General features: G+C 68.9%; 52 protein-coding genes and 1 pseudogene (1 of these 53 cut by a window edge). 28 read left to right on the top strand and 25 right to left on the bottom strand.

Features of this window, described 5'->3' with window-relative positions; all coding sequences use genetic code 11:
* Positions 1-76: 76 nt before the first annotated feature.
* The 5 genes from tsf (at position 77) to B141_RS0113315 (ending at position 4,164) form a co-directional block, all read left to right on the top strand.
* On the top strand, positions 77-895 hold the full coding sequence (gene tsf, locus B141_RS0113335) for a translation elongation factor Ts (protein WP_020575671.1): 819 nt from the start codon (positions 77-79) through the stop codon (positions 893-895).
* A 94-nt stretch (positions 896-989) separates the two neighbouring features.
* Positions 990-1,745, top strand: coding sequence for a UMP kinase (gene pyrH, locus B141_RS0113330; RefSeq protein WP_020575670.1), 756 nt, complete (start codon positions 990-992; stop codon positions 1,743-1,745).
* 140 nt (positions 1,746-1,885) lie between these two features.
* Positions 1,886-2,440 carry a ribosome recycling factor gene (gene frr / locus B141_RS0113325; protein WP_040421204.1) on the top strand — a complete coding sequence of 185 codons (555 nt, stop codon included), beginning with the start codon at positions 1,886-1,888 and terminating at the stop codon, positions 2,438-2,440.
* A gap of 268 nt (positions 2,441-2,708) precedes the next feature.
* Positions 2,709-3,575, top strand: a complete 867-nt coding sequence (locus tag B141_RS0113320) for a phosphatidate cytidylyltransferase (protein WP_157180995.1) — start codon at positions 2,709-2,711, stop codon at positions 3,573-3,575.
* Positions 3,576-3,579: 4 nt separating this feature from the next.
* Positions 3,580-4,164 (top strand): histidine phosphatase family protein, encoded by a 585-nt coding sequence (locus tag B141_RS0113315; protein WP_020575667.1) that lies wholly within the window; start codon positions 3,580-3,582, stop codon positions 4,162-4,164.
* Between the two features lie 45 nt (positions 4,165-4,209).
* Here the strand turns inward: B141_RS0113315 and B141_RS0113310 are convergent, their stop codons facing one another.
* From B141_RS0113310 to B141_RS0113300, 3 genes are all read right to left on the bottom strand, one after another.
* Positions 4,210-6,030, bottom strand: a complete 1,821-nt coding sequence (locus B141_RS0113310; protein WP_020575666.1) for an ABC transporter ATP-binding protein — start codon at positions 6,028-6,030, stop codon at positions 4,210-4,212.
* Entirely contained in the window at positions 6,031-7,926 is a 1,896-nt protein-coding gene (locus B141_RS40435) for an ABC transporter ATP-binding protein (RefSeq protein WP_020575665.1), read from the bottom strand.
* A 406-nt stretch (positions 7,927-8,332) separates the two neighbouring features.
* A complete protein-coding gene (locus B141_RS0113300; protein WP_020575664.1) occupies positions 8,333-8,755 on the bottom strand; it encodes a TIGR03668 family PPOX class F420-dependent oxidoreductase in 423 nt (140 codons plus the stop codon).
* 366 nt (positions 8,756-9,121) lie between these two features.
* Here B141_RS0113300 and rlmN point away from each other — a divergent pair, with 366 nt between their 5' ends.
* Together rlmN and B141_RS0113290 are read left to right on the top strand one after the other, a co-directional pair.
* Positions 9,122-10,225 carry a dual-specificity RNA methyltransferase RlmN gene (rlmN, locus tag B141_RS0113295; protein ID WP_026257181.1) on the top strand — a complete coding sequence of 368 codons (1,104 nt, stop codon included), beginning with the start codon at positions 9,122-9,124 and terminating at the stop codon, positions 10,223-10,225.
* 11 nt (positions 10,226-10,236) lie between these two features.
* Positions 10,237-10,992, top strand: coding sequence for a class I SAM-dependent methyltransferase (locus B141_RS0113290; RefSeq protein ID WP_020575662.1), 756 nt, complete (start codon positions 10,237-10,239; stop codon positions 10,990-10,992).
* A gap of 398 nt (positions 10,993-11,390) precedes the next feature.
* On the opposite strand, the gene B141_RS0113285 is transcribed toward B141_RS0113290, so the two are convergent.
* The 3 genes from B141_RS0113285 to B141_RS0113275 all read right to left on the bottom strand — a co-directional run bounded on the left by B141_RS0113285 (position 11,391) and on the right by B141_RS0113275 (position 14,992).
* Positions 11,391-11,585, bottom strand: a complete 195-nt coding sequence (locus B141_RS0113285) for a hypothetical protein (protein WP_020575661.1) — start codon at positions 11,583-11,585, stop codon at positions 11,391-11,393.
* Positions 11,586-11,814: 229 nt separating this feature from the next.
* The gene (locus B141_RS45575; protein ID WP_020575660.1) at positions 11,815-14,043 is read right to left on the bottom strand and encodes an outer membrane protein assembly factor BamB family protein; all 2,229 of its coding nucleotides are present in this window, start codon (positions 14,041-14,043) and stop codon (positions 11,815-11,817) included.
* A 136-nt stretch (positions 14,044-14,179) separates the two neighbouring features.
* Complete coding sequence (locus tag B141_RS0113275; RefSeq protein WP_020575659.1) at positions 14,180-14,992, bottom strand: Fpg/Nei family DNA glycosylase; 813 nt, start codon at positions 14,990-14,992, stop codon at positions 14,180-14,182.
* Between the two features lie 206 nt (positions 14,993-15,198).
* Here B141_RS0113275 and B141_RS0113270 point away from each other — a divergent pair, with 206 nt between their 5' ends.
* On the top strand, positions 15,199-16,140 hold the full coding sequence (locus B141_RS0113270) for a DUF3500 domain-containing protein (RefSeq protein WP_020575658.1): 942 nt from the start codon (positions 15,199-15,201) through the stop codon (positions 16,138-16,140).
* Positions 16,141-16,367: 227 nt separating this feature from the next.
* Here the strand turns inward: B141_RS0113270 and pdxA are convergent, their stop codons facing one another.
* From pdxA to B141_RS40420, 3 genes are all read right to left on the bottom strand, one after another.
* A complete protein-coding gene (gene pdxA, locus B141_RS0113265) occupies positions 16,368-17,366 on the bottom strand; it encodes a 4-hydroxythreonine-4-phosphate dehydrogenase PdxA (RefSeq protein WP_020575657.1) in 999 nt (332 codons plus the stop codon).
* Complete coding sequence (locus tag B141_RS40425) at positions 17,363-18,592, bottom strand: four-carbon acid sugar kinase family protein (protein ID WP_020575656.1); 1,230 nt, start codon at positions 18,590-18,592, stop codon at positions 17,363-17,365. Before B141_RS40425 ends, pdxA begins: the two co-directional genes overlap by 4 nt.
* Positions 18,593-18,698: 106 nt before the next feature.
* On the bottom strand, positions 18,699-19,247 hold the full coding sequence (locus B141_RS40420) for a DUF6328 family protein (RefSeq protein WP_020575655.1): 549 nt from the start codon (positions 19,245-19,247) through the stop codon (positions 18,699-18,701).
* A 197-nt stretch (positions 19,248-19,444) separates the two neighbouring features.
* Here B141_RS40420 and purU point away from each other — a divergent pair, with 197 nt between their 5' ends.
* Together purU and B141_RS0113245 are read left to right on the top strand one after the other, a co-directional pair.
* A complete protein-coding gene (gene purU / locus B141_RS0113250; protein ID WP_020575654.1) occupies positions 19,445-20,311 on the top strand; it encodes a formyltetrahydrofolate deformylase in 867 nt (288 codons plus the stop codon).
* A 51-nt stretch (positions 20,312-20,362) separates the two neighbouring features.
* Positions 20,363-21,217 (top strand): bifunctional methylenetetrahydrofolate dehydrogenase/methenyltetrahydrofolate cyclohydrolase, encoded by an 855-nt coding sequence (locus B141_RS0113245; protein WP_020575653.1) that lies wholly within the window; start codon positions 20,363-20,365, stop codon positions 21,215-21,217.
* Positions 21,218-21,233: 16 nt separating this feature from the next.
* On the opposite strand, the gene B141_RS0113240 is transcribed toward B141_RS0113245, so the two are convergent.
* On the bottom strand, positions 21,234-22,148 hold the full coding sequence (locus tag B141_RS0113240; protein ID WP_020575652.1) for an LLM class F420-dependent oxidoreductase: 915 nt from the start codon (positions 22,146-22,148) through the stop codon (positions 21,234-21,236).
* A 387-nt stretch (positions 22,149-22,535) separates the two neighbouring features.
* Between B141_RS0113240 and dxr the strand changes: the two genes are divergently transcribed.
* From dxr to B141_RS0113215, 5 genes are all read left to right on the top strand, one after another.
* A complete protein-coding gene (gene dxr, locus B141_RS0113235) occupies positions 22,536-23,777 on the top strand; it encodes a 1-deoxy-D-xylulose-5-phosphate reductoisomerase (protein ID WP_020575651.1) in 1,242 nt (413 codons plus the stop codon).
* Positions 23,768-25,048 (top strand): M50 family metallopeptidase, encoded by a 1,281-nt coding sequence (locus tag B141_RS0113230; protein ID WP_020575650.1) that lies wholly within the window; start codon positions 23,768-23,770, stop codon positions 25,046-25,048. Before dxr ends, B141_RS0113230 begins: the two co-directional genes overlap by 10 nt.
* 69 nt (positions 25,049-25,117) lie before the next feature.
* Positions 25,118-26,278, top strand: a complete 1,161-nt coding sequence (ispG, locus tag B141_RS0113225) for a flavodoxin-dependent (E)-4-hydroxy-3-methylbut-2-enyl-diphosphate synthase (protein WP_020575649.1) — start codon at positions 25,118-25,120, stop codon at positions 26,276-26,278.
* Positions 26,279-26,324: 46 nt separating this feature from the next.
* Positions 26,325-27,170 (top strand): GNAT family N-acetyltransferase, encoded by an 846-nt coding sequence (locus tag B141_RS0113220; protein ID WP_020575648.1) that lies wholly within the window; start codon positions 26,325-26,327, stop codon positions 27,168-27,170.
* Between the two features lie 150 nt (positions 27,171-27,320).
* Positions 27,321-27,806 (top strand): hypothetical protein, encoded by a 486-nt coding sequence (locus B141_RS0113215; protein WP_020575647.1) that lies wholly within the window; start codon positions 27,321-27,323, stop codon positions 27,804-27,806.
* A 53-nt stretch (positions 27,807-27,859) separates the two neighbouring features.
* Here the strand turns inward: B141_RS0113215 and B141_RS40415 are convergent, their stop codons facing one another.
* From B141_RS40415 to B141_RS0113195, 4 genes are all read right to left on the bottom strand, one after another.
* Complete coding sequence (locus tag B141_RS40415; protein WP_020575646.1) at positions 27,860-28,252, bottom strand: hypothetical protein; 393 nt, start codon at positions 28,250-28,252, stop codon at positions 27,860-27,862.
* Complete coding sequence (locus tag B141_RS0113205; RefSeq protein WP_157180989.1) at positions 28,237-28,818, bottom strand: hypothetical protein; 582 nt, start codon at positions 28,816-28,818, stop codon at positions 28,237-28,239. The genes B141_RS40415 and B141_RS0113205 overlap by 16 nt, the downstream gene beginning before the upstream one ends.
* A 200-nt stretch (positions 28,819-29,018) precedes the next feature.
* Positions 29,019-29,858, bottom strand: coding sequence for a putative hydro-lyase (locus tag B141_RS0113200; RefSeq protein ID WP_020575645.1), 840 nt, complete (start codon positions 29,856-29,858; stop codon positions 29,019-29,021).
* A gap of 23 nt (positions 29,859-29,881) precedes the next feature.
* Positions 29,882-31,171, bottom strand: a complete 1,290-nt coding sequence (locus tag B141_RS0113195) for an MFS transporter (RefSeq protein ID WP_020575644.1) — start codon at positions 31,169-31,171, stop codon at positions 29,882-29,884.
* A gap of 217 nt (positions 31,172-31,388) precedes the next feature.
* On the opposite strand from B141_RS0113195, the gene B141_RS0113190 reads away from it, so the two are divergent.
* The 3 genes and pseudogenes from B141_RS0113190 to B141_RS40410 form a co-directional block, all read left to right on the top strand.
* Positions 31,389-32,117: a GntR family transcriptional regulator gene (locus tag B141_RS0113190; RefSeq protein WP_026257176.1), complete on the top strand. Its 729-nt coding sequence runs from the start codon at positions 31,389-31,391 to the stop codon at positions 32,115-32,117.
* 40 nt (positions 32,118-32,157) lie between these two features.
* Positions 32,158-35,790 (top strand): hydantoinase B/oxoprolinase family protein, encoded by a 3,633-nt coding sequence (locus B141_RS0113185; protein WP_020575642.1) that lies wholly within the window; start codon positions 32,158-32,160, stop codon positions 35,788-35,790.
* A gap of 60 nt (positions 35,791-35,850) precedes the next feature.
* Positions 35,851-36,714, top strand: a pseudogene (locus B141_RS40410) (DUF389 domain-containing protein); the annotation flags it as partial.
* A gap of 90 nt (positions 36,715-36,804) precedes the next feature.
* On the opposite strand, the gene B141_RS53220 reads toward B141_RS40410, so the two are convergent.
* From B141_RS53220 to B141_RS0113170, 3 genes are all read right to left on the bottom strand, one after another.
* Complete coding sequence (locus B141_RS53220) at positions 36,805-37,200, bottom strand: WXG100-like domain-containing protein (RefSeq protein ID WP_474775220.1); 396 nt, start codon at positions 37,198-37,200, stop codon at positions 36,805-36,807.
* 103 nt (positions 37,201-37,303) lie between these two features.
* Positions 37,304-37,636, bottom strand: coding sequence for a WXG100 family type VII secretion target (locus tag B141_RS40405; RefSeq protein ID WP_020575640.1), 333 nt, complete (start codon positions 37,634-37,636; stop codon positions 37,304-37,306).
* A 3-nt stretch (positions 37,637-37,639) separates the two neighbouring features.
* A complete protein-coding gene (locus B141_RS0113170) occupies positions 37,640-38,071 on the bottom strand; it encodes a YbaB/EbfC family nucleoid-associated protein (RefSeq protein WP_020575639.1) in 432 nt (143 codons plus the stop codon).
* A 209-nt stretch (positions 38,072-38,280) separates the two neighbouring features.
* Here B141_RS0113170 and B141_RS40400 point away from each other — a divergent pair, with 209 nt between their 5' ends.
* The 3 genes from B141_RS40400 (at position 38,281) to B141_RS0113155 (ending at position 41,189) form a co-directional block, all read left to right on the top strand.
* Positions 38,281-38,847: a DNA/RNA non-specific endonuclease gene (locus B141_RS40400; RefSeq protein WP_157180988.1), complete on the top strand. Its 567-nt coding sequence runs from the start codon at positions 38,281-38,283 to the stop codon at positions 38,845-38,847.
* Between the two features lie 11 nt (positions 38,848-38,858).
* Entirely contained in the window at positions 38,859-39,269 is a 411-nt protein-coding gene (locus B141_RS45570) for an immunity protein YezG family protein (RefSeq protein ID WP_020575637.1), read from the top strand.
* 150 nt (positions 39,270-39,419) lie between these two features.
* Complete coding sequence (locus B141_RS0113155) at positions 39,420-41,189, top strand: proline--tRNA ligase (protein WP_020575636.1); 1,770 nt, start codon at positions 39,420-39,422, stop codon at positions 41,187-41,189.
* Between the two features lie 23 nt (positions 41,190-41,212).
* Here B141_RS0113155 and B141_RS0113150 read toward each other — a convergent pair whose 3' ends face one another.
* The 4 genes from B141_RS0113150 to B141_RS0113135 form a co-directional block, all read right to left on the bottom strand.
* Positions 41,213-41,644, bottom strand: a complete 432-nt coding sequence (locus tag B141_RS0113150; RefSeq protein ID WP_020575635.1) for a VOC family protein — start codon at positions 41,642-41,644, stop codon at positions 41,213-41,215.
* 54 nt (positions 41,645-41,698) lie between these two features.
* Positions 41,699-42,511 carry an AraC family transcriptional regulator gene (locus B141_RS48635; protein ID WP_020575634.1) on the bottom strand — a complete coding sequence of 271 codons (813 nt, stop codon included), beginning with the start codon at positions 42,509-42,511 and terminating at the stop codon, positions 41,699-41,701.
* 73 nt (positions 42,512-42,584) lie between these two features.
* Positions 42,585-43,679: a hypothetical protein gene (locus B141_RS0113140; protein ID WP_020575633.1), complete on the bottom strand. Its 1,095-nt coding sequence runs from the start codon at positions 43,677-43,679 to the stop codon at positions 42,585-42,587.
* A gap of 191 nt (positions 43,680-43,870) precedes the next feature.
* Positions 43,871-45,658, bottom strand: a complete 1,788-nt coding sequence (locus B141_RS0113135; protein WP_020575632.1) for a gamma-glutamyltransferase family protein — start codon at positions 45,656-45,658, stop codon at positions 43,871-43,873.
* Between the two features lie 194 nt (positions 45,659-45,852).
* Here B141_RS0113135 and B141_RS0113125 point away from each other — a divergent pair, with 194 nt between their 5' ends.
* The 3 genes from B141_RS0113125 to B141_RS0113115 all read left to right on the top strand — a co-directional run bounded on the left by B141_RS0113125 (position 45,853) and on the right by B141_RS0113115 (position 50,528).
* Positions 45,853-46,572, top strand: a complete 720-nt coding sequence (locus B141_RS0113125) for an HAD family hydrolase (RefSeq protein ID WP_020575630.1) — start codon at positions 45,853-45,855, stop codon at positions 46,570-46,572.
* Between the two features lie 150 nt (positions 46,573-46,722).
* Positions 46,723-48,666, top strand: a complete 1,944-nt coding sequence (locus B141_RS40390) for a GxGYxYP domain-containing protein (RefSeq protein WP_020575629.1) — start codon at positions 46,723-46,725, stop codon at positions 48,664-48,666.
* Positions 48,667-49,004: 338 nt separating this feature from the next.
* On the top strand, positions 49,005-50,528 hold the full coding sequence (locus B141_RS0113115; RefSeq protein WP_020575628.1) for an alpha-N-arabinofuranosidase: 1,524 nt from the start codon (positions 49,005-49,007) through the stop codon (positions 50,526-50,528).
* Between the two features lie 14 nt (positions 50,529-50,542).
* On the opposite strand, the gene B141_RS0113110 is transcribed toward B141_RS0113115, so the two are convergent.
* Both B141_RS0113110 and B141_RS40385 read right to left on the bottom strand, forming a co-directional pair.
* Positions 50,543-51,589 carry a LacI family DNA-binding transcriptional regulator gene (locus B141_RS0113110; protein ID WP_169512930.1) on the bottom strand — a complete coding sequence of 349 codons (1,047 nt, stop codon included), beginning with the start codon at positions 51,587-51,589 and terminating at the stop codon, positions 50,543-50,545.
* Positions 51,590-51,777: 188 nt separating this feature from the next.
* Entirely contained in the window at positions 51,778-52,455 is a 678-nt protein-coding gene (locus B141_RS40385; protein WP_020575626.1) for a TetR/AcrR family transcriptional regulator, read from the bottom strand.
* Positions 52,456-52,616: 161 nt separating this feature from the next.
* On the opposite strand from B141_RS40385, the gene B141_RS0113100 reads away from it, so the two are divergent.
* Together B141_RS0113100 and B141_RS0113095 are read left to right on the top strand one after the other, a co-directional pair.
* Positions 52,617-54,122, top strand: a complete 1,506-nt coding sequence (locus B141_RS0113100) for an MFS transporter (RefSeq protein ID WP_051114062.1) — start codon at positions 52,617-52,619, stop codon at positions 54,120-54,122.
* Positions 54,123-54,143: 21 nt separating this feature from the next.
* Entirely contained in the window at positions 54,144-55,121 is a 978-nt protein-coding gene (locus tag B141_RS0113095; RefSeq protein ID WP_020575624.1) for a zinc-binding dehydrogenase, read from the top strand.
* Positions 55,122-55,179: 58 nt separating this feature from the next.
* Here B141_RS0113095 and B141_RS0113090 read toward each other — a convergent pair whose 3' ends face one another.
* Both B141_RS0113090 and B141_RS45565 read right to left on the bottom strand, forming a co-directional pair.
* Positions 55,180-55,662: a ferritin-like domain-containing protein gene (locus B141_RS0113090; protein ID WP_020575623.1), complete on the bottom strand. Its 483-nt coding sequence runs from the start codon at positions 55,660-55,662 to the stop codon at positions 55,180-55,182.
* Positions 55,662-56,291: a hypothetical protein gene (locus B141_RS45565; RefSeq protein WP_020575622.1), complete on the bottom strand. Its 630-nt coding sequence runs from the start codon at positions 56,289-56,291 to the stop codon at positions 55,662-55,664. Before B141_RS45565 ends, B141_RS0113090 begins: the two co-directional genes overlap by 1 nt.
* A gap of 219 nt (positions 56,292-56,510) precedes the next feature.
* Between B141_RS45565 and rimP the strand changes: the two genes are divergently transcribed.
* On the top strand, positions 56,511-57,026 hold the full coding sequence (gene rimP / locus B141_RS0113080; protein ID WP_020575621.1) for a ribosome maturation factor RimP: 516 nt from the start codon (positions 56,511-56,513) through the stop codon (positions 57,024-57,026).
* Between the two features lie 4 nt (positions 57,027-57,030).
* Positions 57,031-57,105, top strand: the start of a protein-coding gene (nusA, locus tag B141_RS0113075; RefSeq protein ID WP_020575620.1) for a transcription termination factor NusA. Its footprint extends 972 nt past the window's final position; 75 of the gene's 1,047 nt are visible here — the first part of the coding sequence; the start codon lies at positions 57,031-57,033; the stop codon falls past the right edge of the window.

Here is a 57,105-nt window from a genome sequence, read left to right as displayed (position 1 = left end):
TTCGCTCCGGCTCTGCGGGCCCGAGACCGACACAACCCTGCCGAAGACTGACTAAGAGAGCGATCGACACACCAAGATGAGCACCTTCACAGCCGCGGACGTCAAGAAGCTCCGGGACGCCACCGGGGCCGGGATGATGGACTGCAAGAAGGCCCTCGAAGAAGCCGAGGGTGACTTCGACAAGGCCGTCGAGATTCTCCGCGTCAAGGGCGCGGCGAAGGCGGCCAAGAGGGGCGCGGAGCGCACCGCCGGCAACGGCATCGTCGTCGCCAAGGGCGGCGCCCTGCTCGAACTCAACTGCGAGACCGACTTCGTGGCCAAGAACGAACAGTTCCAGGCGCTGGGCAACGACCTGGTCGCGCTGGCCAGCGACGCGAAGGTCGCCGGCAGCGACGAGTTTGCCGGGGCGAAGCTTCCTGACGGGCGCACCGTCTCCGAGGCCGTCGACGCGCTCGCGGCCGTGATCGGTGAGAAGCTCGCGGTCGGTAGGGTCGCCGCGTTCGAGGGCCAGACGGCCGTCTACCTGCACCGGCGGGCGACTGACCTGCCGCCGCAGGTCGGGGTCCTGGTGGCCTTCGAGGGCGGTAACGAGGAGGCCGCGAAGAGCGCGGCGATGCAGATCGCCGCGATGCGCCCGCAGTACGTCACGCGCGACGAGGTTCCCGCCGAGGTCCTCGACAGCGAGCGACGGATCGCCGAGGAGACCGCCCGCAACGAGGGGAAGCCCGAGCAGGCCCTCCCGCGCATTGTCGAGGGTCGGGTCAACGGCTTCTTCAAGGACACGGTCCTGGTCGAACAACCCTCGGTGCACGACCAGCAGAAGACCGTCGGCCAGGTGCTGGCGGACGCGGGCGTGACCGTCACCAGGTTCGCGCGCTTCGAGGTCGGGGCCTAGCAGCTCGAACGTCGGCATGGGGGCACAGACCGGACACATGACGCCAGGCGACAGGAGGCGGGATCGTGGAGGCCGTATTCATGGGAGTAGGGCTATGACGACCGAGACGATCCCGGCCTCGTCGGCGCCGGGCACGACAACGCCGTACCACCGGGTGCTGCTCAAGCTGTCCGGTGAGGTTTTCGGCGGCGGGAAGCTCGGCGTCGACCCTGACGTCGTGGCGAACATCGCGCAGCAGATCGCCGAGGTGGTCCGCAGCGGCGTTCAGGTGGCCGTCGTCGTTGGCGGCGGCAACTTCTTCCGCGGCGCCGAGCTCCAGCTGGGCGGCATGGACCGGGCCAGAGCCGACTACATGGGCATGCTCGGCACTGTCATGAACTGCCTTGCACTCCAGGACTTTCTGGAGAAGCGCGGTGTCGACACCCGGGTCCAGACCGCGATCACCATGGGGCAGATCGCCGAGCCCTACATCCCCCGCCGGTCGATGCGGCACCTGGAGAAGGGACGAGTCGTCATCTTCGGCGCCGGGTCCGGCATGCCGTACTTCTCCACCGACACGGTGGCGGCGCAGCGGGCGCTCGAGGTCGGCGCGGAGGTCCTGCTCAAGGCGACGTCCGTCGACGGTGTGTACGACGCGGATCCCAAACAGGTGCCCGGGGCAACGAAGTTCGAGCGGGTCAGCTTCTCCGAGGTCCTGCGTCGGCGGTTGCGGGTCGCGGACGCTACGGCGATCAGTTTGTGCATGGAGCACCGGTTACCGATCATCGTCTTCAACCTTCTCCAGGACGGCAACATCGTGCGCGTCGTTCGGGGTGAGAGGATCGGAACCCTCGTCTCGTCCGACTCCTGACACGAGAAGGACGTGACGCGCGCGGAGCCGCCCGCCAGGCGAGCGACAACGCCGAACCCGACAATCCAGCGCCACGTGCCCGTTCTCCCGACCGGCCGGTGGCCGAGCAATCCGAGGACAAGGAGATCGCGACCGTGACCATCGACCAGACTCTCCGCGACGCGGAACAGAAGATGGGCAAGGCCGTTGACTTTGCCAAAGAGGAGTTCGCCACGATTCGCACGGGCCGTGCTCACCCGGCCATGTTCGCGAAGATCCAGGCGGACTATTACGGAACGCCGACGCCGATCCAGCAGCTCGCGTCGTTCCATATCCCTGAGGCGCGGCTCGTCATCATCACGCCCTACGACAAGAACGCCCTCCACGGAATCGAGAAGGGCATTCGCGACTCCGACCTCGGCGTCAACCCCGCTAACGACGGTGCGGTGATCCGGATCGCCCTGCCGGAGTTGACCGAGGAACGCCGTAAGGAATACGCGCGGCTGGCCCGGCACAAGGCCGAAGAGGCCCGTGTCTCCGTACGCAACGTCCGCCGCCACGCCAAGGAGACGCTCGACCGGCTGTCTCGTGAAGGCGAGGCCGGCGAGGATGACGTCGCGCGCGGCGAGAAGCAGTTGGACTCGTCGACCCGCAAGTTCGTCGATCAGGTCGACGAACTCCTCAAGCGCAAGGAAGAAGAGATCCTCGAGGTCTAGGGGCGTGTTTTATAGATCAGGCTCGATCCGCGGGGAGTTCGCCTCGCTTGACCAGCAAGCGACAGATGGCTCTGTCCAGCGCTTGGTGACGCGCGGCCTTCCTGGAACCTTCGTGGAATCGTGGAGCTTGAGCGATTTCGTGGGTGGACGCGAGCGCGTCCATGCCGGATGCGGGCATTCAGAGAGCCGAGAATGATCTATAAGAAACGCCCTGAGGTGGCAGGCATGACCGTTGACGCCTCGAGGCTCCCCACCTGTGCAGGACATCGTGACCGACTCCTCTGAGGGAGAGGACGGCAACCGCCGCAGCGGGCAGCGCACCAGCAGGTTTGGCCGTAACCTCGCCGCCGCGATCGGTGTGGGCGTGTTGCTGGGCGCTGTCGTCATCGCCTCGCTCTTCATCGTCAAGTCCGTGTTCGTCGCGTTCGTCATCGTGGCGGTGGGCCTGGCGGTGATCGAGCTCTCCCGCGCCCTGCGACCAGCGGGGGTCACCCTGCCGCTGGTTCCGTTGCTGGCAGGCGTTGTCGGGATGCTTGCTGGCGCCTACATCGCTGGTACGCCGGCCCTGGTGGGCGCGCTCGGGCTCACGGCGTTCGCGGTGTTCGCGGGCCGGCTCCTGGGTGGCCGGGAAGGCTATGTCCGCGACGTCACCGCCGGCGTGTTCGTCGCGCTCTATGTGCCGTTCCTGGCATCCTTCGCGATCCTGATGCTGCGGCCAGAGGACGGGCCGTTCAGGGTCCTCCTCTTTGTCGCCGTCACCGTCGCCAGTGACATCGGTGGCTATGCGGCGGGCGTGCTTTTTGGCCGGCACAAGCTGGCTCCGGAGATCAGTCCAGGCAAGACGTGGGAGGGTCTCGCGGGCTCGGCCCTGTCGTGTCTGGCGGTGGGGATCGTCGGCGTCACGGTGTTGCTGCACGGCGCGTGGTGGGCCGGTCTGGTGCTCGGCGTGGTGGCCACCGTCACGGCCACAGCCGGCGACCTGGTGGAGTCCATGCTCAAACGAGACATCGGGATCAAAGACATGGGCAGCGTCCTGCCCGGACACGGTGGTGTGATGGACCGGCTTGACTCGCTCCTCCCCACGGCCTTGGTGAGCTGGCTCGTCCTGACTCTGCTGGTAGCGGTTCCGGGGTGATCGCGTGACTACTCTCCATCTGGTACGCCACGGCCGACCGGTCCCCGACGAAGGGCCGGCGGAGCGGTGGGAGTTGGATGCCTCTGCGGGTGAGGAACTCTCGGCTCTGCGGACGTCGGGCGCGCTGCCCCAATGGGCCCGGTGGTTTTCGTCCCCGGAGCCCAAGGCACGCGGGACCGCACGCGCACTCACCGGCACCGCCGTGGGCTTCGTCGACGGCCTGCGGGAGATGACCCGGCCAGCGCAAGCCTGGCTTGGCAGCGGGGCTTGGGCGGCGGTGGTTCGCCGTTCGCTCACCGATCTGGATGTGCCCGCACAGGATGGCTGGGAGACCGGACGGGCGACCGCCGAACGCGTGGTCGCCGCCGTACGTCGGATCCAGGACAGCTGCCCTGACGACGATCTGGTCCTCGTGGGTCATGGCACGGCGTGGACGTTGCTGGTGGCCGCCCTCACCGACGGGCCGGCGGATGTGGACGCCTGGGAACGCTTGCGGATGCCGGATCACTGTGTGCTCGAGCTCCCCGGCAGCACCGACGCGGCCGCCCGGATCCTGGCTCCATGGGGCAGCTGGGCCGGAGCGGCGTAACCACCGGTCCGGCTCGACTCTGGGGCGTGCGATGGGGCCAGCCCGTCACTGCATGACGGGAACGAATCCGCTGCCTGGCTTGTACTCCGGTGATTGGTGGCGGAAGTAGGTGTTGTAGACGTCGCAGTATTTGCCGCCCTTGCGCATCAGGCTCGCGTGATCGCCTTCCTCGACGATGCGGCCGTGCTCGAGTACGACGATCCGGTCAGCGTGCTGGATGGTCGAGAGTCGGTGCGCGATCACGATCGAGGTCCGGTCGTGCAGGACGACGTCGAGCCCTTCCTGGATCTGCGCCTCCGTCAGCGGATCGACGCTCGCGGTGGCTTCGTCCAGGATGACGATGGCCGGGTCCTGGATGAGAAGCCGGGCGAGGGCGACGAGCTGGCGTTGCCCCATCGACAGCGCCTGGCCGTGTTCGCCTACCTCGGTCGCGAGGCCGTCTGGCAGCGCGGCGAGCCAGTCTCCGTTGCCGACCTGTTGCGCGGCGCGCAGGACCTCCTCGTCGGTCGCGTCGGGACGGGGATAGCGGATGTTGTCGCCGATCGTGCCGGAGAAGAGGAACGGGGCCTGCGGAACGACGCCGAGTTGGCGGCGGTAGTCCTGGAGGTCAAGCGTGCGGATGTCCCGCCCGTCGAGGTAGATGTGGCCGCCCTGGAACTCGTAGAACCGCGTGATCAGCTTGCCGAGCGTGGACTTGCCCGCACCGGTGTGCCCGACGAGCGCGACCATCTCGCCCGCCTCGATGGTCATGGTGAAGTCGTCGAGAACGTGGTGGGTGGGGTTGTAGCCGAAGGTCACGTCGGCGAACTCGATACGACCAGTCAGCCGTCCGACGGGTTGCGGGTTGGTCTGGAGCACCCGCGGCGTCGCGTCGACCAGTGCGAAGACGCGTTCGGCGGCTGAGAGACCTTGCTGGAACTGCGACCAGAAGGACGCGATGCTGGTCAGAGGCATCCAGAAGAGCCCGACGGCTTGGAGGAAGAGGAACCAGTCGCCTGTGGACACGTTGCCGTCGAGGACGCGGTGACCACCCACCTGGACCAGCAGGACCGTGGCCAGTCCGGCGACGGCGAAGAGGAGCGGGAAAATCGACCCGAAGACCATGCCCTGCCGGATCGTGACCTGGTAGTTCTGCTCGTTGATGGGGCGGAACTCGTCATAGATCGTTTGTTCCTGGCGGAAGTTCTTGGCGACCGCGATGCCCCCCATCGTTTCCGCGACGTTGGCGTTGACGCGGGCCAACGACCGCTGAGCGCGCCGGGTGCTTTCCCGGGCGATCCGCCGGAAGGCCAATGCCATGACGACGATGATCGGCGTGATCGCCAGCGTGAGCAGGGCGAGGGTGACATCCCGGGCGAAGAGCAGGGCGGTGATGAAGCCGACCAGCAGCACTTGGCTCAGGAGGTTGATGGTCAGGCTAACGACGTTCGCGAAATCGTCGGTGTCGGAAGTGACCCGACTGACGATCTTGCCGGACGGATTCTCGTCGTAGAAGGAGAGGTCGCGTTTGAGGATCGCCGAGAACGCGTCCCTTCGGAGGGTGAGAACGACGTCGCCCACGACCCGTGCGCTCTGAGCCTGGCGTATGTAGTTGGAAACCCAGCCGAAGACTCCGGAGATGAGGATGAGCACGACCAGCAGGGCGAGGAACCCCTGGGACTGGTCGCTGGCCATCCGGTCGAGGCCCCAGCTGATGACGATCGGAAGGACTGCCTGCAGCAGTGAGGTGAGGACGATCGTCACGGCGACGACCATCATCGGGACCAGCTTGGGCCGGAAGTAGTGCAGGATCCGCCGGACGAGTTCGCGGTCGCTGTAGGTGCGGTCGTAGTCCTCGGCTTCGAGACCGGCCATGATGAAGCCCATTTAGCGGTCCTCACTCCCTGCGTTCATGTCGTACGCCGGACCCGCGGGCGTGGCCGCGAAGCCGGATTCCGCCGACTCCCGGCCGTCCAGCACCATCTGGTCGAGCTCCTTGTCGACAGAGGGCGTGGCGACCTCGTCGTAGTGCGCGAAGATCCGGCGGTAGAGGGCACAGCGCTCGAGGAGCTCTTCATGGGTGCCCTGGTCGACGAGTTCGCCGCGCTGGATCAGCAGGACCTTGTCGGCCCAGCGGATCTGGGAGAGCCGGTGAGTGATGAGCAGCGTGGTGCGGCCCTGGAGGATGCGGCGGATCGCCTGCTGGATCTCGTCTTCGGTGGCGCTGTCGATGGCGCTGGTCGAGTCGTCGAGGATGAGGATGCTCGGATCGGTGAGGAGCGCCCGGGCGATCGCCAGCCGCTGTCGCTGCCCACCGGACAGGGTGACCCCGCGCTCACCGATCACCGTGTCATATCCGTCGTCGAGCTCCTCGATGAACGCGTGCGCCTGGGCGTCCTTGGCCGCCCGCACCACGGCTTCGCGATCGGCGCGCTGTCCCAGGCTGAACGCGATGTTCTCGGCGACCGGCCGGGAGAACAGCACGATGTCCTGCTCGATGGTGGAGATCTGGGATCGCAGGGAGTCGAGGTTCCAGTCGCGGACGTCGACCCCGTCGATCAGGATGCGGCCCTCATCGGTGTCGTAGATCCGGTTGACGAGTTTTGTCAACGTGCTCTTGCCGGATCCCGTCTCACCGACGATCGCGATCGTCTCACCGGGCTTGGCGCGGAAGGACACCTTGCGTAGGACCGGCTGATCGGCGTATCCGAAGGAAACGTTCTCGAAGACGAGCTCGCCCCGCATCGCGTCGCGATTCCCCTGGGAGTTCTGGTCGAGCTCCGTCTCCTCCTCCAGGAGCGTGAGGATGCGGCGCGCGCTCACGATGCCCAGCTGGATGAGGGAGAACGAGAAGATCGAGATGCCGGTGGGGAACCCGAGCAGGGCCATGAGGCCGAGGTAGGCCACCAGGTCACCGATCGAGAGGTCACCGGCGGAGTAGAGCACCAGTCCGTGGAGCAGGGCGCCGGCGGTGGCGATCGCCAGCAGCAGTGTGGGCAGGTAGCGCGCCTGGACGAGACCCTGCTCGACGAACGAGTCGCGGTAGGTGCGGGCGTTGCGTTCGAACCGGCGGCGTTCCTGCTCCTCCTGCGCGGTCACCTTGACGACCTCGATGCCGCGGACGGCCTCGTTGAGGCCGGCGTTCAGATCGCCGAACTGCTCGCGCATCCGGATGGACACGGGATTGAGGCGGCGCATGTAGTGGCGGATCGCGAGGAAGAACGCCACGGCGAACAGAAGCGGCGACAGGAGTAGCCGTGGGTCGATGAAGGCGATGAAGACGATGGGGATGATGCCCTGCAGCATCGAGTCGACCACGAGGTCGACACCTGGGGACATCATCGAGCTCAACTGCCGGACGTCGTTGGCGGCCCGGGCCATGAGGTCGCCGACCCGCTGCCGGTTGTGGAACGTCTGGCTCTTGCCGAGCAGGGTGAGGTAGAGCTCGTCGCGTGCGTCCCGCTCCATGCGCTTGGCGAGGACCTCGACGGAGAGCCGAGCGACAAGGTCGATCACGCTACGGATCACCACGATGGCGAGTAGTGCCAGGACGATCAAGGTCAGCTCGTTGGCGATCGGTCCGTCTCGCAGGACCGTGTCGAACGCCTTGCCGGTCAGGCCCGGAATCGAGGAGTTGAGCAGCACCATCACCAGTGAGCTCAGCAGGAAACCGACCAGATAGCCCTTGTGCCGGACTAGGTGCGACAGGATCCATCGGACCGGACCCCGCCGGTCAGACCGGTGCTGGTCGACGACGGTGAACTCCGACTTGAGTGTGGCCACGAGCGGGTGCCTCCGGGAACGGACGCGGGGGTTGTTGGGCACACGGCGACGTCAGGTCGGGCACACCACCGGTAGGGAGGGTGCCGAGAGGGGGCTCGAGACGGACCGTGAGACTCGGACTGTTCTAGCACGATTCACCGAGAAAATACCAGCGAATATTCCAGGAAATGGTCTTGTCGGTGGCCGGTGATAACGTGGGCGCGGCGATTCGGGTACCCGATTCTGGTGACCCAGAGCTGGATTGCGGGTCGGCCTTATTATGTTCCTGCTCTGGCCGGTTGTACGCCAGGTCTGGTATTGCGGCTCGGCCTTGTTATTGGCACCGGCGCTATACGGCACCCGCGCTCGGACCGGCGCTCAGACCGGCACCCCGCGAGTGGCGGGAACGCCTCACTGGTCCGCCAACTCACCCGGCATACGCCCACCCCTGCCAGCGGGTCACGTCGACCCAGATGACCGGGCCGGGGGGTGGCTCTGTGGCGTACTGCGGATACTTCGACGAGAGCCACGCAAGCGGCTCGGCGCACTCCTCCGGCTCCACCAGCACCCTCGCCCGGCCGTCGGCGCGGCACCACCACAACCGGCTCCAGTCATCGTCGTCGTAGCAGTCGGCGAGCATGCTGACCTGCGGATTCTCCTCGATGAGCGCCAGCCGTCGAAGCCGCCGTGTCGTCTTGGGTTTCTGGTCCACGGCGGTGACCACAACGTCACCGACCACCGCGAACGTCACGACCACGAGGTGCGGCTCGGCGTTCAGGCTGGCGGTGGCCAGGCAGGCGGTACGGCTTGCGGTGAACCTCCGCCGCGCCTCCGCTTCGCTCAGCCGCACTGGCCGGACCCGACCGGGTGAGCGGGGCTCGGCGCGTGGGCGGTCACCCCGGTGCGTGGCGCGTATTCGTTGGCCATGTGCCGAGCCTAATGCCGCCTCCGTCGCGCGCCGCTCAGACCGTACGGAGAAATGTACGTGCCGATCCGGAGTGTGCGGAATTCAATCCCACCAGGGTCCTGCCGAGGGAATTCCGGAAATTCTTCGCCAGATAGCCCTGTGGTGAGCGGTCTATTAGTCGTCGTACGCGCAAAATCTCGTTGCGTGGACCGACAATTCCCGGGACGGGATACTGGCGCCGCGGATCAAGGGCGGCGACCCGGACGGCGCGGACGGCCGGTGCGGCTGGCATGGGACACTGGGCCCGCCATGTCTGCACCTGTCGAGCTTGTGTTCGCCGCCCCCCGCCGCGGAAAGCCACCCCGCCACCTCGCTGACCTCACTCCCACCGAACGCCGGGAGGCGCTGGTCGCCCTGGGCGAGCCGGCCTACCGCGCGCGCCAGCTGTCGACGCACTATTTCGGCCGGTATGTCGAGGATCCGGCCGAGATGACCGACCTCCCTGCCGCCGCCCATGACCGCATCGTCGAGGGCGTGCTGCCGCGCCTGCTCACGCAGGTGCGCACGCTGGCGGCCGACGGGGGTACGACCGTCAAGATGCTGTGGCGGCTCTTCGACGGTGCCCTGGTCGAGAGCGTCCTCATGCGGTATCCCGGCCGGGTCACGATGTGCGTCTCCAGCCAGGCCGGCTGTGGGATGGCGTGTCCGTTCTGCGCGACCGGACAGGCCGGGCTGACCCGCAACCTCTCGGCCGCTGAGATCGTCGGCCAGGTGGTCGCGGGCAGCCGCATGCTGGCGCGGGGCGAGATCGCGGGCGGTCCGGGTCGGGTGTCCAACGTGGTGTTCATGGGCATGGGCGAGCCGCTGGCCAACTACAAGACCGTGATCTCCGCGGTACGCCGGCTCACCGATCCGGTGCCTGACGGCCTTGGCATGTCCCAACGTGGTGTGACGGTGTCGACCGTGGGGCTGGTGCCGCGGATCAAGCAGCTCACGGAGGAGGGGCTCGCGGTGACGCTGGCGGTGTCGCTGCACGCACCCGACGACGAACTCCGCGACGAGCTCGTCCCCGTCAACACCCGCTGGAAGGTCGCCGAGGTCCTCGACGCCGCCTGGGAGTATGCCGACCGGACCAGGCGCCGGGTCTCCATCGAGTACGCCCTGATCCGCGACATCAATGACCAGGCGTGGCGAGCCGACCTGCTGGGGACGTTGCTGGCCGGCCGGCTCGTTCACGTCAACCTGATCCCCCTCAACCCCACGCCGGGGTCGAAGTGGACGGCGTCGCGTCCTGAGGACGAGGCGGAGTTCGTACGCCGGCTGGAAGCCCACGGTGTACCCGTGACCGTGCGCGACACCCGGGGGCGGGAGATCGACGGCGCCTGCGGGCAGCTGGCCGCGAAGGACAGCTGAGAGGGGCGTTGATGCTCGACTACGACAAGGAAGTGGGAAGGTACGACGAGACGCGGGGCGGGCTGCCGCGCGCCGAGGCCGCCGCGGAAGCGATCGCCAGCCTGCTGCCGCCCGGCGCGCACACCGTCCTCGACGTCGCCGGCGGGACCGGCCTGGTCGCCTCGCGGCTGGCGGAGCGCGGCCATACCGTCTGCGTCTGTGACCGGTCGGTGGGCATGCTGAGCGTGGCCGCGGATCGGATTCCGGGGTGTGCGGTGGGCGGCGACGCGACCCGCCTGCCGGTAGCTGACGGGCGGGTCGGTGTGGTCACGCTCGTGTGGCTGCTGCACCTGCTGCCGGATGCGGCGCCCGTGATCGAGGAATGCGCGCGGGTCCTGCGACCCGGCGGCATCCTGGTGACGACGATCGACAAGAACGCCAGCTACGCCGCGGACGACGATGTCGAGCGGGTTCTCGCGACCTACGGCGCGCCGGGTAGCCGACCACCGGCCAGCGACGCGCGGGCACGGATCGAGCGCCTCGCCGGCAGGTGGGGGTTGACGGCTTACTCCGAAGGGCGGTTCGTCGGCCACGGTCAGGGCTTGTCGCCCACCGCGGTCGCGGACGCTATCGAGGCCCGCAGCCTGGGTCGGCGGGTGGACCTGACGCGGACGAGTGAGCTGATCGGCGAGCTACGGGCGCTGCCCGACCCCGACCGCCCGCGACGTCCCCCCACCTATGCGCTACTGGCGTTCAGGAAGGACGCCGGGTCGGCTCGTCCCTTGTGACGGTGCCCCGCTGTCTCATGGACCGGGCAGCTGGAGGTCGCGAAGTTGATCAACGGTCCTGGTTTCGGGCGTTCGCCGCTGCGGGTGTCCGGTTCGGCCGCCGTTGATCAACTTCGCTCGACCGGAGCCTCAACCGAGGGGACCTGGAACTCGTACGTGGTGTGGCCACTGTCCGCTATGAGTTTTATTCAGAAGGCCCTCGCAGGGACAGGCCGCGGCATCGTGAAGAGGGCCGGAGCGGACTTGGCGGAGGTGTCTCGGCTTCTATGCCGACACTCCTCCGCCAAGTCACCGCAACCTCGCGACCGATCTCGCATCGTGGGCGCCACGAATCGCAAGCCGTCCGGTATTCGAGACATGAGGCGGCGCCTTCAATGCGAGCGCTTCTGAATACGCCTCTACAGGCAACGGATCCATCCCACGACGGGGGACGATCCGCCATCGGGGAGGCGGAGCCAGGTGTAACCGGCCTCGACCTTGGCATGGGCCACGGTGTCGTCTTCTTCGGTGATGAGGCAGCTCGGCACGCCGCCGACAGTGCGGGCACCACGGCTGTCTGTCCACGAGACCTCGCCCGGGATGAGCGCGGTCACGCCGCCTCGGTCAGCCTGGAAGGTCCCGCCTTGGCCATGCGGCATAAGGGCGGCGGTGCCACGCGTCACCGTCAGCGGCTTCGAGCCGAACGGCAGGTTGAGCCCGATGAGGACGCCGGCCTCACCGCTCCGACGACGACAAGGACGAGGACGGGGAGGCTCACCGCGAAGGTGCGACGCGGCGCAGAGACGGGGGCCGTTGGGCTCATCGCGGGAACGTAGCAGCCGCTCACCCCTCCGGCAGCTCGATTCCGCGGATGATCCCGTCCTGGTCAGCGGTGACCAGGATCCCGTCCACGAGGACCGGCGTACTGAAGGTGTTGCCGGGCCCGAGTTGCTGCCGGTGGCGTACCTCGCCGGTCGCCAGGTCGAGGCCGGCGAGCAGGCCCGTCGCGGCCACCAGCCAGGCGGTGCCCCCGTCGATCACGGGCCCGGCGTTGAAGGCGCGGGCCGCGACGTCGGCCGTCCAGGTGGCGACACCGGTTGCGGGGTCGACCAGTTGGACCCGCCCTCTCTCGTCGACCAGCAGCAGACCGGACGGCAGAAGCCGCGCCGGGGTGTACATACAGCCGCTCGCGACGTTCCACCGGCGCGCACCCGTGGCTCGATCGATGGCGGACGTCGCCGAGACGGTGGAGACCAGGACCTGCCCGTCGGGCAGGAGTTCCAGGACGTCATCCCAGGGGCCGTAGAGAAGCCGGCCGTACGCGTCGCCGCGGGTGGTCGCGGAGTACGCCCACAGCTCCGCGCCGGTACGAGCATCGAAGGCGTACGCGTTCCCGTCACCGCCACCTGTGTAGACGCGTTCCCCGTCACAGGCGGCGCGTCCGGCGGAGAAGCCGTGCAGGTTGGCCGACCAACGCAGGTCGCCGCTCACACTGTCCACCGCGTACAGCGTCCTGCCAGCACTGAACACCACCGTCTCGACACCGTCCACCGGCGTCACGAGCGGGCTGCTGAGCACTGGGTCCGCTGCCTGGAACCGCCAGCGGACCTTGCCCGACCGGGCGTCCAGGGCGTACAGCCGGTGGTCGGCGGAGGGTACGAAGACCGTTGTCCCGTCGGCGCTGAACGCCGGGCCGCGGTAGACCGCACCCGTCTTGGCCCGCCACACCAGCTTCCGGCCTGACCGGCTGACCCGGAAGGCCTCCACCTGCCCGGACGTGGAGGCCGCGACCACCAGCCCATCGCGCTCGGCCGGCGCACCCTGGACACTCCCGTCCAGGCGCGCCTGCCAGCGCCCGACCGGCGCCCCCGCACTGGCGGCTGGCAACGTGAAAGCCTGCGTCGCGTCGTACGTCGCGCCATTCCCGTCGGCGACCCGCACCTGCATCCGGTGGGTGCCCGCCGCGAGCGCGGCGACGTTCACGGTGCCCGACCAGACCTTTCCGTTGGTCGCGAGGTCGACCCAGCTGCCGGCGCTGCCGCCGCCGAAGACCTGCTGCGGGTAGGCCTGCGTACGGACGGCCGCGCCAGCAGCGGAGGAGTTGAGGCGTACGTCGACCCGGACCGCGCCGTTGGCCGGCGTACCCACGTCGATCCGTACCGGGCGTACGTCCTTGCTCCCGCCCGCCAGCGGAATCGCGACGATCTCGCGCCGCGTCTCCGTCCCGTCAGCGGCGACCGACACCGCCCACACCCGGAGGACGGAAAGGCCCGCGTCCGTACCACGTTCGACCCAGTAGTAGTACGCGCCGTTCTTCACCGCCTGCCCCGCGACCTGCGTGAAGCCGTTGGTGCGGACGATCTGGTCCCGGTGGATGTGGCCGGCGAACACCGCGCGCACCGGCAGTTCGGCCACCGTCTCGAAGAACGCGTCCTGGTCGTTGACGTAATAGTGCTCGGCCCCGAGCGGATAGTGCAGGAACAGCACGCTGGGCCCGGCGTCCCGAAGGTCGGTGGTGAGCCAGCGCAGGTGCTCGCGGCCGAAGTGGCCCGGCTCCTGCAGCAGCTGCGTCGGGTCGAGGCCAGCGACGTGCAGGCCGCCCACGTCGAAGGAGTACGGCGTCGGCCCGAACAGCCGGTGATAGAGCTCCGCGCCGTGGATATCCCAGCGCACCTCGTGGTTGCCGGGGACGTGCCGCAACTTCGGGCGCAGCGAGTCCGGGATGGTGGACAGGTAGGCGGTGTACTCGTCGTCCGCGCCGTAGTCGGTGATGTCGCCGCAGTTGAGAACGAACGCCGGGTTGGCCCTGGCGATCGAGTTGAAGACCAGGCGGAGCCAACCGAGCCGGGTTCCTTCGAGCGGGTTGGCGTGGGTGTCGGTGACGACGGCGAACGACAGGGGAGCGGCGGCCCCTCCGGATCCGGCGCCGGCGCCTCCGGTGGCCAGGTCCGCGAACGCGGGTGCCGGGCTGCCGAGCGCGGCGATACCGCCGAGCGCTCCGGCGGTGCCCGCGAGTGCCAGGAACCTGCGTCGGTCGAGAGAAGACGACGGTGGGCTAGGACGATGTGTCATCGCGGGTGGTCCTTCCGGGCGCACGGATGATCTCGCCCGGGGACGCTAGCGGCTGCGTAGCACCGGCACGGGCGTTCGCGATGAACAGACCCATACCGGCCGGTGAAACGGCGGCGTTTGTGGTCGGCCGGGAAGCCTACGGCGCGGGCTGGCAGTGCGGGCACCAGACGGTGGCACGGCCACCAAGGTGCATACGTCGTAACGGGGTGCCGCAACGCGGGCACGGCGCCTCGGGCTGGTCCCGCCAGCCGGTGAGCCAGGAGTCGTCCGGGGGTACGCACCCGCGCCGGATCGACACCCGTAGGACGTCGTGTAGTTCCTCGTGAAGCCGGGCCACGTCGGAAGAGGACAGGTCCGTGGTGAGGTGGCGCGGATGCAGGCCCGCCCGCCAGAGGATCTCGTCGGTGAGCAGGTTGCCGAGGCCGGCGAGCACGGACTGGTCGGTGAGGGCGGCCTTCAGCTGCCGGCGTACGCCCTGGAGCCGGTCACGGAACTCAGCGAGGGAGAGGTCCTTCGCATCGGGGCCGAGATCGCTCAGGAGGACCTCGACGTCGTGGTCGTTCCCGGTGAGCCGGACACCCTGCAGCTTGCGCATGTCCCGGTAGCGGAGTTCGCCGTCTTCCATCGCGAACACCAGCCGGTCATGGGGATGCAACGGTTCCCCCGCCGCGTCGTTCCAGATCAGCGAGCCGGTCATGCCGAAGTGGAACACCAGTGTCGGATCGTCCTTCCCGTGCCGGTGGCCCGGCTGGTGGACGGGCGCCATGAGCCACTTGCCGTACCTGCGTGGCTTGGCGAGGTCCGTTCCGGGTAACGCGGTGGTCAGCTGCCGCGGGCTGGTATCACGGAGCACCTGCGGGTCGAGCACCTCCACGCGCGTGATCGGCCGGTCGACCGCGTGCTGGGCGAGGACCCTGCGGAAACCTTCGACGTCTGGGAGTTCCGGCACGCGGTGCAGTCTTTCCGCCTTGCCCGCAAGGAAACCTCAGGACCCGCGCGGATCCGCTCTCGCCGCCCGCGATGGTCTCCACAACCGCACCAGGCCGGGCGGATCGACCGGATCGGCCGGACCGCGCCGTTCCTGGTCGATCCGGGCACAACCGTGTCCACGCTCGCTCCTTTAGGCTGGCGAAGATTTCCGTGGAGGAGGGTCAGATGCCGAAGGTACGCCGGAACCCAGAGATCGCCCGCCGGATGGTGAAGGCAGCTGAGGCGTTCCTGTCGTCGCTCACGAGCGGGCAACGCGCGTCGGCCACCGCGAGGTTCGACGTCGCCGACCACCAGGATTGGACGTACCTCCCAGGCCCACGTCCTGGTCTCGCCCTCGCCGAGATGAGCGACGAGCAGCGGACTCTGGCGCTGGAGCTGCTCGACACCGGATTCGGCCCGCAGAGCACGCGGATCGGGCGCGACATCATGACGCTGGACACGATCATCGGGCTGCGTCCGGGCCTCTACTGGGTCCGGATCCTGGGCACGCCGGGCGGCGACGAGCCGTGGGCGTGGCGGGTGAGCGGCCACCACCTCGCGATCCACGTGACCATCGCCGGCGACTCGATCGCGGTGACGCCGCGGTTCCTCGGCGCCGAACCCGCGGTGGTCCGCCACGCGCCCCTCGAGGGGCTGCGCGTCCTGAGGGACGAGGAGGAGGTGGCGCGGGAACTCCTCGGCAGCCTTGACGCCGCGCAACTCCAGACGGCGGTCGTCGCGCCCATCGCTCCGGATGACATCCTCACCAGGGCTGATCCGGTCGCGGATCCCGGCGTGCTGGCGCCTGGTCTGGCGTACGCCAAACTGAACGACTCCCAGCGCGGCCTGCTCGGCCGGCTGGTGCGGGTCTACTTCGACCACGCGCCGCTGGAGGTGGCGGTGGCGTCCTGGCAAGACGCGGTTGACGCTGGGCTGGACGAGGTGACGTTCCGTTGGGCCGGACCTGCCGAGCGCGGTAGCGGTCACTACTACGCGGTCAGCGGGCCGACGTTCCTACTGGAGTACGACAACACCCAGGACGACGCCAACCACATCCACTCGGTATGGCGGGACCTGCGCCACGACTGGGGCCGGGATTTCCTCGCCGAGCACTACGCGACTCACTGAGTCGAAGCAGGAGATTGTGGAGACTCTGGGGTGCTCTGAGCCGACTTGGTGAAGGTGTCTCGGCTTCTATGCCGAAACTCCTCCGCCAAGTCACCGAGGGCAGACGAAAAGCCTTCATCGATCTGTATCGGATGCTGTGAAATCACGAGGGAACCTCGACCTGTCATAGGTTTCTCGGTCTCTTAGCCGAGAAACCTATGACAACTCGGCAAGCTCAAGGGCACGCGCTACGCGGCGCGGTGTGGTGCGAGTTCGGCCGCCTGCCGGAGCGCCTCCAGCAGGCTGCGCTCGTCGGCGACGCCGGTGCCGGCGATGTCGAACGCCGTACCATGATCGACCGACGTACGCACGACGGGCAGCCCGATCGTGATGTTGACGCCGGCTTCCAGACCGAGCACCTTGACGGGGTTGTGGCCCTGGTCGTGGTACATCGCGACGACGAGGTCGAAGTCCCCGCGGACGGCCCGGAAGAAGACCGTGTCGGCTGGCAGGGGTCCCTGGGCGTCGATGCCGTCCGCCCGCGCCGCCGCGATTCCAGGGGCCACCTTGGTTTCTTCCTCACCCCGGCCGAAGAGGCCGTTCTCGCCCGCGTGCGGGTTGATGCCGCAGACCGCGATCCGTGGCGCCGGAATCCCTGACCGCACCAGCGTCTCGTGGCCGCGGCGGATCGTGCGTTCCACCAGGCCAGCGTCGATCCGCTCGATCGCGTCAACCAGCCCGATGTGGGTGGTGCAGTGAACGACCCGCAGCTTCGGGGCGCTCAGCATCATCGAGACCTCGGGCGTGCCCGTCAGGTCGGCCAGGATCTCGGTGTGCCCTGGAAAGATGTGCCCGCCCGCGTGCAGCGCCTCCTTGTTGAGCGGAGCCGTGCAGATCGCGTCGACGTCGCCGGCGACCGCGAGGGACACCGCACGTTCGATGTAACGGAACGCCGCGTCGCCGGCCAGCGGTGACAGCGCGCCGAACGGCAGGTCGTCAGGGATGAGCCCGAGGTCGACACAGTCGATGGTTCCCGGCTCATAGGTCGCGTCGGCTGGTCCGTCGACGCGCCGGATGTCCACGGCGACGCCGGCGATCTTCGCGGCCTTGGCCAGCCGGCCCGCGTCGCCGATGACCAGGGGACGCATCGGGGGGTACGCGTCGGAGCGGGCGAGCGCCTTGACGATGACCTCGGGCCCGACGCCTGCCGCGTCGCCCATCGTGATCGCGATGACGGGGTGGTTCATCCGTCTCCTTCCAGGGTGAGCAACGCCTTCAGCCTGGCACGGGCAAAGGCAAGGGTCTCGGTGGACCCGAACGCTCCCGCCTTCGTCACGACCGGGATCGGCCGTGGAGCGACGCTGATGGCGAGGGGTACGCCGGGTTCGACCTCCTCCACGAGGCGGAGGGCGCTCGTGTGCCAGGCACGGAGTACGCCGGTCGCGGTGTCGCCGCCGGTGGCGACCAGGCCGCCGACGAGGGGCGCGCACGGGCGGAGGAGTTCACCGAGCCGCCGAGCGAGTCCGGCGTCGTCCCCGCCACGCGCGCCGGTCTCGGCGCCGAGCGTGACGACCACGTCGTCGCCGCGGCGTAGGCAACTCGCGATCTCGTCGGCGAACGCCGGACCGGCCGTGTCGTTCGTACCATCCAGGGCGGCGGCCGGGATGGTGACGTGCGTGGCGCCCTCGGCGGCCACCCGGGCCGCCTGCGCGCGGGCGACATCGCTCGCGCTGCCGATCGCGACGAGGATCGGGGCCGAGCCGTTCGCCTCCGGTCGGGGAGCGGGCGCCCCGTTGGGCGTTCCTGTCAACGCCGGGTTGGCGGCCAGGGCCGGGGCCAGCCCGCCCGAGCCGACCCAGACGACGGGGGAGTCGAGCAGGCTTCCGGCCCGCACGATCGCCCGCAGGTCGCCGTCGTTCGCGGCGTCGCACACGAGCGCGCGTATGCCGGTCGCGCGGACCGCGCCGAACGCCGCGGCGAGGTCTCCCGCGCGCACCGCCCGCAGGTCGAGGTGCCTCGTGGCGATCCCCGACCGCTCGAGGAGTTCATGGATGGGCGGCTTGTCCAGGGGAGCTCCGTCGACATGCTGCCGCCCGCCGACAGTGGTCCGGCCCGTACCGGGGAACGCCAACGCGACCACGGCGACCGCACCTGGTTCCCACGCTGTCAAGGCCGCCTTGACTTCGGGGCCGAGGTGGCCGCGCAGGATCGAGTCGGCCTTCTTGTAGAGCGTCCTGACTCCAGCCGCGCGGAGCGACGCGACGACCTCGGAGGTCCTCGCCTCGGCCGAGTCCGGGCCGCTCGCCCGGGTCCGGGTGTCGATGGCCAGGACATCGGTCCGGGCGGTCAGGGCGGTGTCGAGGGAGGGCTCAGCCCAGGCCACCGTGGTCGCGAGGCCGGTCTGTAGGAACCCGACTCCTGTGTCGGCGGCGCCGGTGAGGTCGTCGGCGACCACCGCGACGGTCGCACGCATCAGCGCGCCGTTTCCTGGATCGCGGGAAGCGCTGCGTGCATGCGCGCAAGCTACGCCTGGAACGTGCACCGCGCAATCGGCACATCCCGTACACGGACAACGGCCGTCAGCGAGCGTCGGTGCCGGAGCCACCCGGGCCCGCGCCGGGGCGGTACTCCGCGTCTGGTCCGGGCCTGCGAGCCAGGAGCCGGCGCACCGGCAGGACGTACCACAGCATCGCGAACAGCACGGCCACCAAGGTGGCCAGAACGATCGCGATGACGAGGCCGAAGACGAGATCGAGGACGAGCAGGACGGCGCTGACGATGGCGAGGAAGAGCGACGCCATGCCGCCCAGAGCGAGCCGGTTGGACACGCGGACGACCTCCTGTTTACGCCCCTTGGCGAACATCGCCCGGTGGACGGCGACCGGCGCCATGAGGAGGGCCGTCGCGGCACAGCACAGGAGGAGAGTGACGACGTAGACGCCTCGACCGAACGGCGTGGCTTCGGCGAACCTCGGTTGCACCGCGAGGATCAGCAGGAAGCCGAAGAGGATCTGGACGCCGGTCTGCAGCACACGGAGTTCGGCGAGCAGATCCTGGAAGTTCCGGTCGGCTCGCTGGAGCGGCGTTTCGCGCCGTGCTCGGAGGATCCATTCGTTGTCGGTCCCCATGCCTGCATGATGCCTCGCCGGAGGATGACGATCACCAGGCGATGTCCGGATGAGCCCGATTTCTCCGTCTTCGGCTCCCGTCGCCCGCGACTCGATGCCGGGTCGGGCGGTCCTGGCGAGGGGGCGCCCAGGAGAATGGCGGCGTCCGGAACCCGCGACCGGGGTCCGGGGGACGTGAGTCTGTCCGAGGAGTGAGCATGAGTGCCGACGTACGCCGCGAGTTCGTCCTGACCCTGTCGTGTGCGGACCGGCTCGGTATCGTCCACGCCGTCTCGGGCTTCCTGGCCGAGCACCACTGCAACATCGTCGACAGCCAGCAGTTCAGCGACCGGCTGGACGGCCGCTTCTTCATGCGGGTGCACGTCCAGTCGGAGTCGCCGGAGGTGACGCTCGAGGCACTCCAGGTGAAGTTCGCGCCGGTCGGTGCGGCGTTCGGGATGGACTGGCAGCTGCGCGACCTGTCCAACCGCCAGCGGCTGATGGTGCTGGTCTCCAAGCAGGACCACTGCCTCAACGACCTGCTCTACCGCTGCCGGGTGGGTGCGATTCCCGCCGACATCGTGGCCGTCGTCTCCAACCACCCGGATGCGGGCTCGATGGTGGAGTCCGTCGGTGTGCCGTTCCACCATCTCCCGGTCACCCCCGAGACGAGGACGACCCAGGAAGAGCGGATCCTCGACCTCATCACCAAGGCAGGGGTGGACCTGGTCGTGCTGGCGCGGTACATGCAGGTCCTGTCGCACGAGCTGTGCGAGAAGCTGGTCGGGCGGGCGATCAACATCCACCATTCGTTCCTGCCGAGCTTCAAGGGCGCGCGGCCCTACCACCAGGCGTACGAACGCGGCGTGAAGCTGATCGGCGCGACCGCACACTACGTGACCGAGACGCTCGACGAGGGGCCGATCATCGAGCAGGAGGTCGCGCGGGTCGACCACGCGCTGACCCCGGCGAAGCTGGCCGCCGTCGGGCGGGACCTCGAGTGCCTCGCCCTCGCCCGCGCGGTGACCTGGCACCTGGAGCACCGGGTGATCCTGAACGGCACCAGAACGGTGGTCTTCCGCTGACCCCCTGTCCGTGAACCCTGTCCGGTGTGAGTTGACGAGGAGAACACGACGATGAGTACGGCGCGGATTCTGGACGGCAAGGCGACGGCGGCGGCGATCCGGGCCGACCTGACCGCCCGGGTGGCGGCGCTGCGGGCGCGCGGCATCACCCCCGGACTCGGCACGGTGCTCGTGGGTGACGACCCGGGCAGTCACGCGTACGTCCGCGGCAAGCACCGCGACTGCGCCCAGGTCGGCATCGCGAGCATCCAGGTGGAGTTGCCGGCGACCGCGACGCAGGCCGAGGTTGAGGATGCCGTCTACCGGCTGAACGACGACCCCGGGTGCACCGGCTACATCGTCCAGCTGCCCCTGCCGAAGGGACTCGACGCCAACCGCGTCCTCGCCCTGATGGACCCAGCCAAGGACGCCGACGGCCTGCACCCGGTCAACCTCGGCTGGCTGGTCCACGGCAAGCCCGCGCCGCTGCCGTGCACGCCGCGCGGGATCGTGGAGTTACTGCGGCGGTACGACGTGGAGATCGCCGGGGCGGAGGTCTGCGTGATCGGGCGGGGCATCACCGTCGGGCGCCCGCTCGGGTTGATCCTGACCCGCCGGTCGGAGAACGCCACCGTGACGCTGTGCCACACCCGGACCAAGGACCTCGCCGCCCACGTGCGGGCTGCCGACATCGTGGTGGCCGCGGCCGGCGTACCCGGACTCATCACGCCGGCGATGGTCCGGCCCGGCGCGGCGGTGCTCGACGTCGGCATCACCCGCACGGACGCCGGCCTCGTGGGTGACGTCGATCCGGGCGTACGCGAGGTTGCCGGCTGGCTGGCTCCGATGCCGGGCGGCGTCGGTCCGATGACCCGCGCGATGCTGCTGACCAACATCGTGGACGCCGCCGAAGCCTCGGCCGGCTAGCTGACCCTCGGCGGGGCTAGCTCACCAGGGCGGGCGCGAGGGTCCGCAGTTGGTCGAGCCCGAGGCCGTCGCGCGGCGCGAGCGGCTGGAGGAGTACGTGGTCCGCGCCGCCGGCGAGGTGCTCGTCGACCCGGGCCTTGATCGCCTCGACGTCGCCCCAGGCCACCACCGCGTCCACCAGCCGGTCACTCCCGCCGCCCTCGACGTCCTCGTCGGCGAACCCCAGAGTGCGCAGGTTGTTCACGTAGTTGGGGAGCGTGAGGTACATCGACATGTACGCCCGGGCGATCCCGCGGGCTCGGTCCGGATCGGTCTCCACGACCACCGCCTGCTCGGGGACGAGTAGCGGCGACGGACCGAGAGCCTCGCGGGCCCGCGCGGTGTGCGAGGTGGGTACGAAGTACGGATGGGCGCCGTCGGCGCGGTCGCGGGCAAGCTCGAGCATCTTCGGCCGGAGAGCGGCCAGCACCCGCGGCGCCGGTTCTGCCGGGCGGGGGCCTTCGTATGCCGCCGCGTCCAGCTCGTCGAGGTAGCTCCGCATCTTCGCGAGCGGCCTTTCGTACACATGGCCGCGTACGTTCACGATCGGCTGGTGGCTCACGCCGAGCCCGAGGATGAACCGCCCGGGGTAGGCCTCCGCGATCGTCATGGTGGCGGCGTTCGTCGCGACCGCGTCCCGCGCCCAGACGTTGGCGATACCGGTCCCGACGATCAGCCGACCCGTCGCGCCGAGCAGGAGCGTGGACGCGGTGAAGGGGTCCTTCGTCACCGGGCTCTCCGAGACCCACAGCGAGCCGTACCCCAGCTCGTCGACCTCGGCGGCGGCCTCGCGCGCCGCGGTGGTGGGTGCGGAGTTCAGGGCGCCGAGCCAGACGCCGACGGGCCCGAGGCGTCCCTTCAGTGCGCTGGTGGTGGCGGCAGTGGATGGCATGTGGTCGCTACCCCTTCCATTCGGAGGATTGGCGTTCGGAGGATTGGCGTTCGGCGGCCGGGCAGATCAACAGCAGACCGGGTCAACAACGGCATACCCATAAGTCATCCGCGACAGAAATTTCCGACAGATTCCCGCCGACCCGGAATAGATCGGTAGGCCTGGGTGCTACACCACCCGGGTCGGTGTGGTCCGTGTCCCCGGGCCTCACCAACAGCCGTCGCGGAATACCGTTTGGCTGGAGCCGCGTCGCGCCATTCGCCGAGAGGCGACCGCCACACCGGCCCTTCAATTTTCTTCCGCCGAGAGGTCCCCTCAGGCTCGGCCCTGCGCGCCCGGCGGCCGCTCGTCCAGCGAACGCTCAGGTCCATGAGGGAGACTATGCGCATGCGAGAGGTCGTACTCCTCGGCTCGACGGGCTCGATCGGCACTCAGGCGATCGACGTCGTACGCCGTAACCCTGACCGGTTCCGGGTCGTCGGGCTCGCGGCGGGCGGCGGTCAGATCGACGTCCTCGCCCACCAGGCCCTCGATCTCGGCGTCGACGTCGTGGCTGTCGCTAGGGCGACCGCGGTCCAGGACCTCCAGCTCGCGTTCTACGCCGAGGCCCAGCGGCGGGGATACTCCCAGGGAGAGTTCAAGGTCCCCAAGATCCTCGCCGGGCCCGACGCCGCCACCGAGCTCGCCCAGTGGCCGTGTGACGTCGTTCTCAACGGCATCGACAAGTCGCAGGGACTCGCGCCCACGTTGGCCGCACTCGCGACCGGCCGGACCCTCGCGCTCGCCAACAAGGAGTCCCTGATCGCGGGCGGTTCGCTGGTGAAGGCCGCCGCCAAGCCAGGTCAGATCGTTCCGGTCGACTCCGAGCACACCGCGCTCGCCCAGTGCCTGCGTGGCGGCGCCCGCTCCGAGGTACGCCGGCTCGTGGTCACCGCGAGCGGCGGCCCCTTCCGCGGGCGGGCTCGGTCGGAGCTCGGCGAGGTGACCCCGGAGCAGGCCCTCGCCCACCCCACCTGGAACATGGGCCACGTGATCACGATCAACTCCGCGACCCTGGTCAACAAGGGCCTGGAGGTGATCGAGGCGCACGAGTTGTTCGACGTTCCGTACGCCGACATCGAGGTCGTGGTCCACCCGCAGTCGATCGTGCACTCGATGGTGGAGTTCTACGACGGCTCGACGATCGCGCAGGCTAGCCCGCCCGACATGCGGCTGACCATCGCACTCGCGCTGGGCTGGCCCGACCGGGTGCCAGACGCCGCGCCGCCCTGTGACTGGTCGAAGGCGACGGCGTGGGAGTTCGAACCCCTCGACAACGACGCCTTCCCTGCGGTCCAACTGGCCCGCGAGGCCGGGATCCGCGGCGGCGCGGCGCCAGCCGTCTACAACGCCGCCAACGAGGAGTGCGTGGCCGCGTTCACCGCTGGCCGGCTGCCCTTCCTCGGCATCGTGGATACGGTGGCTGCCGTCCTCGCGGAGTACCCTCACGACGCTGGCGGCGGTAGCACGCCGGCGACCCTCGAGGACGTCCTCGAAGCCGAGTCATGGGCCCGCGAGCGAGCCCGGCAGCTCATCGACCCGCACACGGCCGCACCGGTCAACCAGGAAGGCGCCTCCACATGGACCTGATCGCGATCCTCGGAGCACTTGTCTTCTTCGCGGGCGTCCTCGCTTCGGTGGCTCTGCACGAGGTGGGCCACATGGTGCCGGCGAAGCTTTTCAACGTCCGGGTCACGCAGTTCATGGTGGGTTTCGGCAAGACCCTGTGGTCCCGCCGGCGAGGCGAGACGGAGTACGGCGTCAAGCTGATCCCGTTCGGCGGGTTCGTCCGGATGATCGGGATGTTCCCGCCGGCGTCTGACGGACGGATGCGGCGGTCGAGCACCGGCCCGTTCCAGACGCTGATCGAGGAGGCCCGCACCGCCTCCGCCGAGGAGACGCCGCCCGGCCAGGAGCACCGCCTCTTCTACACCAAGAAGTGGTGGCAGAAGCTCATCATCATGAGCGGCGGTCCGCTCATGAACGTCTTCCTCGCGGTGATCCTCTTCTCGGTGGTCCTCATGGGCTTCGGGATCGCGGTCCCCAAGCCGACTGTGAGCGCGGTGCCCGACTGTGTGATCCCGGCTGCCGCGGGCCAGCGCGAGTGCACTCCCCAGGACCCGATCTCACCGGCGAAGCAGGCCGGACTCCAGGCGGGTGACCGGATCGTCGAGTTCAACGGCGTACACATCACCACCTGGGACCAGGTGTCCAAGCTGATCCGGGAGGCCGGCGCCAGCCGTACGACCATCGTGGTGGAGCGGGACGGCCAGCAGAAGACCCTGCACGCCAACCTGATCGCCGCCGACCGGCCCAACCCCACCAACCCGTCCGAGTTGCAGCGGGTCGGCTTCCTCGGCATCACTCCGGCACAGGTATACGAGCGACAGGGGCCGGTCGCTGTCGTCTCCGAGATGGGCCGGCTCACCGTGGCCACCGTCGAGGCGATGGCGCACCTGCCCGAGCGCATGGTCGGAGTGGCGCGGGCCGCGTTCGGCGACGAACGCGCCATGGACAGCCCGATGAGCATCGTCGGAGCGAGCCGCGTCGCCGGCCAGATCGCCACCGCTGAGGTGCCCGTTTCGGTACGCATCGCGGGGTTCGTCCAGTGGCTTGCCGCTCTGAACCTCTTCGTCGCGTTGTTCAACTTCATCCCGCTCCTGCCGCTGGACGGCGGCCACATGGCCGGCGCGATCTACGAAGGGCTCCGGCGCGCGTTCGCCCGCCTGCGGGGCAAGCCGGATCCGGGATACGTCGACGTCGCCCGCGCCCTGCCGCTCGCCTACGCGGTCGCCAGCGTCATCGTGGTGATGGGCGTCATTCTGCTGTACGCCGACATCGTCAACCCCGTACGCATATGACGAGCCGGAGGATGGAACCCTGATGGTTGACCGGCCGCGAGAGCGCGCGGGACCCGCACCGAAGGACAGATGGTGACAAGCATCGATCTGGGTATGCCAACCACGCCGTCACCGACCCTGGCCGAGCGCCGCAAGACCCGGCAGATCAGAGTGGGCAAGGTTCTCGTCGGCGGCGACGCGCCGGTCTCGGTGCAGTCGATGACGACGACCCCCACGACCGATGTCAACGCCACCTTGCAGCAGATCGCGGAGCTCACCGCGACCGGGTGCGACATCGTGCGGGTGGCGGTGCCGAGCCAGGACGACGCCGAGGCATTGCCGACGATCGCCCGCAAGTCCCAGATCCCGGTGATCGCCGACATCCACTTCCAGCCAAAGTACGTCTTCGCCGCGATCGATGCGGGCTGTGCCGCGGTCCGGGTCAATCCCGGCAACATCCGGAAGTTCGACGACCAGGTGAAGGAGATCTCCCGCGCCGCGGCTGACGCCGGTGTGTCCATCCGGATCGGTGTGAACGCCGGCTCGCTCGACCCGCGGCTGCTCCAGAAGTACGGCAAGCCGACCGCGGAGGCGCTGGTGGAGTCCGCGTTGTGGGAAGCCAGCCTCTTCGAGGAGCACGACTTCCGCGACTTCAAGATCTCCGTCAAGCACCACGACCCGGTGGTCATGGTCCGCGCGTACGAACTCCTCGCCGAGCAGTGCGACTACCCCCTGCACCTCGGCGTCACCGAAGCCGGTCCGGCGTTCCAGGGCACCATCAAGTCCGCGGTCGCGTTCGGCGCGCTGCTGTCCAAGGGCATCGGCGACACCATCCGGGTCTCCCTGTCTGCTCCTCCCGCCGAGGAGGTCAAGGTCGGCATCAAGATCCTCGAGTCGTTGAACCTCCGCCCGCGCAAGCTCGAGATCGTCTCCTGCCCGTCCTGCGGGCGGGCCCAGGTGGACGTCTACACGCTGGCCGAGGAGGTCACGGCCGGGTTGGAGGGCATGGAGGTGCCGCTGCGCGTCGCCGTCATGGGCTGCGTGGTGAATGGTCCGGGTGAGGCGCGCGAGGCCGACCTCGGTGTCGCCTCCGGCAACGGCAAGGGCCAGATCTTCGTCAAGGGCGAGGTCGTCAAGACGGTGCCCGAGAGCCAGATCGTCGAGACGCTGATCGACGAGGCGATGCGGATCGCGGAGGATCTGAAGGGCGCCGGGGTACCCTCAGGCACGCCCGAGGTTGTGGTGCGCTAGTCGGCGGCGTACCCCTTCGTCGGGCCAGGAACGCGGAGGAGGGCGGATGCTCGAAACGACCGAGCAGGTTCGGCTTCTGCGTACCACCGATCTCGCCGCTATCCGGCGGATTCTCGACGCCGACCCGTCGACGAACGTCTTCGTCGACGCCCGGTTGCGGGCGGCGGGGTCCGACCTTCGCCGCCTGGGTGCCCAGGTGTGGGGATTCGAGGAACGCGGCCGACTGGTCTCCCTGTGCTACGCCGGCGCCAACCTGGTCCCGGTCGCGGCGACGCCCGCGGCGGCCGTAGCGTTCGCGGACCGGGCGATCCGGGCCGGCCGTACCTGCTCGTCGGTCTGGGGCCCGCGCGAGGCGGTCGTCCCGATGTGGCGGACGCTGGAGCCGTCGTGGGGGCCCGCCCGGGGAGTGCGGGTGGAGCAGCCGTTCCTCACCATGTGCCGTCCGCCGTCGGTGCGCCCGGATCCGCTGGTACGCCGGGTGCGGATGGACGAGCTGGATCTGGTCTACCGCGCGAGCGTCGCATTCTTCAGCGAGGAGTTGGGGGTGTCGCCGGAGGCGCGGGACGGCGGCGCCTACTACCGTGGGCGGGTCGCCGACCTGGTGAGCCGGGGCTACGCGTTCGCGCGGATCGAGAACAACGAGGTGGTCTTCAAGGCCGAGATCGGTGTCGCGACGCCGCGCGCGTTCCAGATCCAGGGCGTGTGGGTGCGACCCGACCGGCGCGGGGAGCGGCTGGCGGCGGCGGGGGTCGCGGCAGTGGTCGCCGCGGGGCTGCGGGAGGTGGCTCCGGTGGCGACGTTGTACGTCAACGACTTCAACCTGCCGGCGCGCCGCGCGTACGCCCGGGTCGGCTTCACCCAGACCGCGACGTTCATGACGGTCCTCTTCTGAGCCATCCGTGAAGGCGGGCGTCCGCCGTTGGTGAGGGGCCGCATCACGGATTCTTCGTCCTTCGCGACCCTGCGGTCTCGGTAGGCGTGCCGCCTCGGGGACGGTACGCCTACGTGGAGTGCGTGTGGTCCGTGGGGAGGCGAGGTCGACGTGACGGTGCGCAGGGTGCTCGTCAGTCTGTGTGTGGTGGCGCTGGTGGGCGTCGGGTTCGGCGCCGGATATGTCCTGGGACATATTGCCGGCGGGAGTGATGCTCTGACCGACGCGAAGCCTGTCTCCGAGAACGAAGCACGGCGCCTGCTCGTGACGATCGTCAAGATCGCTCAGGCGGGTGACGATGTTGCTCTCTGCGAGACCTACAGCACAGTGGTGGAGTGGTGTAAGGAATCTTTGCCGAACGCCCGGCAGGAGAAGGTTCCCCGGCCCACCGAAGCTCCGAGGGTTGTGTCGAGCAAGCTCGTGAACGGCTGTTGTTATTACGCGGCGCGGTACCTCTCGATCGAGCTCCCCACCGCCGACGGCAAGACGTTCACGCGGGAGTTCCGGGTCTACCGCCAGGAGGGCGAGCTCCGAGCGTTCATGCCCGTTTACTGGTGCCTCGGTACGCCGTTTGGTTGCCGGACAAACGACAAGTAGCGGGCCGGCGCTGGCCGGCATCGTCGATATCCTTCCGTCAAAGGGAACCGCTTCTATTGCCAAGTGTCAGTGAGGTAGCCGCGGGGCTGGAAATGGCTCTGCCACTGGGGTTCGAGGGTGGCTGGGACATCCGGATGGTTTCGAGCACGTAGGGCGTCGTGGACCCGGACTAGCGTGTGGTGCGGGCGTACGAAGATGTCGTCGGCGGTGAGGATGATGACCTCCCAGCCGAGCTGGCGCAGAGTCTCGCGGGCCGCCACGTCATGCCGCCACTTCCGCTTGTTGGTGCGGTGGAGGTCGCCGTCGTACTCGATCGCGATCCGCTGCGCGCGGTACTGCAGGTCGGCGGTGGCCACCCATTGCCCGTGGTTGTCCAGGATCTCCAAGCCTGGTTGGGGTTCTGGGAGCCCGGCGAGTACGAACAGTAGCCTCAGCCGGGTCTCCATCGGAGAGTCGACACAGCGTCGGGCCAAGCTGGCCGCCTGCCGCGTGGAGTTCGCGCCGCGGCCCTTGCATTCCGCTGCGGCACACGCCAGTGTTCCGGTGTGGTGAATCCCCGCCGGACCATCGCGTCCCCGAGCACGACCGCCTCAACCAGCGGCAGGGTCCGGGCGAGATCGGTGAAGGTACGTTCGGCGGTGGTGACCGGGACCCCGCGGAAGGTTGCGGCATCTCCCATCAATGCCTTGTGAACCACGATTCCCCGGATCTCAGGATGGGCGGATCCGGCAGGCATGGTGACATGAAGCCGGTCGTCCGCGGGTACGGGAAGGTTCCGCAATACGGCGGCGGTCTCGTGGCTGAAGACGGCGGACTCCGGAAGGGCCAGCCGCGCCGCTCGCACCATCAGCTCAAGGGTCACTGGGACTGCGGCCGAGACATAAACGCTGCGGAAGAGCCGACGGAAGCGGCGACCACGCAGCGTTTGTAGGGACAGGCCGAGCCGACGCGCCTCGTCGAGGTGAAAGGGCCGGCGGAGAAGCTCGGGTGGAATCGGGGTCGGGGCAGGCATGGACCCAAGAGTTGCGCGATCGTGCTTGGTCAAGTCTGTCGTCATCCACAGGCTTCCATGATCAAGTCCGAGAAACTGTTCACCCAAGGTCCAATCGATGAACAGTTTCTCGGACTTGATCATGGAACCGGCGGCCAACTCGGCTCAGCGGCCTCGGCTCAGCGGCCTCGGCTCAGCTGTCCGCAGGTGAAGGCCTCACCTCAGTCGTACCGATAGGTCGCGTCGGGTACGTCGGTCACCAGCATGTGGCCAGGTGCGTGGGTGATGGCGAACGGCGGGCGCGAGGTCATGATGGCGGCCTGGGGTGTGGTGCCGCACCCCCAGAAGACCGGCACCTCGCCGGGCCGGATCGTCACCGCGTCACCGAAGTCCGGACGGTCGAGGTCGGTGATGCCGAGCCCGGAAGGGTCGCCGACGTGGAGCGGTGCACCGTGCACGCCCGGCATCGCGGCCGTCACCCGGACCGCGGTCGCGACGAGTTCTGACGGGATCGGTCGCATCGACATCACGATCGGACCCCGCAGCCGGCCGGCGGAGCGGCAGGGGCGGGTCGTGACGTACATCGGGACGTTGCGGCCTTCTTCCACATGGCGCAGGGGTACGCCTGCCTCCCGCAGTGCCGTCTCGAAGGTGAAGCTGCAGCCGATCAGGAACGCCACCAGGTCCGGGCGCCAGTAGCGGCGTACGTCGGCCGGCTCGTCGACCAGCTCGCCGTCGCGCCAGACGCGGTACGCCGGCAGGTCGGTGCGCAGGTCCGCGTCGGGGGCGAGCGGTGAGCGGACCGAGCCGGGGTCGGTGACGTCGAGCACCGGGCAGGCGCGAGGGTTGCGCTGCGCGAACAGCAGGACGTCGTACGCCCAGTCGGAGGGTACGGCGATCAGGTTGGCCTGGGTGAATCCCGCCGACCAGCCGGCCGTCGGCGAGACTGTCCCCTTCCGGAACAACGCTCGTGCCCGGGACGGCGGGATGTAGGCCATGCCGGTGGTGCTGGGGTCGAGCCGCGAGAGTGCTCGCCCGGCCAGGTCGGGTGTGGTGGTCATGGTGCGTACTCCTTCTCAAACCGCTAGGTGAGTTCGCGGCCGCGGGTTTCGGGCAGACCCAGTAACGCGACGACCGCGAGGCCGTAGGCCAGCGCACCGAACCCCATGGCGCCACCGACGCCAACGGTTTCGGCGAGAAAGCCGACGATGGTGGGGAACAACGCGCCCACACCGCGGCCGAAGTTGTAGGTGAATCCTTGGCCGGTGCCGCGTAGTTGAGTGGGATAAAGCTCAGACAGGAAAGCCCCGAAACCGCTGAAGATTGCCGACGCGCTGAATCCCAGCGGGAATCCAAGCAACAGAATGGCGGTGTTCGCGCCCACCGGAATCTGTGTGTAGGCGAGGACGAGCACCGCCGACAGCGCCGCGAAAAGCGTGAATGTGCGCTTGCGGCCGAGCCGGTCGGTGAGATATCCGCCGGTGAGATATCCGGTGAACGCTCCCGTAATGAGGAACGCCAGATAGCCGCCGGTGCCGACGACGGTCAGGTTACGTTCGGTCTTGAGGTAGGGCGGAATCCAGGTGGCGAGGGTGTAATAGCCGCCCTGTGTCCCGGTGGCGAGCAGGCTCGCGAACAACGTGGTACGCAGGTGCCGCGCACGGAAGATGCCGGCGAACGAATCCCAACCGTTCGCGCGCTGGCGACGTTCAGTGGCGACAGGCGCGTCCACGACGTGCCGGCGGACGTAGATGATGAGCAGGGCTGGAATCGCGCCGGTCCAGAACAACACCCGCCAGGCAAGATCTTCGGGCACGAGCGCGAACACCACGGTATAGACGATGACCGCGAGCCCCCACCCAACCGCCCAGGCACTCTGGATGAAGGCAACCGTCCGGCCACGAAGATGCGGCCGGGCGTATTCGGCGACCAGGATCGCACCTGTCGCCCATTCGCCGCCGAAGCCGAGTCCTTGCAGCGCCCGGAAAACCAGCAGGGTTTCGTAGTTGGGCGCGAATCCGCAGAGGACGGTAAAGACGGCGTACGTCGCGACCGTGATGATGAGGGTGCGGGTACGGCCCAGTCGGTCAGCGAGAACTCCCGCGAGCGCGCCGCCGAACGCCGACACGACGAGGGTCACGGTCGCCAACAGGCCTGCCTGTCCAGTCGTAATCTGGAGGGTCGCCGCGAGTGCGACAAGGCTGAGAGGTAAGACCTGGAAGTCGTAGGAATCCAGGCCGTACCCGCCAAAGGCGCCGACAAAAGCGCGGCGTCCCCGGCGACCGAGGGTGTGATACCAGGCGAAGGCTTGGTTTTCTTCTTCGGAAATGCTTTCTTCTTCGGAACTTGGATTCCGGGTAGGCGACGACGTCATGGCTGACCTCACAGGACGACAGATGGTCGTGCTCGGATCCGCGTCGTACGACGACTCTGGGCGCGGCGCGGCGCTGCCACTGCTGACTGCTGGGCTGAACCAGAGGAAAGTGGGTACTGCCGAGGCCTCACAGATGGTGCTACGGTTCACGGTAAGGATTGTTGAACGATCCCACAAGAGGTTGATCTCGAAGGATTTCGTAGATCTCGGAGGTTTTATGGTCGTCGCGGACGGGTCGCCCGGTGACGGCGCGAACGCCGGCCTCCGGGGCCTCGAGGCCGATCGCCTCCTACTGGGCCGGTCGAGCACGGCGGAGTTGGTCGCCGACATCCTGCGCAGCCGGATCGCTGAGGGCTACTTCCTCCCGGGTGCGCGACTTCCGGAAGACGCGATCGGTGGTGCCCTGGGGGTCTCGCGTAACACGCTGCGGGAGGCGTTCCGGCTCCTCACCCACGAGCGCCTTCTGGCGCACGAGCTCAATCGCGGTGTGTTCGTGCGCCGGCTCGCGCTCGATGACCTGATCGACCTGTATCGCGTCCGGCAGATCGTCGAGTGCGCGGCGGTCCGCACCGTTGGTTCGCCCCTGCCTGACCTGACCTCGATTCGGACGGAGGTGAAGGCCGGCCGGTCGGCGGCGCGGCGCCGCGCCTGGCGTGACCTGGGTACGGCGAACATCCGCTTCCACCAGGCGATCGCGGGCCTGGCCGGCAGCTCGCGGGTCGACGAGATCATGCGCGGGCTGCTGGCCGAGCTGCGCCTGGTGTTCCACGTGATGGCCGACCCGCGAAGGTTCCACGAGCCGTATCTCGACCGCAATGTCGAGATCCTCCAAGTGCTGGAGCGCGGCGACGGACGAACGGCCGAACGACTCCTCGGACGCTATCTCGACGACGCCCTCGCACAGCTTGTCGAGGCATACGCCGAGCGCGACAGCACGGCGCAATGACGGCTTGACATCTACCCCTGCGGAGGGAAGGAGCTCGACAATGGGGCGCGGGACCTGGCAGTTCTGGATCGACCGCGGCGGCACGTTCACTGACGTGGTGGCCCGGCGGCCGGACGGCACCCTCGTGACACACAAGCTGTTGTCCGACAATCCCGCGCGCTATCAGGACGCCGCGGTCGCCGGGATCCATACGCTGCTTGGCCTCCAGCTTGGCGACGACGTGCCTGCCGAGCGGATCGAGGCGGTCCGGATGGGTACGACCGTCGCCACCAACGCGCTGCTGGAGCGCAAGGGTGAGCGGACGGTCCTCGTTGTCACCAAGGGTTTCGGTGACGCTCTGCGGATCGGCTACCAGAATCGCCCCCGCATCTTCGACCGCGACATCGTCCTTCCCGAACTCCTGCACGAGCGTGTCGTCGAGGTTGATGAGCGGATCGCGGCGGACGGCAGCGCCCTCCGCCAACCCGACCTTGACGCCCTTGCGGTCGAGCTCCGCCAGGCGTACGACGACGGTATCCGCGCGGTGGCGATCGTCTGCCTGCACAGCCATCTGCACCCCCAGCACGAGGTGGAGATCGGCAAACTCGCCGAGCAGATCGGCTTTCCGCAGGTGTCGCTGTCGAGTGAGGCGAGCCCGTTGCTGAAGCTCGTCCCGCGCGGGGACACGACCGTGGTGGACGCGTATCTCTCGCCAATCCTGCGCCGCTATGTGCGGCAGGTCGCGGCCGAGCTGTCCGGCGTACGCCTGATGTTCATGCAGTCCAACGGTGGCCTCGCCGAGGCCGGTCATTTCCGGGGCAAGGACGCGATCCTGTCCGGACCAGCGGGCGGCATTGTCGGCATGGTGCGGATGTCCGCCCTGGCTGGCTTCAACAAGGTCATCGGCTTCGACATGGGCGGCACGTCGACCGACGTCTCGCACTACGCGGGTGCGTACGAGCGGGTGTTCAACACCCTGGTCGCGGGCGTACGCCTGCGCGCGCCGATGCTCGACATCCACACCGTGGCGGCCGGTGGCGGGTCGATCCTGCATTTCGACGGGAGCCGCTACCGCGTGGGCCCGGACTCCGCGGGCGCCGACCCGGGGCCGGCCTGCTATCGCAACGGCGGACCGCTCACGGTCACCGACGCCAACGTCATGCTGGGGCGGGTCCAGCCGGCGCATTTCCCGCACGTCTTCGGACCCAACGGCGATCAGCCGCTCGATGCTGGCGTGGTGCGGCAACTGTTCGCCGAACTCGCGGGGGAGATCGCCGCGCGGACCGGCGACGATCGTACGCCCGAACAGGTCGCCGAGGGCTATGTCCAGATCGCCGTGGCCAACATGGCGAACGCGGTGAAGAAGATCTCGGTGCAGAAGGGCCACGACGTCACGGAGTACGTTCTGACGACCTTCGGCGGAGCCGGTGGGCAGCACGCCTGCGCGGTCGCGGACTCGCTTGGCATCCGCACGGTCCTGGTGCCGCCGATGGCAGGAGTCCTGTCCGCCTTGGGAATTGGCCTCGCCGACACCACCGCGATGCGCGAGCAGTCGGTCGAGTGCACGTTGTCGCCCGCCGCGATGGAACGCCTCACCAACGTCGCAGACTCACTCGAGGCGGTGACGCGGGGCGAACTGCTCGACGAGGACGTACCCTCCGACCGGATCCGGGTGGCCCGGCGCGCCCACCTCCGTTATGACGGCACCGACACCGCCATCCCTGTGCGGCTTGGCGATCCGGCCGCGATGACGGGGGAGTTCGAGGTCGCTTACAGGCGTACGTACTCCTTCCTGATGGACCGCCCGCTCGTCGTCGAGGCGATCTCGGTCGAGGCGGTGGGCCTGACCGAGCAGCCGGACCTGTCACACATGGGCGATCCGCCCACCGGCCATTCGCAAGGCCTGGTTGACACTGGCGAACGCCGGCCGCAAGGTCTGGTTGACACGGTGCCGATGTACGCCAGCGGGGCGTGGCACCAGGTGCCGCTCTACCAGCGCGAACTCCTGCGTCCCTCCGACACGGTGGCCGGTCCGGCGATCATCGCCGAGGCGAACGCCACCACCGTGGTCGACGACGGCTGGTCCGCGACCGTCACCGAGCACGGCCACCTGCGGGTCCAGCGCGTCCGCGCCCGCGTCGACGCGGACCGGGTCAGCACAGAGGTCGATCCGGTGCTGCTGGAGATCTTCAACAATCTTTTCATGTCCATCGCCGAGCAGATGGGCGCCCGGCTGGAGTCGACGGCCCAGTCGGTCAACATCAAGGAACGGCTGGACTTCTCCTGCGCGCTGTTCGCTCCCGACGGGAGCCTCATCGCCAATGCTCCGCACATGCCGGTGCATCTCGGCTCGATGGGCGCGAGCGTGCAGGAGGTGATCAGCCGGCGGCGCGAGCGCATGAAGCCCGGCGACATCTACGCCGTCAACGATCCGTACCACGGTGGCACCCATCTACCTGACGTGACCGTCGTGACCCCGGTGTATGACGACGCGGGGGAGACCGTGTTGTTCTTCGTCGCCTCGCGCGGCCACCACGCCGAGATCGGTGGCCTGACACCGGGCTCGATGCCGGCGCTGAGCCGCACCGTCCACGAGGAGGGCGTGCTCTTCGACAACTGGCTTCTCGTCGAAGATGGTCGTTTCCGCGAGGAAGAAACGCTGCGCCTGCTCACCGAGGCGGCGTACCCCTCCCGCAATCCGACCACCAACCTTGCTGACCTCCGCGCCCAGATCGCCGCCAGCGAAAAGGGTGTCGAGGAGGTGCGCAAGATGATCGCCCACTTCGGCCTCGACGTCGTTCAGGCGTACATGCGACACGTGCAGGACAACGCCGAGGAGGCGGTCCGCCGGGTGATCGACACCCTCCAGGGCGGGTCCTACAGCTACGAGATGGATTCGGGCGCGCAGATCGAGGTGCGGGTCGACGTCAACCACGCCGAGCGCACCGCGACGATTGACTTCACCGGCACCTCGCCCCAACTCGACACGAACTTCAACGCACCCGCCTCGGTCGCGAAGGCGGCGGTGCTCTACGTCTTCCGGACCCTGGTCGACGACGACATCCCGCTCAACGACGGCTGCCTGCGACCGCTGCGGATCGTCGTACCCGAGGGCTCCATGCTCGGGCCGGTCTTCCCAGCCGCCGTGGTCGCGGGGAACGTCGAGACCTCCCAGGCGGTGACGGGCGCGTTGTACGCCGCGCTCAGTGTGCAGGCGGAAGGGTCCGGGACGATGAACAACGTGACGTTCGGGAACGACCGGTACCAGTACTACGAGACCGTGGCGTCAGGCTCGGGTGCCGGTGACGGTTTCGACGGTGCTGCGGTGGTGCAGACGCACATGACGAACTCCCGGCTCACCGACCCCGAGGTGCTGGAGTGGCGGTTCCCCGTCCAGGTCGAGAGCTTCTCGATCCGCCAGGGGAGCGGTGGTGCGGGCCGCTGGCGTGGCGGGGATGGCGCGGTACGCCGGCTGCGGTTCCTCGAACCCGTCACCGTCGGGCTGTTGTCGGGCCACCGCCGGGTCCCGCCGTACGGCATGGCCGGCGGATCGCCCGGCGACCTCGGCCACAACCGCGTGGAACGCGCCGACGGGACCGTTGTGGACCTGGCGGGCGCGGATTCGGTCGAGGTGGTGCCGGGAGACGTCCTCGTGATCGAGACGCCGGGCGGTGGCGGATACGGCACCCCCTGAGCCGCGGCGGCCGCGCCGGCCGCAGCGGCCGCGGCGGGCGCCGACAACGCCCGGCCTACGATGTTCGGCGTGCTCCATCTGAGGGTGACATCGCCGTCCACGCTCACCGATGAGGTCGTCGGGCTGCTCGACGGCTGCCCGGGTGTCGCCAACCTCGCCGTCCTGCCCGGGTCGTCGCTTCGCCCGCCTGGCGACCTCGTCCTCGCTGACGTGGCACGCGAGTCGGTCGACGAACTCATCTGCGAACTCCGTCGCCTCGGCGTCGACGTGTCGGGCACGATCGCGCTCGAGACGGTCGACACGGCGGTCTCGGTGGCGGCCGAGCGGGCCGAGGATGACGCGCCGGGCGAGGGCGCGGACGCGGTGATCTGGGAGGAGGTCGTACGCCGGACCGACGCGGAGGCCGCGCTCTCGAAGACCTTCGTGTGGTTCCTCAGCCTGGCCGCGATCCTGGCGGCGATCGCGGTCATTCTCGACTCGTCGATCCTCGTGGTCGGTGCCATGGTGGTGGGGCCCGAGTTCGGCCCGCTGGCGGGACTCGCCGTGGGTCTGGTGCATCGCCGCTACAGCCTGCTCCGCCAGTCGTTGGTCACCCTCGCGGTCGGGTTCGCCGGCGCCATCGTCGTCACCACTGTCGCCTGCCTGGTCGCGGCGGCGTTCGGGTGGATCGACGCGTCGGTGCTGACGTCCCCGCGTCCCTTGACCGGGTTCATCTGGCGGCCGGACCGGTGGTCGTTCGTCGTGGCCTTCATCGCCGGGATCGCGGGTGTGCTGTCGTTGACATCGGCGAAGTCGGGTGCCCTGGTGGGCGTCTTCATCTCGGTGACGACAGTGCCGGCAGCCGGTGACCTCGCCCTGGCGCTGGCTCTCTGGGATGGCAGAGAGGCCGCGGGCGCAGCCGCCCAACTGGGCATCAACATGGCCGCGATCGTGCTGGCCGGGGTCATCACCCTGATCGTCCAGAAGGCCGCGGCCAGCTCCGTGAGGAGATTTCCGGCGAGAAGAGCGGCCGCCCTAGATGATCTTCTCGATCGCCATCCAGAGGAGGTTCTCGATGATGGTCTTGGTGATCTGACGGAAGATCGGGATCTGCAACAGCGAGGCTCCGAACGTCGCCACCGCGGTCGCGATCGCCTGGGCAATGGCGATCGCCAGGAACACCAGCTGGATCATCGCGTTGATCTTCAGGATGAGGAGGATCACAGCGTAGAGGAACAGCCCGAGACCGAAACCCATCCCCGCGCCTGAGGCGATGTCGAGGTTCTTCGTGCCGCCGTGCTTGTCCCACATTTCCTTGAACGCCTCGACGGTCGGGCCCTGGTGACCCGTCCAGACCGCTTCGGCGGCCTTCTCGGCATCGCCGGAGATCTGCCCGAGGTTGCCGGAGAAGTCGAGCCAGGTCTGGCCCATCCGGAAGAGCTTCTCCTCGTCGCCTTCGGGCCAGTTGATGCCAATCATGCCGAGGACGGTGACCAGCTCACCCGGAAGCTGCAACCCCATGACCGAGTCCCCCTCAGATCGCTTCCGCGCCGTTGCCCAGCTGCTCCATCGCCTGCTGGCCGCCTTCTTCGTTGTCGCGGTAGGTCGTGGCGACGCCTTCCAGGGCCTGGGAATGCGTGGCCAGGTCCTCCTGGAGTTCGCCGAGCTTTTCGAACGCGAACTCCGAGACCACCTGGTGGGTGATGCCGATCAGCATGCCGATCTCGTCGCCGCCCCACGGCTCGCCGTATCCCGCGAGCTCGCCCTGCGTCGACTGGAGCTCGCGACCCAGGCGTTGGGCGACGTCATCCACGTCACCGGCCGCGCGCCGCAGCTTGTCCCATCCGACGTCGACCTGCTCACCCATCGGTCAGTCCCTGTCGATCCGGTCTTGCACGTCGGTGATCGCCTGGAGGTAACGCTGCATCTGAACCATCGATTGGTTCTGGAACTCCTTCAGGCGTTCGAACAACTCGGCCTGGTCGGGCATCGCCGGCAGGGCCGCGCTGAGCTTTTGCTGGAGGTCCTGGAGCGCGGCGTTGGAGGCGTCGGCGAACGCCTGCGCGAGGGTCTCGGAATCTGACCGGAGGGCGCGGGGATTCAGCTCCACCGCTTCGATCTGGCCACCCGGCCGGGCGGTGACACGGACGTGGCCGTCGAGCGCCTCACCGACGCCACGGATGGGCTCGGGCGGCTCGCTGTCGCCGTCAGACTCGCTCTGGCTCTGCGCGACCAGGGGGCGCAGGGTCGACAACGCGTCGTTGAACAACCGGTCGAAATCGTTGGCGCTGACGTCGGCCACAGCCGCCCTCCCCTTCGTCTGAGATGCCGCTTGTGACTTTACCGACCGGCATCGCGGTGTCGATGAGCCTAGTGGCCATTGTGGAGAAGTTTCTGATCACCTGTGTCGATCTACCGTAGGTTGTCCAGAAGGCGTGGTCGAGCGGGGAGGTCGTCATGGCTCGCGCCAACACCAGGGTCGCCAGGGCAATCGTTCGTCGGCTCTCGGCCATGACCGGCCGAAGGGTGCGCGTGGTGCAGGCTGGCGGGCCTCGCAACTGGACCCGCGAGCTCAACCGCCGCCGACGGGGCACTACCAACTCTCCCAACTGGGAGCCCAACACCATCTATCGGGTCCACAACGGCAGGGCCAACAGCAACTACGTTTACATGACCGACCAGCACGGCCGGGTGATCCGTGCGGAAGGTCAACTCGTCCTGCGAAGCGGCGTCCGCCATGGTGGCCAGCAGGGCCGGGCGGGCCACGGCGCCGGTCGCGGTGTCGGCAATCCGGGGGACGAGGGCGGACACCTGTTTGGTACGCAGTTCGGCGGTGCGGGCGAGGGGATCAACATGCTCCCGCAATCCGCTCAACTCAACAGCAGGGGACGGCGTGAGTGGTACAACATGGAGCAGATGTGGGCCAACGAGTTGCGCGGCGGCAACCAGGTCCACGTAAGAATCAACCCTGTCTATACCGGCCCCGGTGAACGCCCGGACCTTTACGTGGTTGAGTACACCATTACGAGGCCGAATGGCACGACCGAGACGGTCCCCAGGGTCTTCCGGAATCGCTGAGGGGAGAGCAGATGGCAGACCACACTGAGCTGTACCAGCAGATCGGCCAAGTCTTGGTCGACGAGCTTACAGACGAGTGGGAGTCTGTTGAGGTCGTCTGCTACATGGTCACCATCGTGACCGAGTTTCGGGGGACGATCGTCAGGCCGAACGGCGAACGCGCGTCGGTCTCCCTTCCGGTCGCGCAGCTCTTCCTGCTGTTCGAGGAGCTGAGGGAAGTCACCTACGAGCCCGGTAAGGGCGCGTGGTTCACGGCGACGTTCCGGATGGATGCCACCGGCAGGTTCTCCGTCGACTTCGACTACGACAGCAAGCCGGACCTGCGACCCGAGCCGTTGGACGAGACCTGGCTCGACGATCTCGAGCAGTACCCACGTGACCCGGAGCTGATCCCCGCCTGGATGCCCAGGCCGGTCGGGTAGGTGAAGCGGCCGGCGAGGGCCCGCGCTCGCCGACCCGCTCCAGGTGGACGCCACGCGGCAAACCCGTGGCTGGCTGGTGGCCGAAGGCCGGTATCCTCGGCAAATCCCCTGGTGGTGACGTGGCCACCCGTGTAGCCGAGGAGAAATGCCGTGATCCTGCGGATGTCGACGCTGTTCCTGCGAACACTGCGCGAAGATCCCGCGGATGCCGAGGTCCCGAGCCACCGGCTGTTGGTCCGGGCCGGTTACATCCGCCGGGCCGCACCTGGCATCTATTCCTGGCTGCCGCTCGGGTGGCGGGCGTACCTCAACGTCGAGCGGGTCGTACGCGAAGAGATGGACGCCGCGGGGTTCCAGGAGATCCACCTGCCGGCGCTGCTGCCGCGTGAGCCCTATGAGCGCACCGGCCGCTGGACGGAGTACGGCGACGACATCTTCCGGTTGAAGGACCGCAAGGGCAACGACTATCTCCTGGGTCCCACGCACGAGGAGATCTTCACCCTCCTGGTCAAGGACCTCTTCTCGTCCTACAAGGACCTTCCGCTGTCGATCTACCAGATCCAGTGGAAGTACCGCGACGAGCCGCGGCCCCGTGCCGGCATCATGCGCGGTCGGGAGTTCTCGATGAAGGACTCCTACTCCTTCGACGTCGACGACGCCGGCCTGGTGGCGTCCTACACCAAGCACCGCGACGCCTACATCAGCACGTTCAACCGCCTGGGCCTCGACCACGTGATCGTCACGGCGATGGCGGGCGCGATGGGCGGTTCGCTGAGCGAGGAGTTCCTGACGCCGACCGAGGTGGGCGAGGACACGTTCGTTCGTTGCACGTCCTGCGACTACGCCGGTAACACCGAGGCGGTCGAGGTCCCCGTGCCCGAGGCGATGCCGTACGACGGGCTGCCCGCCGCGCACGTCGAGGACACCCCCGACACACCGACCATCGAGACGTTGGTCAACCTGCTCAACTCCCAGGAGAAGCTGCGCCGCGACGACCGGCCCTGGCAGGCGTCAGACACCCTGAAGAACCTCATCGTGAAGCTCGTCCACCCCACGGGTGAGTCCGAGCTACTGGCCATCGGCGTCCCCGGCGACCGCGAAGTCGACGAGAAGCGCCTGGGTGCCCAGGTGTACCCCGCGACGGTCGAGGCGACGACGGAGGAGGATTTCGCTGCCAACCCCGCACTCGTCCGCGGCTACATCGGGCCCGACGTGCTGGGCGAGGACAAGGCCGCCAAGGTGCGCTACCTCGTCGACCCGCGGGTGGTCGCCGGGACCCGCTGGGTGACCGGCGCCAACGAGCCCGGCAATCACGTCGTCGACCTGGTGGCGGGTCGCGACTTCGAAGCCGACGGGACGATCTTCGCCGCGGAGATCCGCGAAGGTGACCCCTGCCCGAGGTGCGGCAGCTCCCTGACCATCGCCCGTGGCGTCGAGATCGGGCATATCTTCGCTCTCGGCCGGAAGTTCGCCGAGGCGCTCGACCTCAAGGTCCTCGACGAGAACGGCAAGCAGGTCGTCGTGACGATGGGGTCGTACGGCATCGGTGTCAGCCGGGCGCTCGCGGCGATCGCGGAGAAGAACCACGACGACAAGGGACTCATCTGGCCGCGCGAGATCAGCCCGGCTGACGTCCACATCGTCGCGACGGGCAAGAACGCCGAGCCGTTCGAGGTCGCCGAGAAGCTCGCCGCCGAGTTGGACGCGCGGGGCATCCGGGTGCTGCTGGACGATCGGCGGGCCGCCAGCCCGGGGGAGAAGTTCAACGACGCCGACCTGATCGGCGTCCCCACGATCGTGACGTGTGGCCGGCGGATCGTCGACGGCAAGGTCGAGGTCAAGGACCGCCGGACCAGCGAACGCATCGACCTACCGATTGCGGAGGTCGTCGACCACCTGGTCGAGGTCTGCGCTTCCTGAGCGGTCGGCCTCCCGAGGGCGTCTCAGGCTCCGGCGTCGACGGCGCGCTGGATCTCCTCAGGGGAAGCGACACCGATGTCCTGGGAGATGATCCAGACGTGGCCGAACGGATCCCGCAGGCGTCCCATCCGGCCGTACGGATGGTCGTCGATCGGGAAGATGACGGTGGCCCCTGCCTTTTCCATGGCGGCGCCGACCGCGTGGGCGTCATCGACCCTCAGGCTCAGGATCACCGGTGAGCCGCCGCGCGCGGTGGGCGCGAGGTCCTGCGCGTCCGGCTCCTCGTCCTTGAGCGTGAACACCGTGTCGCCGAGGCTCAGTCTCGCGTGCACGATCTTGCCGTTCGGATGGGTGTAGCGTTCGTTCTCCGTCGCTCCGAAGGCCTTCGCATAGAACTCAATGGCGGCGGCCGCGTCGGAGACGATCAGGTGCGGGTGCAAGGTCGGGTTGCTCATGCTCTCCAGTCTGCCGGTCGTCGCGGCGTTGGGATTGTAGGAAAACGCACCTGGTCAGAGCGGGACGTGGTTGCGCTCACCGGGCGATCTCGGCCGGTAGGCGGTCGGACTCAGCCCACTCAGGGCGCGAAAGTCATGGATCAGGTGCGGCTGGTCGAAGTAGCCGTTCGTCACCGCGAGCTCGGCCCAGTCCACGGGACGGTCGTGGGGGATCGAGGCGAGTACGCGCTGGAAACGGCGTACCCGGGCGTACCTCTTCGGGGTCAGTCCGACGTGATCGGAGAACTGCCGCGAGAAACGTCTCGTGGTGAACCCCAGGCGTTCGGCCACCGTCCGTACCCCGGTGCCGCGTTCGAGCTCACGCAGGGCGAACCCGATGGCGGGATCCACGCGGACTGGGCGTACGGCGTGCGCCACGAGCGACTCCTCGAGCACCCGCAGCATGTCGGCCGGCGCGCCTGACGCATGCAGGCGCTCGCACAGGTCGCGGCCGTCGCCCCAGAGGTCGCCCAACTCCACCAGCTGATCGCTGGTCGCCGCCGGCGGTGCCGCGAAGAAGGGGTACGACCCACCGGGCCGGAACGCCACCCACAGCGTGCGGCGCTGGTCTGAGGTGTCGACGAGTGACGGCCGTGAACGCGGACCGCTCAGTCCCGCGCCACTCAGGCGTTCGACAGAGGCGCGGTCGAGTGGAGGCTCGGACTGGGGCCGGGCGGCGAGCGTGTCCTCGTGCAGGTTGACGAGAAGCTGCGGCCCGCCGGTCGGCAGGATGCGTTCATGGTGGTGGGCGAGGGCGCCTTCGAAATAGCCCAGCGATGCGACGAACGGCGCGAGCGCTGGCCCGGGACGACGGGTAACCACCTTCATGACACCGCCAGCATAGGGGCGCCGAGATGCATGGCCAGAGCCTCTTATCGCCGAGCCGGGCCTTGTCTGGTTGTCATAGGTTGACCAGCGTTTCCCGGCGGTCGTCGTACCGCCACCGCGCCTTCGGGCCTGTCAGGTGTACACCGCCGATCCAGCGGTCGATGCCGTTGCTCTGCACGTGGTCCGCGGCGCCCGCGAGGACGTCTTGACCCGCGGCCGTCAGGTGGACCGCCCGCCGGGCGAACTCCCCGCCAGCGTCGTCGACGGTGAGCAGCGGATGCGGCCCCCGCGCAAGCTCTGCGATGACGTCGAAGCAGGAGGTGTCTCCGAGGTAGGGCCGGCGCTCGCGGCGCTGGACCTCTCGGAACACCTCCACGGCGGTGGTCGCGCCGCCCTCGACGGCGAGCAGGATCCGCCGCTGGGTGAGGGAAAGGCCGTCAGACTGGGCGGGGTACTCCCGCATGAGCCGGCCGAACGCCTCACCGAGATGGCGGAGAACCGCCGAGGACGTCCGCGCGATGGCCTCGAGTCCTGACGGATCGGGCGCGGTGAACGCCGTCCACGCGGCTGACGCGAGGTCGAGTGCCTCCGGGGTGAGCGGGGTTTCGTCCTCGCGCAGGCGGATCAGGTCGTCGGGCTGGAGTTCGCCGAGCCCACGAAAATGGGCGATGCCGGGGAACTCGCCAGCGGACACGAACGAGATCCGGTCCGGATCCACCTCCAGCCGACGGAGCTGGTCGAGCACCTGGATGATCTGCAACTGGTCATACAGATCCGCCTCGAACCACAATACGATCGGCCCGCGCGCGTACTCCTCCAGCATCCGGTCGCGCGCCTCGAAGTCGCGGACCACCGCCGACAAGTCGGCCCATCCGGACCCGGCGATGAAGCGGGCCCGCACGGCTCGCAGCTCGCCAGAGGACAGGCCTCCCGGGACCGGCCCGTCGTGGAGGACGTCCCGCCAGGGAAGGATCGGCTCGGTGAGCCCGGCCCGCCGGAGCACCTCGACCGTCGCGTCGCCGTTGGTGACGTGCAGGCCCTCGGTGTCAACCGACCCTTGCGGGGCGTTGGTGGTGGCGTCGAGCTGGCTGCGGGCCACGGCGTAGCGTTCACCGGTCTTGGCCATCCGCGCGCGTACCCGGCGCTTGAAAGCGGCGTCCTTGGTCATCTCGACCTGTCTCCCTCGCCACGTGCCCGCATCCCCCAGCGACGTCACGGCACAGCGGCGATGAACAGGTGTGTGGCCCCGCACCGAGGTCGGATCCCCTTTGCCCCCTGGCAGGTCCCGCTGGGGTGGACCGCTGAGGGTTCGGCGTGGTGGGACGCCGCGCCAAGCGTAGACGACGCGGACGGGGCCTGTCAGCGGCCGACGGCGTAGTTCTGCATCCCTCGCGGGTTGGCGCCCGCGGAGAGTACGCCGGTGTCGGGGTCACGCGCGACCGCGCACAGCCGGCCGAGACTCCAGGGCCCTGACCGGGTGACCACGTGGCCGCGGCGGGCCAGGCGTTCGATCAGCGCGTCGCCGAGGCGGTCCTCCACGACGAGGCTGCGCGGCTCCATCGTGCGAGGGAAGAACGACGCGGGGAAGCTGTTGGTGTGCCAGGCCGGCGCGTCAATGGCTTCTTGCAGGGACTGTCCGCCGGCGAGGTGGCGCAGCACGAACAGCAGTTGCCACTGGTCCTGCTGGTCACCGCCCGGAGACCCGCACGCGAGGACGGCCCGGCCGTCGCGGAGCACCAGCGTGGGAGACAGGGTGGTCCGCGGCCGGCGGCCCGGAGCCAGGGAGGACGTCAGGCCTTCCTCGAGCCAGAACATCTGCGCGCGGCTGCCCAGGCAGAACCCAAGCTCGGGAATGGTGGGCGAGCTCTGCAGCCACCCACCGCTCGGCGTCGCCGAGATCATGTTGCCGAAGCGGTCGACCACGTCGACGTGGCAGGTGTCCCCACGGGTCTGGCCGCTGCCCGACACCGTGGGCTCGCCGGTGGCGCCGGAGAACTCCCAGGCCGTCTTCAGGCGGGTCGCGTACGCCTCCGGCAGGCGCGGCGTGCGGCCCTCGGGCGAACCCGGACGCAGGCCGTCCGCGGCGAGGGCGCCGATCAGGGTGGCCCGCTGCTCGGCGTACCGCCTGGACAGCAGCGTGGGCAGGGGCGAGTCGAGGACGTCGCCGTACCACGCCTCCCGGTCGGCCAGCGCGAGCTTCAACGCCTCGACCGTGAAGTGGATCCCCCGCTCGGTCTGGAGATCGAGCTCGCCAGGGTCGCCCAGCGCCTCGAGAATCGCCAACGACTGCAGGAGAACGGGTCCCTGGCCCCAGGCGGCGGTCTTGGCGACGGTCAGGTCGTTCCACGCCATCGTGGCCGCGAGTTCCCAGGTTGCCGTCCAGGTTGCCAGGTCGTGGCCAGTCATCAGACCGCTGTGGTCCCGCCCGCTGGAGTCACGGAACGCCTTTCGCGAGAAGCCGTCGATCGCCTCCGCGACGAACCCCTGCCGCCAGGCCCACCGGGCGGCGTCCACCTGGGCTTCGCGATTGGGGCCGGCCGCCTCACCCTCGACGACCAGGCGTTCCAGCGTGCTGGCGTACGCCGGATTGGCGAACAACGCGTGCGGCTGTGGTGGCTTGCCGTCGGGCAGCCAGAGCGCCGCGGAGGTTGGCCAGTGCTCGGTGAAGAGTTCCCGCACCGTGGCCACGGTGTCGGTCACGCGGGGTACGAGCGGATGGCCGGCTCGGGCGTACCCGATCGCCGGGTCGAGGACGTCGCGCAGCCGCCAGGTCCCGTGGTCACGCAACAGCAGGAGCCAGGCGTCGACCGCGCCCGGGATCGTGGCGGCCAGCGGACCCGAACCAGGGATGAGGTCGAGCCCCAGGTCGCGGAAGTGGGCGATCGTCGCCCCGGCCGGCGCGGGCCCCTGACCGTTGAGCACCTTGGGAATGTGATCGTCGGCGGTCGCGATGACGGCCGGGACCTCACCACCGGGTCCGTTCAGGTGCGGCTCGACGACGTGAAGGACGAACCCGGCGCAGCAGGCGGCGTCGAACGCGTTGCCGCCGCGCTCCAGGACGCCCATCGCGGCCTGGGACGCGAGCCAGTGCGTGGACGCCACCATGCCGAAGGTGCCACGCAGAGTCGGACGGGTCGTGAAGGTCATGGATGATCCTCGCGGCCGTGGGGGACTGGGTCGGGCACCATCCTGCGGCGAAGGCGGGCGCCGGTGGTGATCGGGGTCCGGACCTGGCTGGCGCATCTGGGCATTTCACCCCCGAGCCCGCGCCGATCGGGACCTAATGTCACGGTGGGGCGGCATGTCGTGAGTTGTCGGTGCCGGTTGGCAGGATGGCCGCCATGACAGTGGATGCGGTGATCTTCGACTGGGGCGGCACGCTGACCCCGTGGCACACGGTGGACCTCACGGAGCAGTGGCGGGCCTATGCGCGCGCCTACGACCCGGGCCACGGCGAGGAGGTCGCGGCCGCCCTGTTGGCCGCTGAGAACGCTGCCTGGCGGCTGGCGCGGGACGAGCACACGAGCACGGCGTTCGAGACCGTGGTGCGGGCGGCCGGCCTCGACCCGACCGGGCTGCCGCACGAGCGCGGGCTCGCGGCGTTCCAGGCGTTCTGGGAGCCGCACACCTACACCGAGCCCGACGTGATCCCGCTCCTTGAGGCGCTGCGCGAGCGCGGCGTCGCGGTCGGCGTTCTCTCCAACACGGTGTGGCCGCGCGACTACCACGAGATGGTCTTCGCGCGCGACAAGGTGCTGCACCTCATCGACGGCGCCGTCTACACCAGCGAGATCGCCTGGACCAAGCCGCACCCCGAGGCGTTCGCGGCCGCGATGACCGCCGTTCGGATGGCCGATCCCAGTCGCTGCGTCTTCGTCGGCGACCGGCTCTTCGACGACGTCTACGGCGCGAAGTCGGTCGGGATGCGCGCGGTGCACATCCCGCACAGCGACATCCCAGCCGACCAGATCGGACATACCGTCGGCGAGCCCGACGCGGTGATCAACCGCTTGGCTGAGCTGCTTCCACTCGTTGATCAATGGAGGTCCGTAGCCTCGTAGGAGAACGCCCGCGCTCCGCCGCCCGGCGGCGCTGACGGGCTGGCCTGTGCGACTTACGGGGCTAGCCGGAGGCGGCCGCCCGCGTTGACCCTGCCCCGTGGAAACGCTGCGATGTCGAGCAGCGGGCGACCGCAAGCTGGGGGAGGGGTCATGACCGAGATCGATCGCCGAGGGTTCCTGGGCGGACTCGCCGGGGTAGGCGTCGCGGCTCTCGCCGCTGGGCCGGCGGAGGCTGCGGAGTCCGCCGAGGAGCCGCTGTTCCTCTACGACCTCGCACATCTTTACGACCGTGACCTCTCCGACCCGGCACAGGCGGCGCGAGCGTACGACGAGTTGCATTTCGTGGCGACCCTTCAGGGCATCGTCAACCGCACCTTGCCTCGCCTCTACGCACATTTCGTGACGCACAGCGAGTTCGGCCGGATCGATGTCGACCAGTACTGGCTGGAAGAGATGCGGTCAAAGGAAGGATTCCTCGCGGATCGGCCGCTGCGGGCGATCGGCTCGCTGGACGAGTTGGTCTCGACGTTCCGGCCCCTGCTTGGTGGCGCCGTCGTGTGGGATCCGAACGTCCCGGCGACGTCCAACGTCGCGTCGACCGTGGCCGGCGCGCGCGATCTGGTCGCCGTGCGCTACGACACCGCGGAGGATTCGCTCTACCGCACCTACATCGGTGTTACCGGCCCGCTGCGCCTGCCTCCCGTCGTACGCCTGGTCCACAGCGACGGGCGCCCGCTTTTCACCGGCCGCGGCAAGGTACCCGGGACCTCCCGGGCCTCAAGCGGGAGTGCGAAGTGTGACGCCTACCTCTGGGCGCTCGAGCACTACCTGCGGCGGGGGCGTTGCGTGCCGGAGTTCGGCTACTACCTCGACGCCTACTGGCTGCACAACCCGCAGGGCAAGCTCCAACAGGCGTTGCTGACCAACCACGACTATCTCGTCAGCCGGCGCGGCTTCTTCTTCGACCTGCTGCCCTGGGACGACGAGACGCCGGTGGACGACCGGGACCAACCCGTCGGCACCGACCAGCGCACCCTGGAGGAGATCCTTCGCGTCGGCTACGAGCGCGCGGACGGCGGACTCCTGCCGGTCCACGGCTTCGTGCCGTGGGGTTACAAGTACACCAACGTCGGTCCGGCGGGTGGACGTCATGACCCGGTGCCGACCGAGTGGAGGTTCGTCCAGGTCGCCTCGGCCTACAACGCCTATCTGGACGCCGACGCGGAGAACCTCGACGCGATGGCGAACTCCTCCGTCTTCACCCACGCGCCCCTGCAGCGGCGTTACCCACAGCCGCCTCGACCCGATCTGGACGACCTGGCGGCGCGCGGACTCCTCGACCCGGCCGGTGCCGTCGTACCCCGCAGGTACGTCACGTTCTACGTTGGCGACTACGACTCGGCCGCCTGGCTCTACCAGGTGATGCCCTACCTCTGGGACGACCCGGGACGCGGGAGCATCCCGCTCAACTGGGCGTTCAATCCCAACCTCGCCGCGCGCCTGCCGGTGGCACTGGACCGGGCCAGGCGTACGGCGACGCCGCAGGACACCTTTGTGGCGGGTGATTCGGGCGCGGGATACATCAACCCCGGCATGTTGGCCGAACCCCGAGAATTCTCCGGCCTGCCGTCGGGAATCACCGCCTGGCGGGAGCACTGTCGCCGCCATTACGCCCGTTGGGACCTGACGGTGACAGGGTTCGTCATCGACGGGTTCGCGCCAGGCATGAACGCCGAGACCTTGCGGGCGTACGCCGAGTTCTCGCCGGACGGGTTCGCCGCGCAGAAGGTCGAGCCCGCGGGGCTGGTCGGTCAGACGCCCTACATTCGGATGGGACCCGACCTGCCACGTGCCGACGTCTCGACCGCTGCCCGGGCCCTGCAAGGAGCGCTTGACGGTGACCTGTCGCGGCCGCCGGACGCGCCTGAGTTCCTCAGCGTCCGCACGATCCTGCAGGGTCCTAGCTGGCATCGGGATGTGGTGAACACCGTGGAGGCCCAGGTGCCCGGAGCCGCTGTGGAGGTCGTCGACGCCCATACGTTCTACGCACTCCTTCGTCTGCACCTCAGTGCGGCCAGCGCGAGGCGTACGTAACCTCGCGACCTTAGAACGCTGTGCCGGCTTCTTCCCTCGTTGCCGAGGCTCAGAATCCCTTGTCTGTAACGGGTTCCGCGCGTCGCCGGGTTGGCGGACCGCAGATTCGATGGCCGGCGTGAGGTCAGGAATCCTGGTTCGTCGCCAGACTCGCGGAGAGCCGTGATCATGAAGCCAGAAAGGGCTATGCGTCCCGAAAGCCTTCATGATCACGATCATGATCACGGGAAGGCGCCCAAGGGCTTTCGGATCGCAACCGCGTCAGCTAGGTTCTGACAGGCCACAAGGTATAACGTCAAACCTGTTCTCTCCCCGCTGCCGACCACGGAAGGGTGAGCGTGAGTACGTCCAACGCACGCGCGGTTGTCGACCTCGATGTCACCGGCGCCACGATCAGCAGGCATCTGTACGGCCACTTCGCCGAACATCTCGGCCGCTGCATCTACGGCGGCTTCTACGTCGGTGAAGACTCGCCGCTTCCCAACGAGGGTGGCATCCGTCTCGACGTCGTCGAGGCCCTGCGCGCCATGAACATCCCCAACCTGCGCTGGCCCGGCGGCTGCTTCGCCGATGAATACCACTGGCGCGACGGCATCGGCCCCAAGGACCAACGCCCGCGCATGGTCAACACCCACTGGGGCAACGTCGAGGAGAACAACCACTTCGGTACCCACGAGTTCATGGCACTGTGCGAACTCCTCGGCGCCGACCCGTACGTCAACGGCAACATCGGGTCAGGCACGGTGCAGGAGATGAGCGAGTGGGTTGAGTACCTCACCCGCGACGGTGACAGCCCGATGGTCGCGCTCCGCAAGGCCAACGGGCGCGACGAGCCGTGGAAGGTGCCGTTCTGGGGCCTTGGCAACGAAGCCTGGGGCTGCGGCGGCAACATGCGTCCCGAGGCGTACGCCGACGAGGCCCGCCGCTACGCCACCTTCTGTCGCGACCACGGCGACAACAAGCTCTACCGCATTGCCGCCGGCGCGTCCGACGACAACCTGGCCTGGACCGAGGCCCTGATGAAGGCGGTCAGCTGCCTCGGCTGCGGACGCGAGCCCCGCAATATCTTCCAGGCCATCTCGTTTCACTACTACTCGCACGACGGCGACGGGATCCACAAGAACCCCGCCACCGAGTTCAGTGACGAGCAGTACTACAACACGATGGTCAAGGCCGCTGACATCGACCGGGTGATCGCCGGTCACAGTGCCGTCATGGACGCGTACGATCCGCGCCGCAAGGTTGGTCTGGTCTGCGACGAGTGGGGCACCTGGTGGCAAGCTGAGCCGGGTACGAATCCTCGTTTTCTGTTCCAGCAGAACACCCTGCGCGATGCCCTGGTGGCCGGTGTCCACTTCGACATCTTCCACAAGCACGCGGCCCGACTGCGGATGGCCAACATCGCCCAGACCGTCAACGTGCTCCAGTCGATGATCCTGACCGACGAGACCGGCGGCCTGGTGCTGACCCCGACCTATCACGTCTTCGAGATGAACAAGGGGCACCACGACGCTCTGCAGCTGCCGGTTCACCTGATCGAGAAGCCCGACGCCTACGACGGGGGCGGTGACCCGCTCGACCTGGTCTCCATCTCGGCCAGCACCAAGGACGCGGCGGCGCTGATCTCGGTCAGCAACCTCGCGCTCGACGCCGACACCACCGTCACGATCGACCTACGCGGTCGGGCCGTCACCGGACACCGCGCCCGGGTGCTCACCGCGGAGAAGCCGCAGAGTCACAACACGACCGAGACGCCCAACGCGGTCGCTCCCACCAGCCTGGATGCCACCCTCGAGGGAGGATTGCTGACCGTCACCTTGCCGCGTCATTCGTTCTGCACGATCCAACTCGACCTGGCATGAGGGAGCGAAACGAATCATCCAATACGGGTTGACTCGCGTTCGATGATCGTTGCCGTGGGCATCACCACCCGGGCGGGCGCGGAGGCGCCGCCCTGATCGATCCGCTCCATCAGAAGGGAGCAGATCGCGTCGGCCATCTCGTCGTTGGCGGGTTCGACCGTGGTCAACGTGGGGACGCTGAAACGGCTTCCGTCGACGTTGTCGAACCCGATCACCTGGATGTCCTCGGGAACGCGCAGGCCCGATTCGGTGAGTGCCCGCAGGGCGCCAATCGCCGCCGAATCGGTCAGCGCGAACACGGCGTCGAAAGTGAGACCGCTGCCGATCAACTTCAATGTGGTGGTGTACCCGTCGACGACCCGGAACGACGACGGCCGGATGAGGTTGTCGTCGATCGGAAGGCCAGCGGCCGCGTGTGCCTCGCGATAACCACGGGTCCGCAGTTCGGGCATTGACTGCTGGTCGCCCTCGGCACCACCGAGGAGCGCGAGCCGGCGGGCGCCGGACCTGAACAGGAGTTCGGTGGCCCGCCGGGCGCCGCCGACGTTGTCCATGAGCACGTGGTCGAATCGCGCGGGCACGGCCCGCTCACCGATCAACACCACCGGAGTGTCGATGCTGAGCTGCTCGAGATCAGCCGCATCTCCGGCGACCACGCTCAGCACGAATCCGTCGTACGTGCTCAGGCGCGAGGCGGTGAGTGCGTCCAGCTCGGCGCGACGACTCCCGCCGGTGCGTTCGATCACGAGCCGCATGTCGTGCTCGGCGAACCGATCGGCCAGGCGGGTGGCGAGCTCGGGAAAGTAGCCCGCCGCGAACTCCGGCACCGCAAGGCCCACCATGCCCGTCCGTCCCATGCGGAGGTGCCTGGCGGTCATGTTGACCTGGTAGCCGAGCTCGGCGATGGTCGCCAGGACCCGCTGCTTGGTCGGCTCGCTGACCCGCTGGGACCGCCCGTTGATGACGTTCGACACCGTCATGTTCGACACCCCGGCATGGCGGGCCACGTCGTTCATCGTCACACCGGCACGACGGTGGACGCCCTTGACTGGACCGGTCACCGTCCATCCCTCCCGACAGGTTCGACGTACGACGGCCCTCATGAGCTTACGCAGGCGGACCGCGAGCCGACCTGAGCCGAGCGAGAGCGCCTCGATCGCGACGGTCGTTGGCCCCATACCGGCAGTGCGGCGACCGGGGGTTTGAGCAGGTCGGCGCCATCCTGGGAGGGACTCGAGATTCCTGAGCGTTACTGCTTGCGAGGATGGAGCGCGGCAAGCCAGCGTTCGCGGAGTTCGTCCCAGGTGGCGCCGAGTTCTTCGGAAGTAGATTCCTCGTCGGCAGGTGCCCGAAGTCCCCGCAGGGCGAGCTTGACGTACTTCTGGTGAAGGGCGGCGGCGCGTTCGTCGTGGACGCGATGCCGGGCACGCCACTGGGCCAGCAGCAGGGATACGTCCGCCCCCGTGACGTCTGGGCGCAGGGATCCTTCCGCGTGGGCGCGGTCGACGAGTTCCTGGATCGCGTCCTTCCGGCGTTCCCAGGCGGCGCGGATTTCCTCGGTCACCGTGTAGGTCCCCGCGAACTGCACGCTGGTACAGCTCGCCGGCTTGGTGCACACCAGCATGAAGCGCGTGAACGCCGCCCAGCCGTCGGGCTCCTCCTCCAGGGCGGCCCGGACTTCCTCGCCGACCCCATCCATGGCGGTGATCCCCAGCTGCCGGATGAGGTCCTCCTTGCTGCGGAAGCGCCGGTAGAGCGACCCCATGCCGACACCGGCGCGCGCGGCGATGGCGGACATCGGGGCGTCAGCGCCGAGTTCCTCGAGGACCTCTCGCGCGGCTGCCAGGACCCGCTGGTCGTTGCGGCCGGCGTCAGCGCGGCGCGCGGGAGTCGAGGTGGAGGCAGGGGGAGGGGCGGCCGAACTCATGCTCCCGATCCTACGTGGACCGGAGCGCTCCGCTCCGGTACTGTCCTCACCATGAACCGGAACGGAGCGCTCCGTTCCGCACTGGCGGGCGACCAAACGGCGACTGGAGCAAGGCCCTCAGAGACCCGCCGTGGTCCGGCGATCGGAAAGTGGGGCAAGGCGTGCCGAACGACACGACAACGACAACCAACCAGTCCGCGGGCACCGGTCACACCCCCCGCCCACCCGCCGCCTGGCTGGTCCTCGTCCTTGCCTGCGCCGGCCAGGCGATGGTGGTGCTCGACGTCTCGATCGTGAACGTCGCGCTGCCGGCGATGCGTTCCGAACTCGGCTTCGACCCGGCCGGGCTGGCCTGGGTCGTCAACGCCTACACGCTCGCGTTCGCAAGTCTCCTGCTCCTCGGGGGACGGGCGGTGGATCTCTACGGCAGCCGGCGGGTGTTCGTCGCCGGGCTGGCGGTGTTCGCGGTGGCCAGCCTGGCTGGCGGGCTCGCCACGTCACCGCAGGCCCTGATCGTGGCCAGGGCCGCCCAGGGAGTGGGCGGCGCGATCCTGTCGCCGGCGACTCTCACGCTCCTCACCACCACCTTCAGTGAAGGGGAGCGGCGTACCCGTGCGGTGGCGACGTGGAGCGCGGTCGGCGCGGCCGCGGGCGCGGTGGGCTCGGTGCTGGGCGGTGTTCTGACCGACTACCTGTCCTGGCGTTGGGTCCTGCTCATCAACGTGCCGATCGGTGCGGCGGCGGTGGTCGCGGCCCTCCTGGTCCTTCCGGCCGGGCGGCCACGGACCAAGCAGCGGCTGGACCTGGCCGGAGCGGTGACCGTGACGGTCGGGCTCACCGGGCTGGCGTACGGCGTCATGCGATCCGAGACCTTCGGCTGGGCCACGGCGGAGACCCTCGTACCGCTCACGCTCGGCGTGGTAGCCCTGCTGGTGTTCGTCGCGGTCGAGGCGTTCGTGGCGAAGACGCCGTTGGTGCCACTGCGACTCTTCCGGACCCGCGCGATCTCGAGCGCCAACCTCGTCGCGTTCCTCATGACGGTTCCTGGCTTCGCGATGTGGTACTTCCTCTCGCTCTCCATGCAGAACGTCCTGCACTACAGCGCGATGCAGGCCGGGCTCGCGTTCCTGCCCCACACGCTCGCCCTCATCGTCGGTGCCCGCCTGGCGCCCCGCCTCCTGGGGCGGCTCGGCGCTCGGCGGCTGGTCGTCGTCGGACTGGTGGTCAGCGCCGCCGGATTCGCCTGGCAGGGCCAGCTCAGTGCGACCAGCGGCCTGGTCACGGGCGTGGTGCTGCCCGGCATCCTCATGTCCCTCGGGATGGGGCTGGCCTTCCCGCCCGTGGTGGCGATCGCCACCTCTGGCGTCGCTCGCTCAGAAGCCGGGCTGGCCGCGGGAATCCTCACGACCAGCCGGCAGGTCGGCGGCGCGCTCGGGCTCGCCGTGCTGGCGACGATCTCCGCCAGCCACATCGAGGCGTTGTCCGGCGGACGCCTGGACGGAGCCGTCGCGGCCGGGGCGCTCGCGGCGGGTTACGCGCGTGCCTTCGACGTCGGGGCTGCCCTCCTGGTGGTGGTCGCCCTCATCGCCCTGACCATGCCCAACCTGACCAAGCCCACCAAGCCCAACCCCGCCGAGTCAGCTGCCGCGGTCGACTCAGACCGCTGAAAAACAAGGAGGTTCCAGCCCATGCGTGCGGTGCGAGTCGAGGCCTACGGCCCACCTGAGGTCCTTACGGTCGCGGAGGTCCCCGAGCCGAAACCCGGCCCCGGTCAGGTACTCGTGGACGTCGAGGTCGCCGGCATCAACTTCGTCGACACGATGATCCGCGCTGGTGCCGGACCCTTCGCAGGGGGCCCGCAGCCGCCGTTCGTTCTCGGTAACGAGATCGGTGGCCGCGTCGCGGGAGTCGGTGCGGGCGTCGACCCGGCCCTTGTGGGCCAGCTGATCGTCTCCGGCGCCGGGGGTCACGGTGGGTACGCCGAGCGCGCGGTCGCCGCCGTATCGGAGGTGAACGCCGTACCAGCCGGCCTGCCGATCGAGTCGGCGGTGGCGCTGCGGGCCTCCGGGCGCACCGCGGTGGCGTTGGTGCGTCAAGCCCGCCTTGCGCCTGGCGAGCGGGTTCTCGTCGAGGCGGCCGCCGGCGGGCTTGGCAGCCTCCTGGTGCAGTTGGCCAAGGATGCCGGCGCCATCGTGATCGGTGCGGCGAACGGCGCGCGGAAGCTCGAAGCGGTCCGCAAACTGGGCGCGGACCACGCGGTCGACTACACCGAGCCCGACTGGGACGCGCGGGTTCGCGACGCCACCGGCGGTGCCGGCGTGGACGTGGTGTTCGAGTCCGTGGGCGGTGCGATCGGGCGTACGTCGTTCGGTCTGCTGGCGGAGGGCACCGGCCGGTTTCTGATCTTCGGGTACGCCAGCGGCACACCGGTGGACATCTCCGTGAACGAACTCTTCGGCCGCGGCCTCACTGTCGCGAGCCATGGCGGTCCACAGCTTCGCGACCAGGCACGGATCCGCGCACTCGTTGCCGAGGCGCTCGACCTCGCGGTCTCCGGCCGGCTGGTGCCGACCATCGGTCAGACGTACCCGCTCGACCAGGCGGCCGCCGCGCACGCCGCCATCGAGGCGCGCACCGCCCTCGGCAAGACCCTGCTCATCCCGTGACGATCCTGGCGGGGTCGACCGAGCCGGGCAGATCCGGCGGCCGCGAGCCCGCCGGCGCTCAGCGGGTTCCGTTGGCGGGGGTCGGTGACGGTGAGCGCCGTGGCGCGGCCATGGCCTCGTCCTTGGCAAGTCCAGGAAAGGCCACCGGATCCGAACCCCACTGAAGCCGGCGTTCGGCGCACTCGTTGAGCAGTCGCGCGGCGAACACCCGGACGTCCGCGGTCGCGGCGCCGGCCACCAGGTCGGCGAAGACGCCAGCGCATCCGTCTTCCAGGTGGGCGGCGAGCCGGCGGGCCGTGGTGGCACTGGTGACCTGGAACGGCAGGGCGTAGGCGGGTTCGGCGGCGACCGGTGTGGTCCTGCGGGCGCGGATCAGCGAGGTCAGCTGGTCGCGCAGCCCGCGGTAGCCGGAGTAGACCTGCCGGCCGCGCTCCCGGTCGGCGTTCCGAAGGCGCGGCCCGAGCACGGCGTACCCCCAGATCGCCGCGTGCACGCCGGCAAGCGCCTGCTGGAGGGTCTCGATCTCGCGCTGGTTGGTCATCAGCCGACCTCCGCGCCGAGCAGGGTGGCGTGGGTGGCCTCGCACGCGCAGATCGACGCGAGGAGGCGGGCGTACTCGGAGCTCTTGACGGTACGCAGGTCCTTGCTCCGCCCGGCCTTCGCGGCGTTCTCGGCGGAGGCCAGCGCCGCCAGCGCCTGCGCGGCCGAGGAAGGGACCTTGATTCCGCCCGTCGGCGGCGGACTGCTGGTCGTCACCGGCCGCGCACCGCTGTCATCGCCGGGCCGGGTGAGGGTGGTCAGGGCGGACAGGTGGCTTTCGTGGCGGCGGACGTACGCCGCGAGCCGTGCCTGGTAAGTGGGATGGCGGGCGAGCGTGGCCGCGTAGACGGCGAGCAGGTGCTGCTCGGCGGCGATCGCGGCGGTGACGACGGGCAGGTCCGGGTCGGGCGTGGGGGAGGGGGAAGCGCCGGCCCGCGGCGCGGTCACCGATGGGTCAGGCACCTCGGAGGCGGGTCCCGTGCATGCGGAGAGGACTCCCGCGGCGGCGCTGGCCGCGCCGACCAGCACGGTGGCGTGGAGGACCCGCCGTCGCGTCGGCCCACCCGGGACCCCAGTCAGGTCACCATCCAGCCGACGGTGGCGGCCGAGCCAGTCTGTCGGCGCTGTCACGGGCGCGACGTTACCCGAACCCGCGGGTCAACACGCCCCGCACGTGGTTTGATCGGCTTTTCGTCGGACGGGTACGCTGACCTCGCCAGAGCGGGCCGCGGGATAGTCGTGCGGCACATGAGATCGGACCCAGTTCGGACCAGTTTGGTGTGGCGACGCCTGCTCCGTCGGGCTAACGCCCGCACCCGGGGCACACAACTGGAGAGAGAGGAGGCAGCCGTGGCCAACAGTTCCGCTGCTCGTGACCGGGTGGTCGCGCTTCTCTCGCCGGCGCTCTCCGACAGCGGCCTCGACCTCGAGGCGGTGGAGCTGACGCCTGCCGGCCGGCGTACTGTCCTGCGACTCGTCGTCGACGCCGACGGTGGAGTGACGCTCGACCAGCTGGCCGAGACGTCCCGGACCGCGGCGAAGCTGATCGACTCGAGCGACGCGATGGGATCCGGTTCCTACACCCTTGAGGTGACGTCGCGAGGAGTCGACCGGCCGCTCACGGCGCCACGGCACTGGCGGCGCAACATCGGCAGGTTGGTCAAGGTCATCCACACCGACGGCAGCCAGCTGGTGGGTCGGGTCGAGACTGCCGACGACGACAGCGCCGAGCTGGACGCTGACGGCCAACGCGCACGGATCGCCTACGCAGATGTCGCCAAGGCCCGGGTTCAGGTGGAGTTCTCCCGGATGCCAGATGCCGAGATCGATGACGAAGGCGCCGTAGACGCGGACGAGGAGGGGTGAACCGATGGACATCGACATGGCGGTTCTGCGTGCCCTCGAACGCGAGAAGGACATTCCTCTCGAGGCCGTAGCCGAGGCG

Source organism: Actinopolymorpha alba DSM 45243, assembly GCF_000373925.1.
Lineage (GTDB): Bacteria > Actinomycetota > Actinomycetes > Propionibacteriales > Actinopolymorphaceae > Actinopolymorpha > Actinopolymorpha alba.
Note: the sequence above shows the minus strand (reverse complement) of the source record. Positions and strands in the feature narration are given on the sequence as shown.

Excerpts from the sequence above, each read along its gene's own strand:
- B141_RS0113290 (WP_020575662.1), top strand. The coding sequence starts at position 10,237 with ATGCTCGACTACGACAAGGAAGTGGGAAGGTACGACGAGACGCGGGGC.
- B141_RS0113185 (WP_020575642.1), top strand. The coding sequence starts at position 32,158 with ATGGGGCGCGGGACCTGGCAGTTCTGGATCGACCGCGGCGGCACGTTC.
- B141_RS0113125 (WP_020575630.1), top strand. The coding sequence starts at position 45,853 with ATGACAGTGGATGCGGTGATCTTCGACTGGGGCGGCACGCTGACCCCG.
- B141_RS40425 (WP_020575656.1), bottom strand. The coding sequence starts at position 18,592 with ATGCGTGCGACCGTCGCGGTGGTCGCCGACGACCTCACCGGCGCCGCC.
- B141_RS0113090 (WP_020575623.1), bottom strand. The coding sequence starts at position 55,662 with ATGACCAACCAGCGCGAGATCGAGACCCTCCAGCAGGCGCTTGCCGGC.
- B141_RS45570 (WP_020575637.1), top strand. The coding sequence starts at position 38,859 with ATGGCAGACCACACTGAGCTGTACCAGCAGATCGGCCAAGTCTTGGTC.
- B141_RS40400 (WP_157180988.1), top strand. The coding sequence starts at position 38,281 with ATGACCGGCCGAAGGGTGCGCGTGGTGCAGGCTGGCGGGCCTCGCAAC.
- B141_RS0113220 (WP_020575648.1), top strand. The coding sequence starts at position 26,325 with ATGCTCGAAACGACCGAGCAGGTTCGGCTTCTGCGTACCACCGATCTC.
- B141_RS0113270 (WP_020575658.1), top strand. The coding sequence starts at position 15,199 with ATGCCGAAGGTACGCCGGAACCCAGAGATCGCCCGCCGGATGGTGAAG.
- B141_RS0113140 (WP_020575633.1), bottom strand. The coding sequence starts at position 43,679 with ATGACCAAGGACGCCGCTTTCAAGCGCCGGGTACGCGCGCGGATGGCC.
- B141_RS0113200 (WP_020575645.1), bottom strand. The coding sequence starts at position 29,858 with ATGACCACCACACCCGACCTGGCCGGGCGAGCACTCTCGCGGCTCGAC.
- B141_RS45575 (WP_020575660.1), bottom strand. The coding sequence starts at position 14,043 with ATGACACATCGTCCTAGCCCACCGTCGTCTTCTCTCGACCGACGCAGG.
- B141_RS0113230 (WP_020575650.1), top strand. The coding sequence starts at position 23,768 with ATGGACCTGATCGCGATCCTCGGAGCACTTGTCTTCTTCGCGGGCGTC.
- B141_RS40405 (WP_020575640.1), bottom strand. The coding sequence starts at position 37,636 with ATGGGTGAGCAGGTCGACGTCGGATGGGACAAGCTGCGGCGCGCGGCC.
- B141_RS40385 (WP_020575626.1), bottom strand. The coding sequence starts at position 52,455 with ATGAGTTCGGCCGCCCCTCCCCCTGCCTCCACCTCGACTCCCGCGCGC.
- dxr (WP_020575651.1), top strand. The coding sequence starts at position 22,536 with ATGCGAGAGGTCGTACTCCTCGGCTCGACGGGCTCGATCGGCACTCAG.
- B141_RS0113205 (WP_157180989.1), bottom strand. The coding sequence starts at position 28,818 with ATGCCTGCCCCGACCCCGATTCCACCCGAGCTTCTCCGCCGGCCCTTT.
- B141_RS40420 (WP_020575655.1), bottom strand. The coding sequence starts at position 19,247 with ATGGGGACCGACAACGAATGGATCCTCCGAGCACGGCGCGAAACGCCG.
- purU (WP_020575654.1), top strand. The coding sequence starts at position 19,445 with ATGAGTGCCGACGTACGCCGCGAGTTCGTCCTGACCCTGTCGTGTGCG.
- B141_RS53220 (WP_474775220.1), bottom strand. The coding sequence starts at position 37,200 with ATGGGCCAGACCTGGCTCGACTTCTCCGGCAACCTCGGGCAGATCTCC.
- pdxA (WP_020575657.1), bottom strand. The coding sequence starts at position 17,366 with ATGAACCACCCCGTCATCGCGATCACGATGGGCGACGCGGCAGGCGTC.
- B141_RS40390 (WP_020575629.1), top strand. The coding sequence starts at position 46,723 with ATGACCGAGATCGATCGCCGAGGGTTCCTGGGCGGACTCGCCGGGGTA.
- B141_RS0113195 (WP_020575644.1), bottom strand. The coding sequence starts at position 31,171 with ATGACGTCGTCGCCTACCCGGAATCCAAGTTCCGAAGAAGAAAGCATT.
- B141_RS0113240 (WP_020575652.1), bottom strand. The coding sequence starts at position 22,148 with ATGCCATCCACTGCCGCCACCACCAGCGCACTGAAGGGACGCCTCGGG.
- B141_RS0113310 (WP_020575666.1), bottom strand. The coding sequence starts at position 6,030 with ATGGGCTTCATCATGGCCGGTCTCGAAGCCGAGGACTACGACCGCACC.
- tsf (WP_020575671.1), top strand. The coding sequence starts at position 77 with ATGAGCACCTTCACAGCCGCGGACGTCAAGAAGCTCCGGGACGCCACC.
- B141_RS0113150 (WP_020575635.1), bottom strand. The coding sequence starts at position 41,644 with ATGAGCAACCCGACCTTGCACCCGCACCTGATCGTCTCCGACGCGGCC.
- B141_RS0113190 (WP_026257176.1), top strand. The coding sequence starts at position 31,389 with ATGGTCGTCGCGGACGGGTCGCCCGGTGACGGCGCGAACGCCGGCCTC.
- rlmN (WP_026257181.1), top strand. The coding sequence starts at position 9,122 with ATGTCTGCACCTGTCGAGCTTGTGTTCGCCGCCCCCCGCCGCGGAAAG.
- B141_RS0113245 (WP_020575653.1), top strand. The coding sequence starts at position 20,363 with ATGAGTACGGCGCGGATTCTGGACGGCAAGGCGACGGCGGCGGCGATC.
- ispG (WP_020575649.1), top strand. The coding sequence starts at position 25,118 with ATGGTGACAAGCATCGATCTGGGTATGCCAACCACGCCGTCACCGACC.
- B141_RS48635 (WP_020575634.1), bottom strand. The coding sequence starts at position 42,511 with ATGAAGGTGGTTACCCGTCGTCCCGGGCCAGCGCTCGCGCCGTTCGTC.
- B141_RS0113135 (WP_020575632.1), bottom strand. The coding sequence starts at position 45,658 with ATGACCTTCACGACCCGTCCGACTCTGCGTGGCACCTTCGGCATGGTG.
- pyrH (WP_020575670.1), top strand. The coding sequence starts at position 990 with ATGACGACCGAGACGATCCCGGCCTCGTCGGCGCCGGGCACGACAACG.
- B141_RS40415 (WP_020575646.1), bottom strand. The coding sequence starts at position 28,252 with ATGGAGACCCGGCTGAGGCTACTGTTCGTACTCGCCGGGCTCCCAGAA.
- B141_RS0113095 (WP_020575624.1), top strand. The coding sequence starts at position 54,144 with ATGCGTGCGGTGCGAGTCGAGGCCTACGGCCCACCTGAGGTCCTTACG.